Raw genomic sequence first — 57671 nt, forward strand, 5'->3', positions numbered from 1 at the left:
AGCGGCAGCGGTGGAGCGGCCGATCCCTCCGATCGCCTGGTCGATGCCTACAGCACACGTTTCATGTCCGGGCAGATGTCGCCGTTCATGCGTCAGACCCTGATCAGTTACCTGAACGTCATCGATTCCACATGGGCCAATGGTGGGGATTGGCGACAGGAGCGCATCAAGCGCGCGCTGTATCTGATTCATACCTCGCCCGAATACGTCATCCAGAAATAGGCCACCGGCATGCGCCCCGATCGTCGCAAGTTCATCCATGACAGCCTCTGCGCTGCGCTGGGCGGAGTCAGCGCGTTTTCGGCGCTCGGCAGCCTCCAATTGGTGCAGGCGGCTACGCGCGCCGGCTATTACGCGTTCAACGACTACAAGGCGTTGGTCTGCGTCTTCCTGTACGGCGGCAACGACAGCTTCAATACCGTGGTGCCGATGTCGGGTCCGGCACGTACCGCTTATCAGAACGTGCGTCCGGGATTGGCGTTGCCGTCAGCGCAGTTGCGTGCGCTGAACGCACCGACCAACGGCGCCGGCAGTCCGGGCGACGGCAGTACCTACGGGCTGCATCAAGGGATGCCGGAACTGGCGACGCTCTTCAACGCGGGGCACGCGGCCGTTGTCGCCAACGTCGGCACCCTGGTCGGCCCGGTCACGAAGGATCAGTACCAGAACGGCTTGCCGGCCTTGCCGCCGCAGTTGTTCTCGCACGCCGACCAGTCCTCATACTGGCAGTCCTCCCCGCCCAGCAATACACCGCTCAGCGGCTGGGGCGGCCGCGTCGCCGATCTGGTGGCCAGCGCCAATCCGCCGGGCCTGCCCATCCTTACCGGACTCAACGGCATGGACGCGTTTGTCCGCGGGCAGGACGTCAACGGTTACGTCATGAATGCGACCAGCGCCTCGACCCTGAACTATCCCTACGATCCTGCCGGCAGCGGCATCCAGGCCGCGTTCGATTCCCTGCGCACCGCCGGCACGCAGGCCAATGCGCTGGAGCGCACCTACGCTGCAACGCTGAAGCATTCGATCGATACGGCGAGCATCATCAGTGCAGCGCTGGCACCGCCGACTCCGACATTCGCCTCGTTCTTCCCGACTCCCACTGGCTACGATATCGACTCCCAGTTGCAGACCGTCGCCCGGCTCATCTGGGCGGCCTACAACAATGTCGCAGGGTACTCGGGGCTCAAACGCCAGGTGTTCTTCGTCACCACCGGCGGCTACGACACGCACAATGACGAGCTGGCCCAGCATCAGGGTTTGCTTCCGTTGCTGTCCAGATCACTGGCCGGCTTCTACAACGCGCTCGCAAGCGTTGGTCTTGCGAACACGACCACTGCGTTCACCGCCTCGGACTTCGGCCGCTCGCTGTCCCCCAACAACGGCGGTACGGACCACGGCTGGGGCTCCCATCAATTCGTCGTCGGCGGCGCGGTCAACGGCGGCAAGTTCTATGGCGACAACCTGAGCGGCACGGGCTCGGCGCAAATGCCGAGTTTGCTCAATTCAGCCAGCAATCCGAACGACTCCGGCTACGGCCAGATCATTCCGACCACATCGGTGGACCAATACTCGGCCACGCTCGCGAACTGGTTCGGCTTGAGCGGCAGCGATATCACCCTGTTGTTCCCGAATCTCGCCAATTTCAGCGCGAGGAATCTCGGCTTCGTTTGAGCGCAGGTGGAGCTCAGTCGACTTCGAACGACTGCAGCTCGACCGGCGTGGTCGGCTGCACGATGATCGTCCCACGCATGCCGCTGGTTGGCGTGCCGTGAACCTCGCAGAAATAACCGACTGAACCGGGCTTGGGAAAGGTGACCTTGGCAACCCAGTTCATGTTGCTCGGCGCGCCACTGCCACCCTTTCCATCGCAGCCGCGCGCGCAGCGGAACGAGCCATCGCTCGCCACGGCATTGTGACTGCCGCCCTTGTTGACGAAGGTCACGGTGTCGCCCGCAGCGATCGTGAGCGTCGCCGGTGTGAACGTGCCCGTCATGCCTCCGACGTTCACGATATAGCCAGCCGACCATGCTGTTGCGGAAGCGGCCAGTAGCGAGGATGCGACGAGGATCCGGCTGACGAGTATGCACATTTCCGGATTATCGCCAGGCACGCGCGCACGCTCGTGACGGCCATCATGTTTCCATGGTGCGGATGGATCCCGCCTGCCCACAGAAAAGTGGCAGGTCATGACTCGGGTCGCGCAGAACGCCGCTGACGCGGCCGCTGCAGCCGGTCTGCCCCGGCGTGTGGTTTACGAGGTGCGATGGGCTTCGGCGGCCCCCACAGCAGATCATCGAGATTCCGCTCCCAGCCATGCAACGCGAGATCGACGCGCCCGTTCCGGGTCAGCACGCCCTCAGCGGCGAGCCGGCGCACCTGCTCGCGGAACGCGCGGCTGCCCGGCGGGAACGCGATGCGGCCGTCGGAACGCAGCACGCGATGCCACGGCAGTTCGACGCCGGGCGGCGTCTCACCGAGCACACGTCCGACCAGTCGCGCGCGACCGGGCAGGCCGGCGCGCATCGCGATTTCGCCATAGCTGGCCACCCTGCCGGACGGAATCGCCGCGATCGTGCGGTGAATCTCGGCGTGCCCGGGCGGCGGATTGGTGCGGACTGACTTCATCGGCGGCGCACGCTAGCATACGGACCGAACCAAACGGGGAGAGTGGTTTGAAAACCACTCCGGCACAAGGATGTGCCGCCGCGCCAAGCACGCAAGTGCTTGTCGCGACAAAGGTGGCGCGGCTTTGCCGCGACCGTTTGTTTGCAAACCGTGGCAGGATGCCCGGTTTTGCAAACTACAGGAGAGTGCCGTGCAGAGTTTCGAACAGATCCGCTCCCACGTCGGCAGCCGTCACGCGCTGCGCACGAACGATCCGTACCTGATCAGCTTCGACCTGACCTTCGCCGATGGCCGGCATCAGGGCCTGTATCTCGCCGAGATGGAGGACGAGGATGGCGCGAAATACCTGCGCATCTCGACACCGATCGGCCCGTACACCGGAATGGATGGCACGCGCTGCCTGCGCTTCAACTGGGAACAACGCACCGGCTATCTCGCGCTGAGCGATCTCGAGGGCTCGCCGTACCTGCACCTGTGCGAGAACCGGCCCTACGGGCTGCTCTCCGAATCGGAAATCGAACGCGTGATCGAGGAACTCGGCACGCTCGGCGACCGCATGGAACAGGCGCTTTCGAGCGGTGGCGATACGCTCTGAGTTGGTATCCGGTATCTGAGGCTACTGTGTCGTCCCGGCGCACACCGGGACCCAGGGTCCTGACTTCGATCGGCACGAAAGGCACCGGGTCCCGGCTTTCGCCGGGATGACGAGCAAGAAAGGCTTTCCCCGCTCCCGTCCTTTCAAACCAGCCAGCCCAGCATCCGCGCCGCCTCGACCAGCAGCCAGGCGATGCCGCCGGTGACCGGCAACGTCAGGATCCAGGCCCAGACCATGCGCTCGACGATGGTCCATCGGATCGCGTTCGCACGCTTGGCCATGCCGACACCGAGGATCGCCGCCGAGATGTTGTGAGTGGTCGAGACCGGAATGCCGAAATGCGAGGCGGTCAGGATCACGCTGGCCGATGCGGTTTCGGCTGCAAAGCCATTGATCGGGTGCAGCTTGACCATCTTGTGGCCGAGCGTCTTGATGATGCGCCAGCCGCCGACCGCGGTGCCGGCGGCCATCACCAGCGCGCACAGCACCTTGATCCACACGGCGATCTCGAACTGGCGGCCGGCATCTTCCTCGATGCGCAGGAAATGCAGCCACGACGGCACATGATCGAGGGTGCCCGACGCCGTCGCGCCGGCCAGCGCGAGCGCGATGATGCCCATCGTCTTCTGCGCGTCGTTGAGGCCGTGCGACAGGCCCATCGCGCTCGCCGATACGAGCTGCGCCTTGCCGAAGAACGCGTTCGCGAAGCGTGTGCGACCGAGCTTTTGCAGCGGTCCCTTGCGCGAACCGAGAAATTCGATCAGCGAGAAAAGCAGGCCCATCAGCAGCAGGCCGATGATGAAGCCGGCGACCGGCGAGGTCACCATCGGCACCACGACCTTGGGCAGCACACCCTTCTCGCCCCACCAGTGCAAGCCGCCCTGTGCCCAGATGATCGCCGACCAGTTATCGTGCGCAGCCGCCACCGCGGCGCCGCACAGGCCACCGACCAGCGCATGCGACGAACTGGACGGCAAACCCCACCACCAGGTGATCAGGTTCCAGACCACCGCGCCGAGCAGGGCGCAGATCAGCACGACCGGGGTGACCGTCACGATGTTGGTATCGATCAATCCGGACGCGATCGTCTTGGCGACCGCGGTGCCGGCGAGCGCACCGACCAGGTTCGTCGCCGCCGCGAGCAGCACCGCCTGCCCCGGACTCAGCACCTTGGTCGCAACGACGGTCGCGATCGAGTTCGCGGTGTCGTGGAAGCCATTGATGTATTCGAATGCCAGCGCGATCAGCACGACCAGCAGCACAAGGGTCAGTTCCATCGACGACGATCCTAGTTGTGCGCGGCAGGTGTCAGGAGTTCTTGAGGACGATCTGGTAGACCACGTTGCCGGCGTCACGGCAGCGGTCAATCGCCTTTTCCAGCAGTTCGAACAAGTCCTTCAGCAGCAGGATGCGGATCGGCTCATGGCGGCCGCTGTAGAGATCGCGGTACAGCTCGATGAGCAGGCGATCCGCCTCGTTCTCGATCGCCTGCAGGCGGTCGTTCAGCGCCTTCATCGCTTCGAGGTTCATGCCGCGACGCAGCTGCGCGACCATCTGCGTGATGACCTCGGCCGCTTTTTCGAGCAGCGCCGCGCGCGTGGCGAAGTCGACGTCGCCGAGGCGGTCCGCGGCCAGCGCATAGCGCTCGGCGAACTTGGAGATCGACTTGGTGATCTTGTTCAGCGAAGCCGACAACGCCTCGATGTCCTCGCGATCCAGCGCGGTCACGAAGGTGTTGACCAGTTCCTGGCTGATCTGCGCGGACAGATCCTTCTCGCGCTTGCGCGCCAGCATGAACTCGTCGAGCGACGGCGCGAGCGGCCGCGCCTGGAACATGCGCACCAGCGCGACGGCCGATTCGCGCGCGGCATCGGCGCTCGCCTCCAGCAGCCCGTAGAACTTGTCACCTTTGCCGAAAATGGTCTGCAACGAGAACATGGTCGCGCCTTTTGTAGACCGCCGGAGTGGCGGTTGCGGAGTGCCCTGCGCACGCGCGAGGCCGGGGTTGATCCTGATCGCGCGCGGCGCTTCGCGTCACACGCGGGCGGCACGTCCATGGGCCGCCTTGTTCGCCCGGCCCTCGTGTGAGGACCCGAGCCAGCAAATGACGTTTATGTTACAGCAGCACGCAAGCCGGGCGGGAGCGTCCCGGCTTCGCGGCACGGACGATGCGATTGAGGACCCGCATCGCGACATTGCTACACTCCGGGTCGGGCCCGTGGGGTATTCAGCCGGATGCTGATCGAATTCGTTCTCGTCGTCCTGCTGGCGCTGTGCAACGGCTTCTTCGCGCTCAGCGAGATGGCCCTGATGACCGCGCGCCGCAGCCGCCTCAAGCAGCTCGCCCGCGAAAGCCGCCGCGCGCAGGTCGCGCTGGCGCTGATCCAGCAGCCCGAAAGCTTCCTCGCGACCGTGCAGGTGTTCATCACCCTGCTGCAGATCAGCGCCGGTGCCGCGCTCGGCAAGGACATCGGCGACCGCATCAGCATCGCGTTCGACGCACTCGACGTTCCCTGGCTCGCGCCCTACAGCGTCCTGATCGGCGTTTCGTTGAGCGTTGCCGGCATCACCTTCTTCAACATGCTGCTCGGCGAACTCGCACCGAAGCGCATCGCACTCGTTGACCCGGAGAAGTTCGCGACAGCGGTTGCTGTGCCGATGCGCTTCATGACCTGGCTGGCGATGCCGTTCGCGTTCGTGCTGATCACGCTGACCCGCGCACTGTTGCGGATGCTGCACATGGACAAGGCCAGCCGCGAGCAGATCAGCGAGGAGGAAATCCGCCTGCTCGTCGCCGAGGGCGCGGATCAGGGCGTGATCGACTCGGACGAGCGCAACATGGTCAACCGAGTGCTGCGCCTCGGCGACCGCAGCGTCGACAGCGTAATGACGCCGCGCATGCGCATTGCCTGGCTCGACGCAGACGCATCCGTCGACGACAACCTCGCGGTGATGCGCGAGACGCCCTATTCGCGCTATCCGGTCTACCGTGGCGACGAGCAGGAGATCCTCGGCGTGCTCGAGGTCAAGCGCGTGATCGGCCGGATCGGGCGCGGCGCGCTGGCCGATCTGTTCGGCACGCTGGCAAAGCCGCTCTACGTGCCGGCGACCGCCCGTGCGCTGGACCTGCTGGAGGAATTCCGCGATGCCGAGACGCCGCTGGCGCTGGTCGTCGACGAGTACGGCGACATCGAAGGCCTGGTCACGCTGAACGACCTGCTCTCCGCGGTCGTCGGCAAGACCGCGGCGCCGCTCATGGAGGCGCGCGAGCACCCGATCGTGCAGCGCGACGATGGCAGCTGGCTGGTCGACGGCAGCGTCGGCATCGACGACCTGCGCGAGCTGCTCGGCCTGACCGAGCTGCCGAACGAGGAAGACCATGATTTCCGCACTGCCGCCGGCATGGTGATGGCGCAGTTCGGACGGATTCCGCAGCCCGGTGAGCATTTCAGCTGGAACGGCTTTCGCTTCGAGGTCGTCGACCTTGACGGCGCGCGCATCGACAAGTTGTTGATTGCGAAGGCCGGGAGCTGAATCCGGTAGCCGGCGACAGCCTCATCCACTCGTCATCCCGATGAAAACCGGGATCCGGTTCCCTCGTACCCACGCCGGCAAAGCCCGGCCTGTTCTGAGCCTGTCGCGGGGCCGGGATGACGAGGAGGCGTGCGGTGACGCTCACGGCTCACCGCTTCCCCGATCACTCCTCGCGCGCCAAACGCGCCATCCGCGACGCATCCGCAAGGATGCCGTGCAGCACGCGCAATTCGCGCAGATCCGGCGCCGCGCGCAGGAAGAAGCGGCGCAGACGCTGCAGGATCGTGCGCGGCGAACGGCCCTTGTGGAAATCGATGTCGTCCAGGGTCCGGGCGAGGTGGTCGAAGAATTCCTCCATGTCCGCCGCGCTCGCGCCCGGTTCCGCCTGGGCGTCCCTGGTCACCGCGCCGGCCAGCCAGGCCATGCGCAGCTCGTAGGCGACGACCTGCACGGCCTGTGCGAGATTCAGTGACGAATAGGTCGGATCGCTCGGGATCGCAATCGCTGCGTGGCAGCGCTTGATCTCGTCGTTGTCGAGGCCGGTGCGCTCGTTGCCGAACAGCAGCGCGACTTCCTGGCCTGCCGCGGCGGCCGCGAGCACGCGTTGTGCCGCCTCGCGCGGATCCAGTTCCTCCAGCGCGACACCGCGGCGGCGCGCGGTGGCGCCGAGCACGAGGCGGCAGTCCGTGATCGCGGCGGGGAGATCGGCGCTGAGCTCAGCGCTGGCGAGTACATCGTCGGCGCCGGCGGCCATTGCCGTGGCGTTCTCATGCGGGAACGCCTGTGGCGTGACCAGCGAGAGCCGGCGCAGGCCCATTGTGCGGATCGCGCGCGCAGCGGCACCGATGTTGCCCGGATGCGAGGTATTGACCAGCACGAAACGGATACGCGCGAACGCGTTGTCGGGAGATTCGGTCATTCGGTGGAGTGATTCATCGGGCTGTCTTGCGGAAGCAGGTTTGGTCGGCGCACGGCGATCTGTTAATCTGCGCGCCGCTCGCGCGGTCACGATACCGCGCGCCGTTCTTTCCAACCCCGCCCAGCGGAACCATCATGCCAAGACCCGCCGTCAACGTGGCGGTGCGCGCCGCGCGCGCCGCCGGCCAGATCATCCTGCGCTACATGAACCGCCTGGACAGTCTCGATGTCATCGAGAAGCAGCGCCACGACTACGTGTCCGAAGTGGACAAGCTCGCGGAGGCGGAGATCATACGCGAACTGAAACGCGCCTATCCGCGCGACGCGACGCTTGGCGAGGAATCCGGCCAGTCCGGCAACTCGCGCAATGTCTGGGTCATCGATCCGCTCGACGGCACGCACAACTACCTGCGCGGATTTCCGCATTTTTCGGTCTCGATCGGGCTGCTCGAGAACGGCGAGCCCACGCTCGGCGTCGTCTACGACCCGCTGCGTGACGAACTGTTCACCGCCGACAAGGGCAACGGCGCCTATCTCAACGATCGCCGCATCCGCGTCGGCAAGCGCGACGGCTTGGGCGGCGCGCTGCTGGTGACCGGCTTCCCGTATCGCCAGCGCCGCCATCTCGAAGCACAACTCGGCATGACGCGGGCGCTGCTCGCGGAGGCCGAGGACGTCCGCCGCACCGGTTCGGCCGCGCTTGATCTGGCGTATGTCGCAGCGGGCCGCCTCGACGGTTTCTACGAGATCGGCCTGATGCCCTGGGACATGGCCGCGGCCTGCGTGCTGGTGCGCGAAGCCGGCGGGCGCTACTGCAATTTCACCGGTCAGGACGGCCTGCCGGAAAGCGGCAACCTGGTCGCCGGCAACGTGTCCGTGGTCAACGCGATGGTCAAGGCGATTGCGCCGGAACTGACCCCGGTGCTGGCACGTTGAGCTTTTCGTGAATAGCGCGGCCATGGATGGCCGCTTGTGGGTTCCGTGAACACCGCGTGCGACGGCAACGACACGGACGATCGCACAAGTGACGGCCCCAAAGAAAAAGCCCGGCTTGCGCCGGGCTTTTTCGTTACTGCTGCGAACCGGTCTTAGTGACCCTGGTTCTCGACCTTCAGCTCGGTGCGGCGATTGCGCGCACGGCCTTCCTTGGTCGCGTTCGTGTCGATCGGCTGCGTCTTGCCGAAACCCTTGACGCCGACGATCTGGCTCTGGCTGACGCCATGCGCGATCAGGTAGTCGTTCACGATCTGCGCACGACGCTCGGACAGCTTCTGGTTGTACGCGTCGCCACCGATCGCGTCGGTATGGCCGTCGAGCTCAACCTTGACTTCCGGCTGACGCTTCAGCACGTCGACCGCCTGGTCGAGGATCGCGATCGAATCAGCCGTCGGAACCTGCAGAGTCGGCTCGATGTGCTTCTCGCCGTGCTTCGGACGATCGAACTTGAAGTTGACGCCGCGCAGGTCGATGACGACGTTGTGCGGAGCCGGCTCTTCAACCGGCGGCGGCGGCGGCGGCGGCGGAGCAACCGGCTTTTCAGCCGGGGCCGGCGCAGCATGGCCACCGAAGTTGTAGACCAGGCCTACGCTGACGATGCCGTCGGTGTAACCGCCCTTGTGCGAGATGCTGTAGCCGAGCGCATCGGAGAGCTGGCCACGCGTGTTGTTGTCTTTGTCGTAACGCGCGGCGATTTCACCACGCAGCGCCATACGCTCGTTCAGGTTGTACTGGATACCGCCGCCGACCGTGACCATCGGGTCCCAGCCGTTCTCGTGGTAACCCTTGGCATGGAGCAGGAAGCCCGAGTACGCGGCATGACGCAGCGCGCCAACGCCGCCCATCACGTACGGACGCCACTGCGCGCCCTCGTCGCCGAAGAACCAGCGGCCGGACACGCCGAGACCGACGCTTTCCCACTCGTGGTTCGGGCGCCAGGAGCTGTCCTTGAAGCTCGCGTTGTTCATCGTGTATTCGAAATCGACAGCGAGGTGCGGGTTGACCCACACGCCGACGCCGATGCCACCCCAAACGGACGCGTCCGTCTTGCGGTTGCTGTCTGGGATATCCGCACCGATGCGCGGAGCGATGTACCAATTGCCGAAATCCTGCGCGCTGGCGGCGGCGCTGCCACCGATGAGCGCCAAGGCGATGAGCGCACTTAGGGCATTACGTTTCATTCAGAGTCTCCTCTCTCGTTTTGGTATTTCACGCGTCCGCCCAGCCGTACGCAGGACGCCTACAACCGTTTCTATTCTACGTCGGAATGACGTCGAGGAAACGTGTATTTAACACTTTACCACGGCTTCAGGGCTGCGGCGGAAGTGTAGCCACAACGCCATCGATCAGCTACCACTATGTGAAGATGCCGTTAAGGTTGAGGTCAGTTCAAGTTGTGAACAAATCCATGAAATGGTGGACGGGCATCGTATCGAGCGCCTCGGCCCGACGGCTGGCCTCGACGATCGTTTGCACCCGATGCGCCGGCAAATGCCCCGCCAACGCCATTTCGAACTTGCGCAGCAGTACAGGAATACCCTCGGCGCGGCGCTTGCGATGGCCGATCGGATAATCGATCGAGACCTTGTCGGTCGAGCTGCCGTCCTTGAAGAACACCTGCACCGAATTGCCGATGTAGCGCTTGTCCGGGTCAAAGTAATCTTTCGTGAATTGCGGATTTTCGACAACCGTCATCCGCTCGCGCAGGGCGTCGATGCGCGGATCGGCAGCAACCGTGTCGGTGTAATCGTCGGCGCTCAGGCGACCGAAAATCAGCGGCACCGCCACCATGTACTGGATACAGTGGTCGCGATCGGCGTAATTCGCGAGCGGGCCGGTCTTGTCGATGATGCGCATGCCAGCTTCCTGGGTCTCGATCACGATCTTCTCGATCCGGTCGAGCTTGCCGGCCACCTGCGGATGCAGCTGCATCGCGCACTCGACCGCGGTCTGCGCGTGGAATTCGGCCGGGTAGCTGATCTTGAAAAGGACATTTTCCATCACGTAGCTGCCGAACGGCCGCTCGAACTCGAACGCCTTGCCCTTGAACGCGACATCGTAGAAGCCCCAGGTCTTCGCCGACAGCGCGGACGGATAGCCGACGCAACCCTTGACCGCATTCAGCGCGTGCGTGACCGCGCGGCGGCAGGCGTCGCCCGCCGCCCAGCTCTTGCGCGGACCGGTGTTCGGCGCGTGGCGGTAGGTGCGCAGCACGCCGTTGTCGATCCAGCTGTGACTGACCGCGTTGATGATTTCCTCCTTGCCGCCGCCGAGCATCTGCGTCGTCACGGCAGTCGAGGCCAGACGGACCAGGATCACATGGTCGAGGCCGACGCGGTTGAACGAGTTCTTCAACGCGTAGCAGCCCTGGATTTCGTGCGCCTTGATCGCAAATCCGAGCACGTCACGCACGGTCAGCGGTTTGCCGCCTTCACGCTCGGCCTTGCGCGACAGGTAGTCCGCGACGGCGAGGATTGCGCCGAGATTGTCCGACGGATGGCCCCACTCCGCGGCGAGCCAGGTGTCGTTGAAGTCCAGCCAGCGCACTTGCACGCCGATGTTGTAGGCGGCCTGCACCGGATCGAGTTCGAAGCTCGTGCCCGGCACCTTCGCGCCACCCGGCAGCGTTGCGCCCGGCACCAGCGGCCCGAGATGCTTCACGCATTCGGGAAATTTCATCGCCAGCATCGCGCAGGCCAGCGAGTCGAGCAGCATGTAGCGCGCGGTGTCGTAGGCTTCCTTCGACGCGATCGGGTAGTCGGCGACGTAATTGGCGATGTCGACCATCGGCTGGTCGGGCTGCGGCCGGACGGCCGAGCGGATATCGGAGTGGCTCATCGGACTTCCCTCGCGCCGCAGCGCATGGCGATGCCGGTCTGGCAATCCTCGCACAGCATTTGGCATCGCGGTGTGCCCGTATCCAACCCCGGCCGCGGGATCGTTCCCACACTGCACACTGAGCAGGGATAGCCGCGGCCGATTTTCACGGCTCGCCGCTTTTGCCCCCTCTCCCCCAACGGCTGCTTCGTTGGGGGAGAGGGCTGGGGTGAGGGGGCGAGGCTGCATGCGGAGCGAGCCGCCGCAAGATGCCATGGCGGCCATCGAATCGAAACGTGTTCGCGCGGGCTTTGCCGCGAACATCGCGGTCTCGCACGGTGTGTGGCCCCGCCCCCTCACCCAACCCTCTCCCCCCAAGCAAGCTCGGGGAGAGGGCTGCAAGCGCCGGCGATCACGTCACGCCGGCACTCGTACCACGCCTTCCATCAACACACGTGCGCTGCGGCTCATGATCGCCCTGGTCACCGTCCATGCACCGTCAACCTGACGCGCCTCGGCGCCGACGCGCAACGTGCCCGAAGGATGACCGAAACGCACGGCCTCGCGTTTGCCGCCCCCGGCCGCGAGGTTGACGAGCGTTCCAGGGATCGCGGCGGCGGTGCCGATCGCCACTGCCGCCGTGCCCATCATCGCGTGGTGCAGCTTGCCCATCGACAGCGCGCGCACGTTGAGATCGATATCCGCCGCACGGATCGCCTTGCCGCTGGAAGCCACGTAATCGGCCGGCTTGGCAACGAAAGCGACCTTCGGCGTGTGCTGACGCGTCGCCGCTTCGGCAACGTCCTTGATCAGGCCCATCTTGATGGCACCGTGCGCACGGATCGTCTCGAACATCGCCAGCGCCTTCGCATCACCGTTGATCGCGTCCTGCAATTCGGTACCGGCGTAGCCGATCGCCTCGGCGTTGATGAAGATCGTCGGGATGCCCGCATTGATCAACGTCGCCTTCAGCGTGCCGACGCCGGGCACCTCGAGATCGTCGACGAGGCGGCCGGTCGGGAACATCGCCCCTCCGCCGTCGCCGTCGCCCTCATCGGCCGGGTCGAGGAACTCGAGCTGGACTTCTGCGGCCGGGAACGTCACGCCGTCGAGTTCGAAATCACCGGTCTCCTGCACCTCGCCGTTCGTGATCGGCACGTGCGCGACGATCGTCTTGCCGATATTCGCTTGCCAGATGCGTACCGTGGCGACGCCATCCTGCGGAATGCGAGCGGGATCGACCAGGCCGCTGGCGATAGCGAACGAACCGACCGCAGCCGACAGGTTGCCGCAGTTGCCGGACCAGTCGACGAACGGCCGGTCGATCGAGACCTGGCCGAACAGGTAGTCGACATCGTGATCGGCGCGCGTGCTGGGCGCGAGGATGACGGTCTTGCTCGTGCTCGAGGTCGCCCCGCCCATGCCGTCGATCTGCTTGCCGTACGGGTCGGGGCTGCCGATCACGCGCAGCAGCAGCGCGTCACGCGCCTTTCCCGGCACCTGCGCAGCGGGCGGCAGGTCCTGCAGGCGGAAGAACACGCCTTTGCTGGTGCCACCGCGCATGTAGGTGGCAGGAATTTTGACTTGTGGCAGGTGCTGCATCGTGGGAAGTCCTGTTGTTCTGGCTGCGACACGTGATCGGAAAACGCCAACCTCTTCGTCGTCCCGGCGTACGCTCGGACCCGGTGCCCTTTGCCCCTGCCTGAAGACGCTGGGTCCCGGCATTCGCCGGGACAACGGGATTGGATTTGGAAGTCCCGCAAACTCCGAACGGAATGGCCTCAAGCCGCCTTCGACGACTCCAGGAAATCCTGCGCAAACCTCTGCAGCACGCCGCCCGCCTCGTAGATCGCCACTTCCTCGGCGGTGTCGAGGCGGCAGGTCACGACGACCTCGACGCGCTCGCCGTCGCGGCGCTGGATGACCAACGTGAGATCGGCGCGCGGCGTGCGCTCACCAACCACGTCGAAGGTTTCGGTGCCGTCGATGCCGAGCGTCTTGCGGTTCGTGCCGGGCTTGAACTCGAGCGGCAGCACGCCCATGCCGATCAGATTCGTGCGGTGGATGCGCTCGAAGCCTTCGGCGACGATCGCCTCGACGCCGGCGAGGCGCACGCCCTTGGCCGCCCAGTCGCGCGAGCTGCCCTGACCGTAGTCGGCGCCGGCGATGATGATCAGCGGCTGCTTGCGCTCCATGTAGGTCTCGATCGCTTCCCACATGCGCGTGACCTGGCCTTCCGGCTCGATGCGTGCGAGCGAGCCCGGCTTGACCTGGCCGTCGACGACGGCCATTTCATTGATCAGCTTCGGGTTCGCGAACGTCGCCCGCTGCGCCGTCAAATGATCGCCGCGGTGCGTCGCGTACGAATTGAAGTCCTCTTCGGGCAGGCCCATCTTCGCGAGGTATTCGCCGGCCGCGCTGGTCGGCAGGATCGCGTTCGACGGCGACAGATGGTCGGTCGTGATGTTGTCGCCGAGCACGGCGAGCGGACGCATGCCCGTGAGCGCGCGCGCGCCGGCCAGCGCGCCTTCCCAGTACGGCGGACGGCGGATGTAGGTGCTTTGCGCGCGCCAGTCGTACAGCGGGCTGACCTTCTCGCCGTTGTCGACCGCCAGGGTGAACATCGGCCCGTAGACCTTGCGGAACTGCTCGGGCTTGACGCTCTGGCGCACGATCGCGTCAATCTCGGCGTCGCTCGGCCAGAGGTCCTTCAGCGTGACCGGCTGGCCGTTCGCATCGTGGCCGAGCACATCCTTCTCGATGTCGAAGCGGATCGTGCCGGCGATCGCATAGGCGATCACCAGCGGCGGCGAGGCGAGGAAGGCCTGCTTCGCGTAAGGGTGGATGCGGCCGTCGAAGTTGCGGTTGCCCGACAGCACGGCGGTCGCATACAGGTCGCGATCGATGATCTCCTGCTGGATCGCCGGATCGAGCGCACCGCTCATGCCGTTGCATGTCGTGCAGGCGAACCCGACGATGCCGAAACCGAGCTGCTCGAGTTCCGGCAACAAGCCGGCTTCCTCCAGATACAGCTGCACGGCCTTCGAGCCCGGCGCCAACGAGGACTTGACCCACGGCTTGCGCACCAGGCCCTTCGCGTTCGCGTTGCGCGCGAGCAGCGCGGCGGCGATCACGTTGCGCGGATTGGAGGTGTTCGTGCAGCTGGTGATCGCGGCGATGATGACCGCACCATCGGGCATCAGCCCTTCGGCTTCCTGCGCGCGTGCGGCGTCCAAGTTGCCGGCGATGCCGCGCGCGGCGAGATCGCTGGTCGGCAAGCGCTTGTGCGGATTCGACGGGCCGGCCATGTTGCGCACGACGCTCGACAGGTCGAATGTCAGCACGCGCTCGTACCGTGCGCTCTTCAGCGCATCGGCCCACAGTCCGGCTTCCTTCGCATAGGTTTCGACGAGGCGCACCTGCTGCTCGTCGCGGCCGGTCAGGCGCAGGTAGTCGAGCGTCTGCTGGTCGATCGAGAACATCGCCGCGGTCGCGCCGAATTCCGGCGTCATGTTCGAGATCGTCGCGCGATCGCCGAGCGTCAACGCGGCCGCGCCTTCGCCGAAGAATTCGAGGTAGGCGCCAACGACCTTCGACTGGCGCAGGAACTCGGTCAGCGCGAGCACGATGTCGGTCGCGGTGATGCCGGGCGCCGGCTTGCCGGTCAGTTCGACGCCGATAATGTCGGGCAGGCGCATCCACGAGGCCCGCCCGAGCATGACGCTCTCGGCCTCGAGTCCACCGACGCCGACCGCGATCACGCCGAGCGCGTCGACATGCGGCGTGTGGCTGTCGGTGCCGACGCAGGTGTCCGGATAGGCGACGCCATCCTGCACGCCGATCACCGGGCTCATCCGCTCCAGATTGATCTGGTGCATGATGCCGTTGCCGGGCGGGATCACATCGACGTTGCGGAACGCCTTCTTGGTCCAGTCGATGAAGTGGAAACGATCTTCGTTGCGGCGGTCCTCGATCGCGCGGTTCTTCGTGAACGCATCCGGATCGTAGCCGCCGCACTCGACCGCGAGCGAGTGATCGACGATCAACTGGGTCGGCACGACCGGGTTGATCTGCGCTGGATCGCCGCCCTTGTCGGCAATCGCATCGCGCAGACCGGCAAGGTCGACCAGCGCGGTCTGGCCGAGGATGTCATGGCACACGACACGTGCCGGAAACCACGGGAAATCGAGGTCGCGTCTGCGCTCGATCAACTGCGACAAGTAATCGTTGAGCCGCGCGGGCTCGGCGCGGCGCACGAGGTTCTCGGCATGCACGCGCGAGGTGTACGGCAGCGCGTCCCACGCGCCGGGCTGGATCGCATCGACGGCGGCACGCGCGTCGAAATAGTCGAGCGAGATGCCCGGCAGCGGTTTGCGGTAGTCGGTGTTCATGGCTGTGGTCGGAAAGGAAGCACGCGGCAGGCGCGATCAGGGAACCGAGCCGGGTCACGGCGGGATTCCGTTGCGGAGAGAGAGACAGGCGCGGCCGTGGTCGCCGCAGGGCCGCTCATTTTGCCAGATTCGCCCACCGCACGATCGGCTCGCCGCGGGAAACCCGTCCGGAATCAGTTCCGGTGTCGCCGCAACTCGAGCAGGATCGCCTCGAGCGTCTCGGCATTGCGCCGCGCAAGATCCAGCGATTCGCGCATCGCCGCGGCCTGCGCATCGCGCAACTGCCCCGCGCGTTCGATGTTCTCGCGCCCCATGCGATTGACCTCGCCCGATTCGGCCAGCAAGCCGCGCGCCTTGCGGAATTGGCGCGCGGTCATCCAAAACACCATCGCGAGCAAGGCGACGAGCAGAACGATGACCGCGTTGTCCCGCAGCCATGCACCGATTCCGCTCGGCGCATGGTCGCTGTAGCGAGCGGACGACCATTCCGCCATCGACGACCACGCTTGCTTGTCTCTGTCGAACACAAAATTCTGCCGTTCGGCCTTCCAGCTCATCAGGCCCATCGATTTGCCTTGTTCAGCAGACAGATCAGCGAGTTCGAAGTCGACCGTGCCGTTCGCCAGCATCGCCGCATCGACCTGTGCGAGACGCGCGTCCTCGTGCACGATCGCGGTCAGTACGCGCACATGGCCGTCATAACCCAGCGCTTCGCTCTTGAAGTGGTAACTGCCGTCAGGCAACGCATCCAGCGGACCATCGCGGCGCAGCTCGGTTTCCCAAGCGCGGATCAGGCCCGCCCGATCGGGCGCAGCGCACGCCAGCGCAGGCAGCAACAGGATCAGAAACAGGATTCCGCGCATGCTTCCTCCACTTCGATGCTCGACCGGAGCATAGCTCAGGCCTGCGATGCGGCGACAACGCGACACGATGTGCATTCGCCGCACGCTGTGCGGCTCAATCGTGCGGCGCGAGATCGCGCTCCCACGGCGGAACATCGCCGAATTTCTCTGCAAGAAAATCCACGAACGCGCGTACCCGCAGCGGCACCAGCCGGCGCTGCGGCATGACCGCATGGATCGCCGACTCGGGAATCTGCCACTCCGGCAGCACGTGCCTGAGGCGGCCGCTGCGCAAGTCCTCCCAGACGTGCCAAGTCGAATGCAGCGCGATGCCGAGCCCGGCAACGGCCGCGTCGCGCAGCACCTCGCCGTAGTTGCATTCAAAGCGGCCCGTGACGCGCACGCTGGTTTCGCGGCCGGCCGCGTCCAGCATGCGCCAGAGGTCCTGGCGTCCCTGCCGGCCGGTCAGGATCACGCAGTCGTGCGCGGCGAGATCGGCCGGAGCCGCCGGTGCACCGCGCCGCGCGAGATAGTCCGGCGATGCGCACAGCACGCGGCGGTTGGTCGCGATCCGGCGCGCGACCAGGTTCGAATCGTCGAGCGCGCCGATACGGATCGCGAGGTCATAACCCGCGCCGACCAGATCCTGCAGGCGGTCATCGAGATCCACGCTGATCCTGACCTTCGGATAGCGCGAGAGAAATTCCGGCAGCAGCGGCGACAGGTATTGCCTGCCGAACGACGCCGATGCGGTCATGCGCAAGGTGCCGCTCGCTTGCTCGCCGGCTTGGCGCAGGTCGGTGGTCAGCGCCTCCAGATCCTCGACCAGTACGCGGCCGCGTTCCGCCAGCGCGGCGCCCTCCGGGGTCGCGTGCAGGCGGCGCGTGGTCCGATGCAGCAGGCGCACGCCGAGCTGCTGCTCCAGCCGCTTCAGCCGCTGGCTGGCGACCGCGACCGACAGATCGAAGCTGCGCGCCGCTGCGCTGATCGAACCGAGATCGAGCACGCGCAGGAACAGGCTGATGTCACCGATCCGATCCATCACTATCAATAAATTACTGAAACTGATTGCTGATAATGGCGGTTTTTCAATAATCTGCAAGCGCTCAGGCTATGCCGTCTTCTTTGATCCGGCGCGCCCATGACCCGCACTGCAGTTCCCCGCCCCCGCACCCCGCTCGCGCTGTACGCGCTGACCGCCGGCGCGTTCGGCATCGGCACCACCGAATTCGTGATCATGGGCCTGCTGTTGCAGGTCGCATCCGATCTGCACGTGACGATCGCCACGGCCGGCCTGCTGATCTCCGGCTATGCGCTCGGCGTGTTCGTCGGCGCGCCGCTGCTGACCGCCGCGACCGGCCGCCTGCCGCGAAAGACCGCGTTGGTTGCGCTGATGGTGATCTTCACGTTCGGCAACCTGGCCTGCGCGCTGGCGCCGGACTACACCACGCTGATGATCGCGCGCGTGATCACCTCGCTGGCGCACGGCACCTTCTTCGGCGTCGGCGCAGTGGTCGCCACCGGCCTCGTCGCGGCCGACCGCAAGGCCTCGGCGATCTCGACGATGTTTACCGGCCTGACCGTGGCAACACTGCTCGGCGTACCGGCCGGCGCATGGCTCGGCCTGCATTTCGGCTGGCGCGCGACGTTCTGGGCGGTCGCCGGCATCGGCGTGGTCGCGACGATCGTCATCGCCGCGCTGGTCCCGCGCGACCGCGGCGACACGCAACCGGTCGCGTTCCGCGACGAGCTGCGGATCATCGCGCGCCCACAGGTACTGCTCGGCCTGCTGACCACTGTGCTCGGCTTTGCCGGCGTGTTCGCGGTATTCACCTACATCCAGCCGATCCTGACCCGCGTGACCGGCTTCGAGGACGGTGCGGTCTCGCCGATCCTGCTCGTATTCGGCGTGGGCCTGATCGTCGGCAACCTGCTCGGTGGCCGGCTCGCTGATCGCCGGCTGATGCCGACCCTGCTCGGTACGCTCGCCGCGCTCGCCGTCGTGCTCGCCGCCATGGGCTTCGCGTTGCACAGCAAACCGGCGGCAATCGCGTTCGTCGGCCTGCTCGGCGTTGCCGCGTTCGCGACGGTCGCGCCGCTGCAGCTGCGGGTGCTGCAGAAGGCGGCCGGCGGCCAGAGTCTCGCTTCGAGCTTCAATATCGCCGCGTTCAACCTGGGTAACGCGATCGGCGCGTGGCTTGGTGGTGTGGTCATCGAGCGCGGCCCCGGCTACGGCGCGGTGACCTGGGCCGCCGCGCTGGTGACCTTGTCCGGCCTCGGACTGGCTCTGTGGAGCGCGATGCTCGACCGCCGCGCCGCAGGCCGCCCCGCACTGGCCCGTCCCGGCGAACGCGTCCTCTGCGAAGCATCGGCCTGATCTCTACCCGTTTCCGATCAAGGAGTGTTGTCATGGAATACCGCTATTTGGGCGCTTCCGGCCTGAAAGTACCCGCGCTGAGCTTCGGCGCCGGCACGTTCGGCGGCAAGGGGCCGCTGTTCAGTGCCTGGGGCAATACCGATGCCGGTGAGGCGCGCCGGCTGGTGGACATCTGCCTCGACGCCGGCGTCAACCTGTTCGACAGCGCCGATGTCTATTCGGACGGCGCTTCCGAAACGATTCTCGGCGCCGCCATCAAGGGCCGCCGCGACCGCGTGCTGTTGTCGACCAAGACCTCGCTGCGCAGCGGCGACGGGCCGAACGAAGTCGGCTCCTCGCGTTTCCATCTGATCCGCGCCTGCGAGGCCGCACTGCAGCGCCTCGGCACCGACTACATCGATTTGCTGCAACTGCACGCGTTCGACGCGATGACGCCGATCGAGGAAGTGCTGTCGACACTCGACGATCTCGTCCGCGCCGGCAAGATCCGCTACGTCGGCGTCTCGAACTTCTCGGGTTGGCAGCTGATGAAGTCGCTGGCCGTGGCCGACCGCCATGGCTATCCGCGCTACGTTGCAAATCAGACGTACTACTCGCTGATCGGCCGCGACTACGAGTGGGAACTGATGCCGCTCGGACTCGACCAGGGCGTCGGCGCGGTGGTCTGGAGTCCGCTCGGCTGGGGCCGGCTGACCGGCAAGTTGCGTCGTGGCAGCGCGCCACCGGCAACCAGCCGCCTGCACGACACCGCGAGCATCGGACCGCCGGTTGATGATGAACGCCTGTTCCGCGTCGTCGATGCGCTCGACGAAATCGCCGCGGAAACCGGCAAGAGCATTCCGCAGATCGCGCTGAACTGGCTGTTGCAGCGGCCGACGGTCGCGACGATCCTGATCGGCGCGCGCGACGAGGCGCAGCTCCGGCAGAACCTGGGCGCGGTCGGATGGAATCTCGACCAGGAGCAGATCGCCCGGCTCGACGCCGCCAGCGTGGTGACACCGCCCTATCCCTATTACCCGTACTGGAACGGCCAATTCACCGAACGCAATCCGCCGCCGGTACCGACCATCGCCGAAACCCTCGGCCGGAAACAGCCATGAAAGCCATCGCCCTGACCCGCTACCTGCCGATCACCGACCCGCAGTCGTTGCTCGATGTCGAACTGCCGAAGCCGGTGCCGGGCGCGCACGACCTGCTCGTGCGCATCGAGGCGGTATCGGTGAACCCGGTCGATACGAAAGTACGCTCGCCCAAGCCGCAGGTTGAAGCACAACCGAAGGTGCTCGGCTACGACGCCGCTGGCGTCGTCGAAGCCGTCGGTGCCGATGTCACGCTGTTCAAGCCCGGCGACGCGGTGTACTACGCCGGCGACGTCACACGCGCCGGCAGCAACGCGCAGTATCAACTCGTCGACGAGCGTATCGCCGGTCGCAAGCCGGCGGCACTCGACTTCGCGCAGGCAGCCGCGCTGCCGTTGACCACGATCACCGCCTGGGAACTGCTGTTCCAGCGCATGCCCCTCGACGCCGATGGCGCCGATCGCGGCAAGTCGCTGCTGATCATCGGCGGTGCCGGCGGTGTCGGTTCGATCGCGATCCAGCTCGCGCGGCGCGCGGGACTGGTCACGATCGCGACCGCGTCGCGGCCGGAAACGATCGCATGGTGCCGGCAGATGGGTGCGCAACACGTGGTCGACCATCGCCAGCCGCTGCAATCGCAACTTGCGGCGCTCTGCTTTGCCACGGTCGATGCGGTGATCAATCTCGCCGATACCGATCGCTACTGGGAAACGATCGGTGAAATCCTCGCGCCGCAGGGCCACGTCGGCCTGATCGTGGAACCCAAGGGCGCATTGAAGATCGGCGATCCCTACAAAGCCAAATGCATCGGCATCCACTGGGAAATGATGTTCGCTCGCCCGCGCTTCAGGACCGCGGACATGATCGAGCAGCATCGAATACTCAACCGTGTCGCGGATCTCGTCGACGCCGGCGAACTGCGCACGACGCTGACTGAAACACTGTTTCCGATCGACGCGACGAACCTGCGCACCGCGCACGCTCAGCTCGAATCCGGCAAGACGATCGGAAAAGTTGCGCTGGCCGGCTGGAATACATGACGGAGTCCTTGGCGCGAGGTCGACGTGGCGCGCAGAATCGCGCCACCCCCGCGACCCGTTTCCATCGTGCCTGCACTCCATCAAACCGTCGAACGTATCCTGCAGCTCAGCGCGTTCGACGGTGATTCCGCTCTCGCACTGCGCACGCTGCACGCGCATTTCGCGGAGCGATTTCCGGGCTGCGCACTCGCGCTCGTGCTGATCGGCGGCCTCGCACCGGGGCAATGCCGTCTCGCCGGACTGATCGGCGCCGACGGCGTGGAACACGTGCCGAACGTCGATCCACTCGGCGAACGCTCGACGCTGCCACTGTTCGACGATGCGCTGACCGCCAAACTGTTTATCGACACCGCGCCACACCTGATCAGCGTCGCGCCGACCGACTTTGCGCTGCCATTTGCGCAGGCGCTGCTCGCGCCCGCGTCCCTGCTCGGCATCCCGGTGGTGAACGCCGGCGTGATCAACCACTGGCTGATTTTCGGCAGCAGCCTGCACGGGCGGTTCGACCGCGTGGATCTCGATGAGCTGCTGCTCGAAGTGAATCTCGCGGCGAACCTGATCGTGCGCCCGCTGGCGACCCGCGCGCTGCGCGACGAGAGCAAGCGGCATCGCCAGGTGATCGAAGGGATCGCGGACGTGCAGCGCCTTCTGCTGCCCGATGGCCCGGTGATCCGCGGACTCGAGTACGCCGTGCACTGGCAACCCGCCGAGACCGCGGCCGGTGACTACTACGACCTGATGTCGTTGACCCAGTACGCGCCCGCGGATTTCCCGCGCGATGGCGCCGACATCTGGGCGCTGATGCTCGCCGATGTATCGGGGCACGGTGCCGCTGCCGCGATGGAAGCCGTGCAGTTCGACGCGATCCTGCGCACCTACCAGGGCGACGAGGAAAGCGGCCCGGCCGGCGCGCTGACCTATGCGAACCGCTACTTCTTCTCGCGCCGCCAGCGCCAGCATTTCCTGACCGCGTTCGCCTTGCTCTACCGGCCAGACCTTGGCCGCGCGACCTATGTCGACGCCGGCCACCCGCCACTGCTGCATCGCCGCGGCAACACAGTGACACTACGCGGCGCCGGCACCCAGATTCCGCTCGGCATCCTGCGCGACCATGTCTGGCAGAACGAGACGTTCGACGTCGAATCCGGCGACGTACTGGTGCTTTACACGGATGGAGTGGTCGAAGCGCGTGATCGCACGCATCGACCGTTTGGCAGCGAGCGGCTCAGCGCGCTGGTCGCCAGCGGCCCATCGGATCCGCCCGCGCTGCTGGCGCTGGTGCGCGACGAGGTGATCGCGCACCAGGGCAGTCCGCTCGGCGTCGATGACCAGACTTTGATCGTGCTGCGTATTACGGATTGATCAGGCCGCTTGTCGCGGCGGCATATTCCGGGCATCTTCATACGATCGTTTGAATCGGAATTCCCGACGTGCGCTACCCGAATCTGTTCGCCCCGCTCGACCTTGGCTTCGTCACGCTGCCGAACCGCGTGCTGATGGGGTCGATGCATACCGGTCTCGAGGACCACGCTCGCGACTTCGACAAGCTCGCCACGTATTTCGCCGAACGCGCGCGCGGCGGCGTCGGATTGATGGTCACCGGCGGCTTTTCGCCGAACATCGAAGGCTGGCTGTTGCCGTTCGCGAGCCGGTTGTCGATGCCGTGGCAGGTCGCGTCGCATCGCAAGGTCACGCGCGCGGTACACGCGGAAGGCGGCCGCATCTGCCTGCAGATCCTGCACGCCGGACGTTATGCCTATCACCCGCTGTCGGTCGCGCCGTCGAAGATCAAGGCGCCGATCACGCCGTTCACGCCGCGCGCACTCAGCGCGCGCGGTGTCGAACGCACGATCGGCGATTTCGTGAACTGCGCGCGCAAGGCGCAGGACGCCGGCTACGACGGTGTCGAGGTCATGGGTTCGGAGGGTTACCTCATCAACGAGTTCCTGACCGAACGCACGAACCGCCGCGACGACGACTGGGGCGGTTCGGTGGACAAACGCCAGCGCTTCCCGGTTGAGATCGTCAAGCGCATGCGCGCGGCAGTCGGACGCGAGTTCATCATCATCTACCGCCTTTCGATGCTCGACCTCGTCGAGCACGGTCAGAGCTGGGACGAAATTGTCTCGCTCGCGAAAAAGATCGAAGCCGCCGGCGCGACCTTGATCAACACCGGCATCGGCTGGCACGAGGCGCGCATCCCGACCATCGTGACCAGCGTGCCGCGCGCGGGCTTCGCCTGGGTCACGCGGCGCATGAAGGCGGAAGTCGCAATTCCGCTGATCACGACGAATCGGATCAATATGCCGGACGTCGCCGAGCGCATCCTGAGCGAGGGCGACGCCGACATGGTCTCGATGGCGCGCCCGCTGCTCGCCGATCCGGACTGGGTCGCGAAGGCCCGCGACGACCGCGCGGCCGACATCAACACCTGCATCGCCTGCAACCAGGCCTGTCTCGACCACGTGTTCGAGAAGAAGCGTGCGAGCTGCCTCGTGAATCCGCGCGCCTGCTTCGAAACCGAACTCGTGATCCGCCCCGCGACCACGAGGAAGCGCATCGCGGTGGTCGGTTCGGGACCAGCCGGACTCGCCTGCGCGACCACGCTCGCTGAACGCGGTCATGTGGTCACCTTGTTCGAACAGGCGCACGAGATCGGCGGCCAGTTCAACATGGCCAAGCGGATTCCCGGCAAGGAGGAGTTCCACGAGACGCTGCGCTATTTCACGCGGCGCATCGGGCAGACCGGCATCGAGTTGCGTCTTTCCACGAACGCCACACCCGCATTGTTGCAGGAAGGTCGGTACGACGAGGTCGTGTTCGCGACTGGCGTGCATCCGCGCGCTGCAAATATTCCCGGCAGCGAACGCGCTAACGTGCTGAGCTATGTCGATGTCCTGCTCGGCCGCGCCGCGGTGGGCCCGAAGGTGGCGATCGTCGGCGCCGGAGGCATCGGCTTCGACGTCGCCGAATTCCTGGTCGAGAACGCGCCCTCGCCAAGTACCGATGTCGCGCGCTGGACGCACGAATGGGGTGTCGACATGACGCTGGCCGCGCGCGCCGGCCTGGTCAAGGCAGCGCCGGAAGCACCGGAGCGACAGATCTGGCTGCTGCAACGCACGTCGGGCAAGCCCGGCAGGCGCCTGAACAAGACGACCGGATGGGTGCACCGCTCGACGCTCGCCGCCAAGCGCGTGACGATGCTCGGCGGCGTCAGCTACGAGCGCATCGACGACGATGGTCTGCACATCCGCATCGGCGAGGAATCACAAACGCTTCCCGTCGATACGATCGTGATCTGCGCCGGCCAGGAACCGAACCGTGCGCTGCATTCGCAAGTCGCAGCGGCCGGTGGTGCGAGCACGCATCTGATCGGCGGTGCGGACGTTGCCGCCGAGTTGGATGCCAAGCGTGCGATTGCTCAGGGAACCCGGTTGGCAGCGACGCTGTAACCGGGCACCGGGTGCCGCGCCACCTGTTTGCCTCAAGGGTCGGCGCGCGCAGCGAGATAAGTTCTCCACGGTCCGAAGTCGAGCAGCTGATTCGTATACGTCTCGACCACTGCACTGAACGGCTGCTGTGCCGAGGTATACAGGATCGCCTCATGACGAAGCAGCGCATGCGGGATGCGCAGACGCGCCTGCTCGCCTGCCGCCTCCGACATCTCCCAGCCGGGCGGCAGCGGCGACCAGAGCATGTCCGCGGCGAGCGTGCGGCGTTGGAAACCGAGCGCCTTGACGACTTTGCCGAAAGGTTCGTCGCTGCTGTCGAGGCGCCGATTCATGTCGGCGCTCAAGCGAGCCGGCACGTACCAATTGTCGGCTTCCGACAGGACATGTTCGCCGCAGACGAGCTGCACTTGCCGGTAGGCGAGCGGTTCGCCGTCATCGATCCCGAGGCGCGAACGCAATTCTTTCGGAATGGGTTTCTCTTCGCCGCGCACGCGCCGCGCGAAGATGCGCGCTGGCTCGGCAAGGCGATGCGCTGCGCACCACCGTTCCAGGGTCGATGTCGCGCTGTCGTGGCTGAGCAGATCCGCATTCAGGGTCTGCATCAATGCCAGCACTTGCGTTCGAACGAGGCGATCCTGGGCCGTCGGCGGAGTCGGTTCGAGCGCGCAGGCGGACAAGAGCAGGCTTGCTGCGAGCGAAATGCCGGAGAGGCGAAGACCGGCTCGCCGTGCTCCGGGTCGATAGGGTTCGTTCATGCCTGGCAGGTCATGGCGATGCGGTGCACGATTGTACCCGCGCGCCGCGATGCGTCCGCCGTGCGCCGACGCCTTGGCCGAGGAATCCCTTCATGTATCGCATGCCCTTGCTCGCCTTGTCGCTGGCCCTCGTCGCCTGCGCTGTGGCGACGGCTCCTCCGCGCGCGCACATGTCGACAACGACGCTGAGCAAGTCTTCCGCATCGAACCGGTGCGGCCTGTCGCCGAGCGGTTGCCTCTCGCGCTTTCCGCGACGCCTCCTGCCGAGTCGGGCGACTTCCGTCGCAGCGATCTCGTCGAGCTCGCCACACTCGATCACCGGTGACATCGCGTCGTACGCCGGTTCGACGACCTGCTCGCCAGGGCTTGATTCACGGCAGGTGTGGTGCCACTACTGCGCGACCCCATTACGGAGAATTCCATGAAGCTCTACTACACACCCGGCGCCTGCTCGCTCGGCGACCACATCGTGCTGGAATGGATCGGCAAGCCGTACCAGGCGCAGCGAGTCAGCCGCGAGGAACGCGCCACACCGGAATTCAAGAAGCTCAATCCGGCCGGTGCAGTGCCGGTGTTCGAGCAGGATGGTTGGGTGCTGACCCAGAACGCGGCGATCCTGAACTACCTTGCCGACACCCATCCGGAGGCGAAGCTCGGTGGTGACGGCACGCCGAAGGGTCGCGCCGAGGTGAATCGCTGGCTCGCGTTCCTCAATGCCGACGTGCATCCGACCTTCAAGCCGCTGTTCGGCGCGATCAACTATCTCGAGGACACCGCGGTTATCGAGAAGGCCAAGGAACACGCGAAGTCCACGCTGCGCACATTGTTCGGTCGCGCGGACGCGCAACTCGCCGGCCGCGACTGGCTGGCCGGCTCGCGTTCGATCGCCGATCCGTATCTCTATGTCGTGTCGCGCTGGGCGAAGGCACTCAATGTGGATCTCACCGGCTTCGACCATCTCGCGAAGTTCGTCGCGCGCATGGAAGCCGATCCGGCGGTGAAGAAGGTGCTCAAGGAAGAAGGGCTGGACTGAGCGCCGCAGATCCCGATCGAGGCACCCTTTCTCAGCAGCCCGGCCCTCCGGCAACACCCGCGAGTATCTGCAGATTCATCACGAACGATGTGATCGGTCCGCTCAGCGTCGCAGCGGCGGTGTGGCAATCAAGGAACGTTATCGCGATCGAACCCCACGGCGTAACGCCCGATGGGACAGGTTGATCCGCCGTGGGGGCGGCCGGGCTGTACATCTTCAAGTTGACCGGAGTGCCGGGAAGAATCGTCTTCGGGCCAACCTCGGAGACAAGCCACAGCGGGCTGCCCAACGCGGGGCCGATCGGTTGACCGGTCGTAGTGGTGGCTCTAACCGTGTTCACACCGATGTAGGTAACGACCAAACCCGCGTTCGCAGGCAGGAAATTGAAGATGCCCAACACCCCAGGCTCGAACCACGAGCCCGCCATCGCGGCCGGATTGATCGCGGCAAGACCGGAGACATAGGTCGCCTCGAACGAACCGGTTGGTGAATTGGTTATCGGACCCACGACCCTTGTCCATGTTCCGGATACCGAGCCGCCGGCAACGCTGGGCGAATTCGATGTGGCGTACCAGGCTCCGCCGTTGTTGAGTCCCGAATTTGCACAGGTGAGGCCCAGGAAGGGTGCCGTCGAAGTTACCGAACCGCCGGTCGTGATGGCGCCGTATCCGTTCGGCGTGCTGTAGAAGTCACAAACGGTTCCACCTTGATCGTTGATCACGATGGTGACGGCGCCATAGTCCCCGCCGGGAGCGTAGCTGGCATAGGAACCCTTGTAGATGCCCGCTGCGCTATCGGCGGCGTGGGCCGTGGAGGCCAGGCTTGCGGCAACGAGGAACGCAACGAAAGAAGCCGACAGAAACGAGGCGCGACCCTTATTCATATCCATCTCCCAAGGTTGTCCGACACCAAGTGCGTGGAGCCTTGTGGACGAGGACGAAGCGGCGTCGTATAGCGTTGCAGCGATTCCGGGAACGAAAAAGCCGCGCAACGGCGCGGCTTTTCTTGCTCGTCATCCCGGCGAAAGCCGGGATCCCGTTCCTTTCGGGGGACCAGACCCTGGGTCCCGGCCTGCGCCGGGACGACGAAGCCCGAGTTCAGCGCTGGTCGATCGGCACGAACTTCAGGTCTTCCGGACCGATGTAGTTTGCGCTCGGACGGATAATCTTGCCGTCGATGCGCTGCTCGATCACATGCGCACTCCATCCGGAGGTGCGCGAGATCACGAACAACGGCGTGAACATCGCGGTCGGCACGCCCATCATGTGGTAGCTGACCGCGCTGAACCAGTCGAGGTTCGGGAACATCTTCTTGATCTCCCACATCGTCGATTCGAGGCGTTCGGCGATATCGAACATCTTCATGTTCTTCTGCGCCGCAGACAGCTCGCGCGCGACTTCCTTGATCACCTTGTTGCGCGGATCGCTGACCGTGTAGACCGGATGGCCGAAGCCGATCACGACTTCCTTGCGCTCGACTCTCGCACGGATGTCGGCCGCGGCCTCGTCCGGCGTGTCGTAACGCTTCTGGATCTCGAACGCGACCTCGTTCGCGCCGCCGTGCTTCGGGCCGCGCAGCGCGCCGATCGCGCCGGCGATCGCCGAGTACATGTCGCTGCCGGTGCCGGCGATCACGCGCGCGGCAAAGGTCGACGCGTTGAACTCGTGCTCAGCATACAGGATCAGGGACGTGTGCATCGCGCGCACCCATAGTTCGCTCGGCTTCTCGCCATGCAGGAGATGCAGGAAGTGCCCGCCGATCGAGTCGTCGTCGGTTTCGACCTCGATGCGCTTGCCGTTGTGGCTGTAGTGGTGCCAGTACAGCAGGATCGAGCCGAGCGAGGCCATCAGCCGGTCAGCGATGTCGCGCGCACCGGGTGCGTTGTGATCGTCCTTCTCTGGCAGCGAGCAGCCGAGTGCGGATACCGCGCTACGCATCACGTCCATCGGATGCGCGGATGCGGGCAGCTGTTCGAGCACGGCCTTCACCGCGGCCGGAATACCGCGCAGCGACTTCAGCTTGGTCTTGTAGCCGGTGAGTTCCGCGCGGTTCGGGAGTTTGCCGTGCACGAGCAGGTGCGCGATCTCCTCGAACTCACAGGTGGTCGCGACATCGAGGATGTCGTAGCCACGGTAGTGCAGGTCGTTGCCGCTGCGGCCGACCGTGCACAACGCCGTGTTGCCGGCCGCGACGCCAGACAGCGCGACGGATTTCTTGGGCTTGAAAGGAACCGCGGTTGCGTTGTCGCTCACTTCGTTTCTCCATATTCAATCGGCGCACGATCGCATGCATGATCGCCCGCATGTGTCTCACGATCCATCGGACCGCGTCATTCGTTGAAGACCCGATCCTCCGGCAGCCGCGGGCATTCGGCGACTTGCTCCTCGCCCTGGTCGCGCCGCCTGTGGTCCTCGTGCATCCAGCAATCACCGAGGGTCGAGCAGTAACAGATGCGCAGCGTCATGCGCTCGATACCGGCGCGGAACCTCCGGTATTGCTCCTTGTCCTCCAGCTTGAGGATCGCAACCTTCTCGCCCGCCGACACGACAGTGGAATTGATGGTCGACTGGTTCATGCTGAAGTCGCCCGGAAGACCGAGCGCCGCGATCACGTGCGGCCAGTCCGGTTGCGGCTTGCCGTCGACCAGCATCTCGACACTGCGCACCTGCGCCGGGCCAACGCCCTTGTTGATCACGATGCGCGACTGCTCGAAATCCGCCCAGCCGGCCATCAGGTAGGGCCACACCTGCGCGCGTACCTGCTGGCGCTGGATGTAGGCGGTATAGCCGGAAACCAGCAGTGCCATGACGCCGATCATCGCCGCGATCAGTGCCGCAAGTGCATCCCAGTTGCGCCCGCCACGCGCAGCGTCGAGTGCATTCGACAAAGGATCGTCGCTCATCGAATCAGTCTTCCGCCTTGCCTTCGGCGAACAGCGCGTCGAGCTTCTGCTCGTAGGCGTGGTAACCGAGGAAGTCGTACAACTCCGCGCGTGTCTGCATGGTCGGCACAGCGGCCTTCTGCGTGCCGTCGCGACGCACGGTCTCGTAGAAGTTCAGCGCCGCCTTGTTCATCGCACGGTACGCGCCGCAGCAATAGAGCACGATGTCGACGCCGGCGGATTTCAGCTCGTCGGTGGTGAACAGCGGCGTCTGGCCGAACTCGGTGATGTTCGCCAGGATCGGCGCCTTCACCGCGTCCTTGAACTGGCGATACTGCTCCAGCGTGTAGATCGCCTCGGGGAAGATCATGTCGGCGCCGGCCTCGACGCAGGCGATCGCACGCTCGATCGCCGGCTCCAGGCCTTCCACCGCGATCGCGTCGGTGCGCGCCATGATCACGAAGCCTGGATCGTGGCGCGCGTCGACCGCGGACTTGATGCGATCGACCATCTCGTCCTTCGGCACGATCGCCTTGCCTGGACGATGTCCGCAACGCTTGGCCGCGACCTGGTCCTCGATATGCAGCGCGCCGGCGCCGGCCTTGATCAGCGAACGCACCGTGCGCGCGATGTTGAATGCGCCGCCCCAGCCGGTGTCCACATCGACCAGCAGCGGCAGGTCGCAGACGTCGGTGATGCGGCGGATGTCGGTCAGCACGTCTTCCATCGTGCTGATGCCGAGATCCGGCATGCCCAGCGAATTCGCAGCGACGCCGCCGCCGGACAGGTAGATCGCCTTGAATCCGGTGCGCTGCGCCATCCGCGCGGCGTAGGCGGTGATCGTGCCGACCACCTGCAGCGGGTGTTCTTCGGCGACGGCGGCGCGAAAGCGCGCGCCGGGAGATGCGTTCGTACTCATGGATCCTCCGGGCGGATTCGGGATTTTAGCCGATCCCGCCGCTTCGCCACTGGCCTTCCGGATGGATTCAAGCCGAGCATGCATCGCATGACGCGGCGGCGTGGCGTCATTGCGCCGCGCCGGCATCAGCGGCGACCGACTGATGCGGCATCGGCGTCGAACGCATGTCACGAATGCGAATCGATCTTCAGCATGCGCAGGGCAGCAATGCAGGTCGCTGAGCGGGGAGCACCTTGCGCCGAAATCGAGCAACGCGCCCCTCGGCGACCTCGACGACACCCCGGAACAGCTGGAGATTCGTGCGCTCGGGCAGCCGCGCCAGCCTGGGGTCGGAATACGCATGACGCCTGCTGCTGTGCCGGACGGATCGCGGCCGGATAGCTGCAATCCTTGAGATGCAGACGGCCGCGGCTTCAGGCGGGCTCCAGTTTCTGCAATGCACCATTTAAAATGTGAATTTCATTGCATTTTGAGGGCGTAAGGTGCCAACCCCGTCTTGCGATGGAGTCGATCACGGGCACCAGGGCCACGAACTTCAGCGCACAGAAGCCGACCTGGGTGCCCAAGACCGACCAGATCTATGCGAGCAGCGGCGGCGGTGCCGCGTTCGGGCGCACGCCGGACGTGATCTATCTCGGCTCCGGGGACCCGTTCGACACCGGCGTCGGCGGCATCATGTACAAATCCACCGGCGGCGCCGATCGCTGGTCCGCGCGGATCGTCTTGCCGGGCGCGGGCCATCTGGCTGCGCAGCGCTCCGCGCACCGGCAATGCCGCATTCGATCGCCAGCTCGCAGACTCGATGAGCGCGATCAAGGGCGCACCGCTCAAGCGCGTCGCGGTCACGCGAACCGCAACCGACAAAGTCCGCGAAGAGACCACGACGTCCACGCTGGAAGTCACGCGCATCGATCGGCACGGGATTTCCGCTAAGGATTTTGCCCCACCGTTCAAGTGCACGCCGCGCAAGCCGGAAGACATGCGCTGATTCGCGCGTTCCGGCTGGCGACTTCAGCGCGTACGAGTGACGCGGGCTCCATCGACTGAACGCATGCCGCATGGCGTGGCATGCGCGGTCAACGCATATCCGTTCCAGACGTTTCCGTCGGCGTACCCCTTCTCCGCAAAGAGGACCGACGATGAAACATTTCACCAAAGCGTTGTTGATCGCCGCCGCGCTTGTCGGGCCGCTGTTCGCCAGCGGCTGCGTGTTCGTGCCGGCGCGGCCCTATGCCGCCAGCGCCTGGGTGCCCGGTCATTGGGGCGGGCCGTATGGCACGGTGTGGGTAGGCGGCCACTGGCGGTAAGTATCCCCAGGCAAAGCTAGGGGCTTCGGATGGACGGAGCGGCTCAACGCGGCTGAAAAGGAACAAGGCCCGTCCGATGTGGCACGCGATTCCCCTCGCACGCTCGTCCGGCCCGCCGCACACCCACACCCGTTCGTGCTGATTCTTCGAAAAGCTCAGGGCAGGGTACGCCTGCGGCGTATCGAAACACGAACGGCTCGACACCGCGCGGGTCGCCGTGACTCACGGCATCCTGCCGCTCGCTTTTCGGGCCGGGTGCATTCAACGCATCCCTGCGCTTCGCCCTTCGGGCAGCTTCGCTGTGCAAAACGGCCATCCTGCCGTTTTGCCGCCGTTCGCGCGCTCCGGCGCGCGCAGTCGATCCCTCGGGGCGAATGGCTCCATCGGACTCCGCGCACTGGGCTTTTAATTAATTGTTCAGTTAATTATATTGTGCGCATGGCCCGATCCATTTCCTCGCGCAGCCGCACGCCCGGACGTCCACCGAACGCGCGCGGTGACCAGCGTGAGCGCCTGCTCGACGTCGCAATCAAACTGTTCGCCAAGCAGGGCATCGCCGCGACGCCGCTGAATGCGATCGCGCGTCAGGCTCGCGTCACGCCCGCGCTGCTGCACTACTACTTCGGCACCCGCGAGCAACTGCTCGATGCACTGCTCGAGGAACGCTTCGTGCCGCTGCTCGGCACGCTGCGCGTTGGCCTGCTCACTCACGCCGACGATCCGGTGAGGCAGATCGGCGATTTCGTGCGCGGCCTGCTCGACGTGCTGACCGCCAATCCCTGGGTACCGCCACTGTGGCTGCGCGAAGTGCTCAGCGAAGGCGGACTGTTGCGCGACCGCCTGATCGGGCGCGTCGCCAAACCACTCGCGCCGCTGATCAGCCAGGCGATCGCGCAAGCGCAGGCGCGCGGCGCGATCAATCGCGACCTCGACCCTCGCCTGCTGGTGGTGTCGCTGATCGGCCTGACCATGTTTCCACTGGCGGCGCGTTCGATCTGGACGCGCATCTTCGATGCCGACGACATCGGCCCCGAGGACTTGGCACGACACACCCTCGCACTGCTCGAACGCGGACTGGAGATCGACCATGAATGACCGCACACGCCTTCCTTCCGGCATCCGGTATACGCGCCATCTCGTGTTGCCCGCCCTGGCCCTGCTCATGGCCGGCTGTGCGCGGCAAGCGCCGCCGCCACTGCTGGGCACCTTGGAATGGGAGCGCATCGGCGTCGCCGCCGAAGTCTCCGAACCGATCCTGCGCATCGCGGTCGCCGAAGGCGACGACGTTCATGCGGGCGATCTGATCCTGGAACTCGATCCGCACCGTACCGACGCGCAGTTGATGCAGTCCACGGCCGATGTGCACAAGGCCGAAGCCGCGCTCGCCGAATTGCGCCATGGCACGCGCATCGAAACGATCGATGCTGCTCGCGCGACGCTGGCCGGCGCCGAGTCGACGCAGGCGAATGCGCGCCGGGAGCGCGACCGCCTCGCCGAGATCCGCAAGCGCGGCCTGATCGCCCAGGCCGATCTCGACAATGCCGAAACTGCGTTGCGCACATCCACGTCGCAAGCGAACACCGCGCGCGCGAATCTCGCCCAGCTGCTCAACGGCACGCGCATCGAGGACATCCAGCAAGCAGAAGCCGCGCTCGCCTCCGCGCAGGCAAACGCGCAGCGCCTGGCACTGACGCGCGCGCGACTGGACGTGCGTGCGCCACGCGACGGCCGGATCGACGCGCTGCCGTTCAAGCTCGGCGACCAGCCGCCACTCGGCGCGACCGTGGTCAGCCTGCTTTCCGGCGCTGCACCCTATGCGCGCATCTACGTGCCGGCGAGCCAGCGCGCGCGCCTGGCGCCGGGCGGACGCTGCCACGTGACCGTGCAGGGCGTTGCCGATGGCTTCTCCGCAGCGATCCGCAGCGTGCGTTCCGACCCGGCATTCACTCCGTACTACGCATTGACCGGGGACGATGCGAGCCGGCTCGCCTACCGCGCCGAACTCGTGCTCGACGGTGACGCCGCGAAGAAACTGCCGGCCGGACTGCCGGCGCAAGCGGAGTGCCAGAACCATGGCAGCTGACCGCAGCCGCCGCGTGCATGCAACGGGACCATCACTGTGAACGCACACGACAACGGCGCGGTCATTACCGCACGCGGGCTGACCAAGCGCTTCGGTGATCTCGTTGCTGTCGATGGCCTCGACCTCGACGTGCGTCGCGCCGAAGTCCATGGTTTCCTGGGGCCGAATGGCAGCGGCAAATCGACGACGATCCGCATGCTGTGCGGCTTGCTGGCGCCGAGCGCGGGCGACATCCGCGTGCTCGGCCACCCGCTGCCGCGCGACGCCGAAACGGTCAAGCGTTCGATCGGCTACATGACACAGAAGTTCTCGCTGTACGACGATCTCAGCGTCCACGAGAACCTCGAATTTCTCGCTGCGGTGCATGGTCTGCGCGGCGCGCAGGCGCGCCGGCGCCTCGACGCGATGCTCGAACGCTACCGCCTGGGCGATCTTCGACGCCAGCTCGCCGGCACGATGTCCGGCGGCCAGAAGCAGCGCCTTGCGCTCGCCGGCGCGGTGATGCACGAACCCGAACTTCTGCTGCTCGACGAGCCGACCAGCGCGGTCGATCCGCAGTCGCGCCGCGATTTCTGGGATGCGCTGTTCGACCTGGCCGAGGCCGGCACGACGCTGCTGGTGTCGACGCACTACATGGACGAGGCCGAGCGCTGTCATCGCCTGGCGATCCTCGATCACGGCCGCCTGGTCGCCGACGGCAGTCCGCAGGAACTGATGGCGAATCTGCCGGGCTCGACCCTGCAGGTGCAGTGCGCGGAAACGCGCCGCGTGCAGCGTGCGCTGGCGGCCGAGACGCACGTGCTCGGCGTCGCGCAGATCGGCAGCAGCCTGCGCGTGCTCACCGACCGCCGCGACGGTATCGACTGGCTGCGCGAGCGCGTGCGCGCGATCGACGCAAGCGCCCTTGTCGAAACGGTGGCCGCGAACCTGGAAGACGTATTCGTCGCCGCGACCCGCGCGCATGGGCAATCCACGGAGGACGCCACATGAAATTCGCACGCCTGCTCGCCGTGGTGCGCAAGGAGCTGGTCCAACTCGCCCGCGACCGGCTGACGTTCGCGATGATCGTCGGCATTCCGACACTGCAGCTGCTGCTGTTCGGCTTCGCGATCAATCTCGACATCCGTCATCTGCCGGCCGCTGTGCTCGACCAGGCGAACACCGCGCATTCGCGTGAGCTCGTTGCCGAACTCGCGTCTTCGCAGGTGCTCGATTTCCGCTATCGATTGAACGCGCCGCAGCAGATCGACGAACAGATGCGGCGCGGCACGATCAACGCGGCCATCGTAATCCCACCCGACTTCGAGACGCGTCTGGCGCGACCGGATCGCCCTGCGTGGCAGGTCGTGGTCGACGGCTCGGACCAGTCGGTGCAGGCCGCGGCGCGCCAGCTCGGCAGCTTTCCTCTGGCGACGCTCGGCTACGGTTCCGCGGAGAGTCCGCCGGGCGCCCAGGCCGTGCCCGGCGTGGAGATCGTGAATCTCTACAATCCGCAACGGCGCGCGCCGGTGAACACCGTGCCCGGCCTGATCGGCGTGATCCTCGCGATGACGATGGTGATCTTCACTGCAATGGCGATCGTGCGCGAACGCGAGCGCGGCAACATGGAGATGCTGATCGCGACGCCGCTCTCGCCGTTCGAGCTGACCATCGGCAAGGTGCTGCCCTATATCGGCATCGGCCTCATACAGGTCACGCTGATCCTGCTGCTCGGCGAGTTCGTGTTCGGAGTGCCGGTGCGCGGGTCGATCCTCGATGTCTACCTCGCCGCGCTGGTCTACATCGGGGCGATGCTCACGCTCGGCGTGTTCATCTCCACCTTGGCGAACAGCCAGTTCCAGGCGATGCAGATGGCGTTCTTCACGTTCCTGCCGCAGATCCTGCTGTCCGGCTTCATGTTCCCTTACGACGGCATGCCGCGGCCCGCGCAGTGGCTTGCGGAAGTATTTCCGCTGACTCATTTCCTGCGGCTCATTCGCGGCATCATGTTGCGCGAAGCGCACCTCGGCGAGATGTGGCACGAGATCGCCGCGCTCGCCGTCTTCATCACGGTGATGCTCGCCATCGCGCTACGGCGCTTCCGCAAGACACTGGATTGAGCAGCCGAAGGCGATGAGGAACCGCCCTCTCTCCCTGTGGAGAGAGGGCCTATTTGCGATGGCCGCGCGGCGCGAGATCGTCGGCCTGGTGTTACTTGCGCGCAGCCTCGATCTCGTCGGCGAGGCGGTCGGCGTGATAGACCTTGCGCAGTGCTTCGAGGATCGCGCCACTGTGCACGGATACCGCGCGATTGAGGCGCTCGTCGTACCAGTAGTCGCCGCCGAGCGAGTGGATGTTGCCGTCGAAGACGAGGCCGACGACCTCGGCGTTGCGGTTGATCACCGGGCTGCCGGAGTTGCCGCCGATGATGTCGTTGGTGCTGACGAAGTTCAGGCGCTGCTTCAGGTTCAGCGAGTCCTTCGCGGCAAGCCACGACTTGGGCAGTGCGAACGGATATGAACCGGTCGCGTGCACGAACGCGCCGCCGATGTCGGTGAACGGCTGCACCGCCACGCCCTTCTCGTCCCAGCCCTTGACCGCGCCGAACGAGAAGCGCTCGGTGAAGGTCGCGTCCGGATAGACGCTGGTGCCGTATTTCTCGAAGCGCGCCGCGGCGATCAGCTCGGAATTCTTGTCGACGACCGACTCGACTTCGTTCTCATAACGCTTGCGGACCGCGCGCGCCTCGGGATCGACACTGCGCGCGAGCACGATGAACGGGTCGTCGGACTTCGCGACCGCGTCCGCACCACCTTCCCAGAGCGCCTTGCGGATGGCCGGGTCACCGAGCTTGGTGCCGTCGATCAGCCGCTTCGCCAGCGCCTCCGGCGATTCCTTGCCGAGCACCTGTTTCACGAACGCATCGTCAGCACCGAGCCACTCACGCAACTTGGTCAGCGACCAGGCGAGCTTGACCTTCTCGTAATCCGGATAGACCGGCGCGGTCGAGAACAGGCGCTGCGTCACGCTGGGGAGTTTCGAATCGGTGAACTCGCGCAAACGCTCCGCGTTCGGCTTGCCGCGCTCCGCCGCGCCGCGCACCAGCGCGCGGGCGTAGTCGAAATACTTCGACGAGAAACCGCGGCCATACTCGATGAACTTGTACTGCGCCTCGATATTGCGGTAAGCACCATTCGCCTTGGCGATCTCGTCCCAGGCCGCGCCGTACTTCGCCTTGCGCGCCGGATCGGCATTCACGAAGTCGCGCAGCTCGGCTTCCTGCTTGCGCTTGAGTTCGAACACGGTCGGATCCTGCAGCGCTTCGAGCCTTCCACGCAGTGCCTTGTACGAATTCTCGATGCCGAACAGGTCGCTCTGTGCGATGCGCCAGTGCTCATCGCTCCCGCTGCGGAACTGCTCGGTCAGGCCGCGGCGTTCGGCAAGCAGGAACAGGGTCGGGATCAGGTCGACGTCGCGCGTCGATTCGAGTTCGGCGATCGTGAGCTGGCGATCGGTGCCGCCGGGGTTGCCGACGATCACGGTCATCTCGCCCGCATCCGCGCCGTTCTTCGAGAACGGAAAGTAGTCGGCGACCTTGGCCGGCTTGCCGCTCTCGTAGGCGCGCAGCACGCCCATGTCGAGGTCGTAGCGCGGGAAGTTGAAGTTGTCCGGGTCGCCGCCGAAGAACGCCATCTCGAGTTCCGGCGCGAACACCAGACGCACGTCCTGGTAGCGGTGGTACTTGTACAGATCATAGACGCCGCCGTGATAGAGGTCGACGACGTCGCAACGCGTGCGCTCGCTGTCCTTGCCGACGCATTCCTTCTCGATGTCGGACTTCACCGCCTTCTCGGCCTTGCTGTAGTCCTCGCCGGCCTTGCCTTCGGTCGCCTTCTTCACGCGTGCGGTGACGTGGCTGATCTGGTCGAGCCGGTTCAGCTCGATCTCCGGACACTTGATCTCGTCCTTTTCCTCCTTCGCGAGGAAGCCGGTCTTGATGAAGTCCCTGTCGGCAGTCGAGAGCTGCTGCACGCAGGAATTCACGCAATGGTGGTTGGTCAGCACGAGACCATTCGGCGACACGAACAAGCCGGAGCAGCCGCCGGCGAGGCGCAGCGCGGCCTTCTGCACGCGTTCGGTCCACCTGGCATCCGGCGTGAAGCCGTATTGCGCCTGGATCTGCGTCTTCGGCAGGTTGTCCGGCGTCCACATGCCTTCGCCGGCAAGGGCGCTGGCGCTGGTGGCGATGGCGAGCAAAAGAGCGACTGCGATCTTCGACATTGGGATTCCTTGGGCTTTCAATCCAGAAAACACTTCAACTATTCGTCATGCCGGCCGCTTTCAACAGCCGCAGGGCTGGTCAAGCCGGATGCAGTGTCCTGGTGTTCGAACGAAGGAACTGGATTCCGGCGTGCGCCGGAATGACGAAAGAAAGTCATCGCGCCCCGACAACGTGTCGAGGCGCGGGACTGAGCCTCAGCGCTTGGCGAACAGATGCTCGACGCCGGCGCGCTCCTCGCGCAGTTCCTTGTCGGTCGCGTCCATGCGCTCGCGCGAGAACGCGTTGATCTCGAGGCCTTGCACGATCGTGTACTTGCCGTTCTTCACGGTGACCGGGTAGCCGTAGATCACGCCCGGCTTGATGCCGTACGAGCCATCGGACGGAATGCCCATCGAGACCCAGTCACCCTCGGCAGTACCGCGCGCCCAGAAGTGCATGTGGTCGATCGCGGCCGACGCGGCCGACGCCGCCGACGACGCGCCGCGCGCCTTGATGATCGCCGCTCCGCGCTGCTGCACGGTCGGGATGAACGTGTCCTTGTACCAGGCCTGATCGACCAGCCCGGTCGCGGCCTTGCCGTTGACCGTCGCATGATGGATATCCGGGTACTGCGTCGAACTGTGGTTGCCCCAGATCGTCATGCGCTTGATGTCGGTCGTGTGCGCACCGGTCTTCTCGGCGAGCTGCGACAGCGCGCGATTGTGGTCGAGGCGCACCATCGCGGTGAAGCAGTTCGGATCGAGATCCGGCGCATTCTGCTGCGCGATCAGCGCATTCGTGTTGGCCGGATTGCCGACCACCAGCACCTTCACGTCGCGCTTGGCGTGATCGTTCAGCGCCTTGCCCTGCGGCGCGAAGATCGCACCGTTCGCCTCGAGCAGGTCCTTGCGCTCCATGCCTGGGCCGCGCGGGCGCGCGCCGACCAGCAGCGCGTAGTCGACGTCCTTGAACGCGACGTTGACGTCGTCGGTCGCGACGACGCCGGCCAAGGTTGGGAACGCGCAGTCGTTGAGTTCCATGACGACGCCGTTCAGCGCGGGCAGCGCGGGCGTGATCTCGAGCAGGTGCAGGATCACCGGCTGGTCAGGCCCGAGCATGTCGCCGGCGGCGATGCGGAACAGCAGGGCGTAACCGATCTGGCCGGCAGCGCCGGTCACGGCAACACGGACGGGAGCTTTCATCGTTTTCAACCTCGCAGGATTTTCAACAGGAGTCAGCGCGCAGCGGAAGCCGGCGCCAGGCCGGCATCGCGCAGGGATGTGTGGATCTGGCGTGGCACATAACCATGGAAGCGCCGCTCGCCAACCAGCAGGATCGGAACGCCACTGCCCTTGAGCAGTGCGAACGCACGCGTGCCCGCCGTGCTGTTCTCGATATCGTACTCACGGTAGTGCACGCCCCACTGTTTCAGGTCAGTGCGCAACTTGCGGCAATAGCCGCACCATGAGGCCGACAGCAGGACGACCGGCTCGTTGCCGACGATGGTGCGCAGCGTGGTCTGGTCGACCGACGGCGCCCGCGTGCACGCCGCCAGCGCCGCGAACGCGAGTGCGATCGACAGCGCGGGCAGCAGGCGACGCAGCATGCTCACGCCAGTTCGGCGAAGAACTCGCGGAAGCGCTTCAACCCTTCCGGCAGCTGCGCAGTCGGACAGGTGTAGGAGATGCGCAGCGCCTTCGGATCGCCGAACGCGGAACCCGGCACGCAAGCCACGCCTTTCGCTTCCAGCAGCGCGCTGCAGAAGTCGACGTCGTTCGCGATCTTCACACCGTGGTGGCTCTTGCCAAATGCGCAGGAAATGTCCGGGAACACGTAGAACGCGCCTTGCGGGCGCGGACAGACGACGCCGGGAATCGCCTGCATCGTCGCCAGCACCTGGTCGCGCTTGGCCTGGAACTCGGCGCATTTCTGCGTCGGCACGTCCTGAGGACCGCTCAGCGCCGCGACCGCGGCCGCGGTGACGATCTCGGGCACATTCGTGATGTGGTTCGAGTTCAACGTGACGAACGCCTGCGCAACCTTCTCGGGACCGGCGATGAAGCCGACGCGCCAACCCGGCATGCCGTAGGTCTTGGAGATCGAGTCGACGTGGATCACGCGGTCGCGCAATTCCGGCCGCGCGTTCACGAAGTTGTGGTAGCCGACGCCGTCGAACACCATGCGGTTGTAGATGTCGTCGCAGATGACCCAGACATCCGGATGCTTCACGAGCACGTCCGCCAGCGCGGCGATCTCGTCCTTCGTGTAGACCATGCCGGTCGGGTTCGACGGATTGTTGAACAGGAACACCTTGACACCCGGCAGCGCCGCATCGAGCTGGGCCGGGGTCAGCTTGTAGTTCTGGCTGGCCGGGCACGGCATCAGGCGCATCTTCGCGTCGACGATCTCGGCGATGTCGACGTAGGTGGTCCAGTACGGCACCGGGAACGCGATCGTGTCGCCCGGATCGAGCAGCGCCTCGGCGAGGTTGTAGAGCACGTGCTTCGCGCCGATGCCGGTCGCGACGTTCTTGCGCGTGTAGCCGCTGAGGCCGGTGCCTTCGAGATGCTTCAGGAACGCATCGAGCAGCGCGTCCGCGCCGCGGTTCGAACCGTACTGGCCGCTGTCCTTCGTCAGCGCGTCGCGCACCGCCGTGTAGACGTGCTCGCCGGGCAGGAAATTCGGTACGCCGATCGAGAAACTGATGATGTCGCGGCCTTCGGCCTTGAGCTGCTTGGCCTTGTCGGCCACGGCCATGATCGCGCTGGGCTTGGCGCGGCTCATGCGCGCGGCGAGAGTCAGCATGGAAATCCTCGTGCGGAAAAGGTGTTGCGAAGACGGGAAAGTTTACCACAGCGGATTTTCCGGCCGCCTCCGCCATCACCCGCTGATCGCCCCCACTCGCACGTGCGCAGACATGCGCGCAAACTTCTGCAACGATAGCCATGCAGGATGCACGCAGAATTTCGATCGCGCCAGAATATCCCCCGCGTCACCCCTTCGCATTCACACGCACAGGAGATCGGCAATGGAAGTATTCGGCGGTACGCACAACCTCTTCATGGTCTTCATCATCGGCCTGATCGTCGGCGTCATCGCGAAATTCCTGACGCCCGGCCGCGACCCCGGCGGCTTCATCATCACGGCGATCCTGGGCATCGTCGGCTCGTTCGTGGCGACCTGGCTCGGCAAGATGATCGGTTGGTACCAGCCCGGCCATACCGCTGGCTTCATCGGCTCGGTGATCGGCGCGATCATCGTGCTCGTGGTCTATCACCTCATTCGACGTCGCGGCACCTAGGCCCAACGGCACCGGCGCCGGATTTGATCATCCGGCGCCGGTGCCGCCCGTGTCACTTCGCGCGATCGAGCACCGCGTTCCACTGGTCGAGACGCGCTTTTTCCTTCGCGAACAGCGGCTCGGCGTCGCCCTTGATCGTGATCGACTTGATCTCATCGCCGCCCTTCACCTTGTCGACGATCGCCTGATCGGCCGCGCCGACCACGGTTCCAAACACGGTGTGCTTGCCGTCCAGCCACGGTGTGGCGACATGGGTGATGAAGAACTGGCTGCCGTTCGTGCCCGGACCCGCATTCGCCATCGACAGGATGCCGGGGCGGTCATGCCTGAGGCCGGGGACGATCTCGTCCTCGAACTTGTAGCCCGGGCCACCGGTGCCGCTGCCGTGCGGGCAGCCGCCCTGGATCATGAAATCGGGGATCACGCGATGGAAGGTCTTGCCGTCGTAGAACCCGCGTTTGGCGAGGTTCACGAAGCTCGCGACGGTCATCGGAGTCTGCTCGGCGAACAGGCGGACATGGATCGTGCCGTGGATCGTGGCGATTTCGGCAATGAGGTCGGAGGTGCTGGTCATGGGAGGTTCCGCTGTGGAAAACGCACAGCGTACCAGCCCGCGGCGGCCGGGGGATCCCCGCGCGGCGTCGATGCTGCAGCGCAACGCCGCGAACCTGCGTATAATCCGCCTCCCTTTATCTCCCCTGCTGCGACGCCCCCGCGGGCGCCGCCCATTCGCATGTCCATCGAAAACCTCCGCAATATCGCAATCGTGGCCCACGTCGACCACGGCAAGACCACGCTGGTCGATTGCCTGCTCAAGCAGTCCGGCACGTTCAGCGAGCGCACCGTGCTCGCCGAGCGCGTGATGGACAGCAATGACCAGGAAAAGGAACGCGGCATCACGATCCTGTCCAAGAACACCGCGATCACCTGGAACGGAAACCGCATCAACATCGTCGACACGCCGGGCCACGCCGACTTCGGCGGCGAGGTCGAGCGCGTGCTGTCGATGGTCGACACCGTGCTGATCCTGGTCGACGCGATGGACGGACCGATGCCGCAGACGCGCTTCGTGACCCAGAAGGCGTTCCAGATGGGCTTCAAGCCGATCGTGGTGATCAACAAGGTCGATCGCCCCGGCGCGCGTCCGGACTGGGTGCTGAACCAGACCTTCGACCTGTTCGACCGCCTCGGCGCGACCGACGAGCAGCTCGACTTCCCGGTCGTCTACGCCTCGGCGCTGCACGGCTATGCCGGTCTCGATCCGGACGTGCGCTCCGGCGACATGACCCCGCTCTACGAAGCGATCATGAAGCACGTGCGGCCGCCGCAGGTGGATCCGGACGGCCCGTTCCAGATGCGCATCAGCCAGCTCGACTACAACAACTATGTCGGCCTGATCGGCATCGGCCGCATCCAGCGTGGCAAGGTGCGCACCAACATGCAGGTCGCGGTCGTCGATCGCGAAGGCAAGAAGCGCAACGCGAAGGTGCTGCAGGTGCTCGGCTTCATGGGCCTCGAGCGCCGCGAAGTGCCGGAAGCGGAAGCCGGTGACATCATCGCGATCAACGGCATCGAAAGCCTCGGCATCTCCGACACGATCTGCGCGCCGGACGCGCCGGAGCAGCTGCCGGTGCTGCATGTCGACGAGCCGACGATCAGCATGACCTTCCAGGTCAACAATTCGCCGTTCGCCGGCACCAAGGAACACAGCGGCGGCAAATTCCTCACCTCGCGCCAGATCCGCGAACGCCTGATGCGCGAGACGCTGCACAACGTCGCGATGAAGGTCGAGGAAACCGAGGACCCGGACAAGTTCAAGGTGTCCGGCCGCGGCGAACTGCACCTTTCCGTGCTGATCGAGACCATGCGTCGCGAAGGCTATGAACTGGCCGTGTCGCGCGCCGAAGTCATCATCAAGGAAATCGATGGTGTGCTCAGCGAACCGTTCGAGCAACTCGTCTGCGACATGGAGGAACAGTTCCAGGGCGGCGTGATGGAACGTCTGGGCGCACGTCGCGGCCAGCTCACCAACATGGAGCCGGACGGCAAGGGACGCGTGCGTCTCGACTACATGATCCCGGCGCGCGGACTGATCGGCTTCCAGACCGAGTTCCGCACGGTCACCGCCGGCACCGGCCTGCTGTTCCATGTGTTCGACCACTACGGCCCGAAGTCCGAAGGCGCGATCGCGAAGCGTCAGAACGGCGTGATGATCTCGAATGGCCAGGGCCCCTCGCCTGCCTATTCGCTGGTGAGCCTGCAGGAACGCGGTCGCCTGCTGATCAGCGAAGGCGACAACATCTATGAAGGCCAGTTGGTCGGCATCCATTCCAAGGACAACGACCTCACCGTCAATGCGCTGCGCGCCAAGCAGATGACCAACATCCGCGCCGCCGGCAAGGATGAGACCGTGCAGCTCACCCCGCCGATCAAGATGTCGCTGGAACAGGCACTGGAATTCATCGAGGACGATGAGCTCGTCGAGGTCACGCCGAAGGCGATCCGCCTGCGCAAGAAGCACCTGACCGAGAACGATCGCAAGCGGGCGTCGCGGCAGGCCGCCTGATCAGGAAACCCGCCGGCGTTGTCGGCGGGAACCGAATACGCGACCTCGGGTCAGTGCGCGGCGTGTCGGTCGGATCGACCACGCCGCGCGACCGGTGGCATCGTGATGATGTGCCGGCGACTGCAGCGGCCCGCTTCCTGGCGCCGCGCGCCGGTACACGCGGCCAGCGATCGCGCTGACGCAATCGTGAAACAGTGCGGCGGCAAGCTGCTTGGTCGTTTGCGTTGCGGGACGATCAGCCACCTCGCCCGCCCGGCCGCCGGACCCGCACGAGAACAACCGCAGACTCCATCCTCGATCGACCCGAACGAATGGTCGACGCGACGTGACCGAATCGAAGCACGCCCGATGACCAGGAATTCCGCATTCCGCATGCGATGGCCAATCGTCATGCTCGTCGCCGTTCTGGCGGCGCAACCGCTGCGTGCCGAGGAGCCGACGGATTTCGTGCCGCAATTCCTCGGCGCGCAATACACCTTCATCGACCAGCACCAGGATTCGCTGCATTCGCCATACAGCGGCCCGCTGAGCATCAAGGCCAACGGCGACACCGCGCGCTCGCACACGTTCGGCGCGTACTTCGGCGCGTCGCTGCCGGCGCATTTCCAGTTCTATTTCGACGCTGAGATGTTCAAGGGCGAAGGCGTCAGCAACGCGGCCGGTCTCGGCGGATTGACCAACGGCGACGTGATCCGCTCCGGTACGGTCAATCTCGGCAAGCGTCCCTACGCGGCGCGCCACTACCTGCGCTACGTGCTGCCGCTTGGCGAAGAGACGGTCGACCCGGAACATGCGCAGGACCAGTTGCCGGGCAAGGAGTACGCGCGACGCGTCGAGGCCAAGCTCGGCAAGTTCGCCGCGAACGACGATTTCGACAAGAACCGCTATGCGGATTCGACGCGCACGCAGTTCATGAACTGGAGCCTGTGGAACAACACCGCGTGGGATTTCGCAGCCGATACGCGCGGCTACTCGAACGGCCTGATGCTGGCATGGATCGATCGCGGCTGGTCGTTGCGCTACGGCGTCTTCCAGATGCCGACCGAGGCGAACGGCCAGGCGCTGGAACGATCGCTGACCCGCACACGCGGCGAGCAGGTCGAGTTGACCGTGCAGCCGGCGCCCGGCGATTGGGCGCTGCGCTTGCTCGCTTTCCGCAACATCGCGCGCATGGGCAACTATCGCGATGCGCTCGCGCTGGCCGCTCGGAGCGGCCAGCCACCCGACATTCGCGCCGACGACCGCGACGGGCGCCGCAAATACGGCTATGCCGCGAACCTCGAACTGCCGCTTGCCGACGGCGGCGAGACCGGCCTGTTCGCCCGCGCCGGCTGGAACGACGGCCGCACCGAATCGTTCGCGTTCACCGAAGTCGATCGCACGCTCAGCGTCGGCGCGCAGATCTCCGGCGTGCACTGGCGGCGCGCGGACGACCGCCTCGCGATCGCGATCGCGGTCAATGGCCTGTCTTCCGATCACCGCGACTATCTCGCCGCAGGCGGCAACGGTTTCCTGCTCGGCGATGGCCGCCTGAACTACGGCCGCGAGCGGATTCTCGAAGCGTACTATCGCATCCAGCTGCTGCCCCACCTGCAGGTCAGCCCCGACATCCAGCTGATCCACAATCCGGGCTACAACCGCGACCGCGGCCCGGCGCGCTACATCGGGCTGCGCACGCATCTGGAATTTTGAGGGACCGCGCACTCGCCGAGGTGATTCCATGAAGGCGCTGTGTTTCGACCATTTCGGCGCGCCGGACGTGCTGCAATACCGCGACCTGCCCGATCCGGTTCCCGGCAACCATCAGGCCCTGGTGCAGACGGCTGCCATCGGCCTCAACTTCGCCGACATCTATCGGCGCAAGGGCAACTACCACCTGCGGGGCAAACCTCCGTTCATCGCCGGCTACGAAGCCGCCGGAACGGTGCTGACTGCACCGCCGGAAAGCGGCTTCGTCGCCGGCCAGCGCGTGGGCTTCGCGGACATGCCGTTCGCGAATGCGGAGCGCGTCGCCGTCGATGTCGACAAGCTCATCGCCTTGCCGGATGACATCCCATTCGGAACCGCAGCCGCGGTCCTGCTGCAGGGCCTGACCGCGCAGTACCTGGCGCGCGACAGCCATGGGGTGCGCAGGGGCGAAAGCATCCTCGTGCATGCCGCGGCCGGCGGCGTCGGCCTACTGCTGACGCAGCTGTGCCGCGCGCTCGGCGCACGGGTCATCGGCATGACATCGAGCACCGCGAAGGCGCAGCAGGTGCTCGATGCGGGTGCGGATGCCGCGCTGCTCTACGACGAAGACTGGGTCGCCGCCGCGCGTGCATTCGGCGGAGCCGGCGTGGACGCGGTCTACGACTCGGTCGGCGCGACGCTGACGCAAAGCCTCGAGGCCACGCGCATCGGTGGCCACGTCGTGTTCTACGGCATGGCCGGTGGCGATCCGGCGCCGGTGGATCCGCGCCTGCTGATGGACACCTCGAAGACGCTGACCGGCGGCGACCTCTGGAACGTGCTCACCGGCGCCGAAGAACGCCGGCGCCGTGCCGCGGAACTGTTCGGCTGGGTGCGCGACGGCCTGCTGAAGGTGCACATCGACTCGCGATTCCCGCTCGCCGAGGGCGCACTTGCGCACGCGCGGATCGAAAGCCGCGCGTCCAGCGGCAAGGTGCTGTTGATTCCATGAACGTGTTGACGACGTGACTGCGTCGAGCGGCGCGATGCATCGAAATCGACAGGCAGCTCAAGGCGACATTTCATTTCCCATGTCTTCGGGCGATGGGGAAGTCGGGCCCGCGATCCGGCCATCCCGCTCCACCACGATCACAGTCGGTACGCGATGGACGTCGAAACGACGGAACAATGCGCCATCGCGATCGAGCGCCATCGGCACCTGGATATGGTGCTCGTCGCGGTAGTCGCGCAGATCCTTTTCCGAGGCCCATAGACCCGACGCGATGCCCACCCACCGCGCGCCGCGATCGCGGCCGAGCGCTGCCAACTGCTCGCGCAGTGCGCGGCATTGCCTGGAGGACTGCGGACGCGTCTTCTCGAAATAGCCTTCGCACCAGGGCGACAGGAATGCGAGTACGGTCCGGCGCTTTCCCGTCGGATCCCTGAGCGGGATCTCGTCGCCGTCCAGGGTTTTCACCTTCGTCGAAGGCACGATATCGCCTGCGCCCACAGCTTTCGGCGTGGCGGCGCTCTGCTCTGACAAGGTCGTCGCGACCGGCACAGTCGATCGCCGCGCACTCGCCAGCGCGGCATCCAGCCGGGCATCGGCCAGATGACCGACGTACTGGATCCGGCCATCCTTGCCGATGATCACATGCTGCGGCGTTACGCGCAGGCCGAACAGCGCGCCCACCCTTCCGTCATCGTCGCGCACGATCGGCATGGTGAGGCCGAGCTCGCGGCGATACGCGTCGATCTGCTCCGGCGTGTCGTCGAAGCCGATGTTGATGGCAATGACCTCCAGGTCATCACCCGCAGTGCGCTGCGCCTTCTCGAAATGCGGCATCTGCTCGCGACACGGCGAACACCAGGTCGCCCAGAACTTCAGGTAGACGGCCTTGCGCCCGCGCAGCGCGGCCAGGTCGATGGTCTGGCCATCCATAGTGGTGAGCTTGAGCGGCGGCGCGACGCTGCCCAGCAATCGCGCGCCGGCCTGCGTGGCGTAATCCTGACCGGTTTCGGCGCGCGCCGGCGATGCACCGGCCGACAGAAGCGCCAGGACAGACAGGCCGACGCAAGCCAGCCATCGCGCCCATGCCAGCTGTCGGGAAAAAGAAAATGTCACGGACATGCGAAATCCCTCCGGATTCGGTTTCATTGATTGGCCGTCTATCGATCCACAAGGTCATGCACCGGCAAGCCATGCTCGCGGCAGTAACGGTGGTAGTCCGCCAGTTGCGTACTGGCCGAAGCGCTCGCGCGCACGATGCCATCAGGTCCGAGGAACTCGACGGTGCCCATGACGACTACCAGTGCAACCATCGGTTCGTCGCCGACGATCTTCCACCAGTCGATCGTGCCGGGCGGCTCGTAGACGTAGTCGCCGGGGCCGATGACCTCGCCGGTGCACAGCTTGCGCGAGCCCGACAGGTTGTAGGCGTGGATCTCGCCGGTGTGGCGATGCAGCGGCATGACGATGCCGGGCGCCATGCGCAACAGTTCGACGAAGCCGCGATCCTCGGCGAGGAACCGCAGCGGCTTGGAAGACTTGCCGGGTGTCGCGGAAGGTATCCAGGGCAGATCGGCCGTCGAGCCGAGTCGCGCAGGCAGATGGGCTCGCAAGGTGTCGAATCCGGCGGACATGGCGATGAACTCCTCTAGTGGTTGGACGCGTACAGCTCGGTGACAGCGTCAGCTGGAGACAGCTTTCAGGTAGCGATCAAAGGATTCGTCGACCGCCGCGCGGGCGCCGCCCATGATGTTTCGCCCCCACGTGTAACCATAGACGTCTTCAAACTCGTATCCCTCGAGGCGAGAGCGAATGCTCATCACGTCGCTGGTGTTCATCGGCATGTAGTTGGGGTAGCTGTACATGAAGGTGACGTGGCGCCGGTCGAGCACGACCTGCAAGGCGTCGCCTGGAAACAGGGCGCCGCCGGCGCGCGGCCCATCTTTCCAGTGGATGGCGGCGCTGCCTGGGAAATGCCCACCGCAGCGAATCAGCGTGACGGCACCGGACAACCGATGCTCGTCACCGCTCCAGAACTGGATCCGCGGAGACGGCCTGCGCACCCATGTCTTGTCCGCTTCGTGAAGCAGGATCGGAACGCCGCCCAGGGCCTCGCTCCATTCCACCATGGAGGAGTAGAAGTGCGGGTGCGAGATGATGATCTTGTCCACGCCTCCGCGCGCACGCAGTGTGGCGACCGCTTCGTCGGTGACCAGACTGACGCATTCCCAGAGGATGTTGCCCGCGTCCGTCGGCAGCAATAGTGCTCGCTGCGGGATCGCGAAGTCCGGGACCAGCCCGATGCCCAGCAGGCCGCCATCGTCTTCGAGCCGCAGCTTGTATTTGGCGCCCAACGCCTCATGCGTCGTCCAGGTCTGTCCGTTCCATCCGACGTATTGGCGTTCGTCCTCGCACACAGGGCATTGCGCCGGAGGATCGGGCGTTTCCGCGTACTGGGTCCCGCAGGTTTCACAAATATAGAGTGGCATGACCGAGCCCTTGTTCGAGTTACTTGCGAAGAGATGGGTGCACAGGCGCAATCGGTGCGTGCGCCATCGATTCACTCGACGAGGTTCAACACGGGCAGGCCGTGCTGCCCGCAGTGAGCGTGGTAGGTCTGCAGCTGCGTTTGCGCCGACAGATGTCCAGTGACCCCATGGTCGGGGCCGAGAAACTCCACGCGCCCCATCACGACCACGAGCACGGTCAGCGGTTCGTCACCGACCACTTTCCACGTGTCGATATTGCCCGGCCGCTCATAAACGTAGTCACCCGGGCCGATGACCTCGCCCGTGCACAACTGGCGCTGGCCGCCGAGATTGAACGCGTGGACCTCACCCGTGTGCCGCTGCAGCGGACTCATCGTGCCGGGCTCCATGCGGAACAACTGGACGAAGCCACGGTCGTCGGCGAAGAAACGCAGGGGTTTCCACGATTTCTCCGGCGAGATCGGGATCCACGGGAGATCAGCGCTGCTGGCAATGCGAGCCGGGGCGTACTCGATGAGCGATTGCGGCTCGGGGCGGGACAGGCGAGTCATGGCGAAGGCTCCGTTTAAGACGCAGCGGGTCTTGGCGGCCCGTGACTGATACCGTACGCTTGTTCTGGTTCTCAAAATAAGCCAGTTCTTATGACTTCATTGGAACCAGTTTTCGAGCTTGCGATCGTTCTCGGCGGAGCCGGCCAAGGCAGCCGGATGCGCTCGCTGCATGAGCAGTTGCGCGCCGCCATCCTCGACCAGCGCCTGCGCCCCGGCTCGGAACTGCCTTCGACGCGCCGCGTCGCCGTGGCCTACGGGATTGCCCGCAACACCGTCATCGCGGCCTATGACCTGTTGGCGGCAGAGGGTTATGTGGCTACGCGTGTCGGCGCGAAGGCCGTGGTGGCCGATCTCGGCACGAGATCGGTCAAGGCCGCGCGTCAGAGCCCGCGCCCGCAGGACGATCGACTCAATCCGCAATGGCGGCTCCCTGCATGGACGACGATGAATTTCTCCGCGGAAGCGCGGACCCCCGGGTTTCAGCTCGGCACGCCCGAGCATCGCTACTTTCCATTCGACATCTGGCGTCGACTGCTTGCGCGTGCTTTCAATCCGCGTTTTCCTGACGCGTTCGGCTATCAGGATCCGCACGGCCGTCCGCGGCTGCGCTCGGCCATCGCGCAGCACGTGTCATTCGCACGCGCCGTTGCCTGCAGCGCCGACGATGTAGTCGTCACGTCCGGCGCGCAGCAGGCCTTCGATCTGCTGGCGCGCGTGCTGGTGACGCCGGGGCGCACCAAGGTCGCGGTCGAAGACCCGGGCTATCCGCTGTTGCGCACCGCGATGGCCGCGGCAGGTGCGCTTTTGGTGCCCGTTCCCGTGGATGAGGAAGGGCTCTGCGTGGATCAACTGCCGAGTGACGTGCGCATCATCTACGTCACGCCCTCGCACCAGTTCCCGACCGGAGCGGCGATGTCGATGCCGCGCCGCATGGCGTTGCTGGCTTTCGCGCGCAGGCACGGCGCAGTCATCATCGAGGACGACTACGATGGCGAATTCCGCTACGGCAATCGTCCACTCGACGCGCTGCAGACGCTCGATCGCGACGCCTGCGTGCTTTATGTCGGCACCTTCTCCAAGAGCCTGTTCCCGTCATTGCGCGTCGGCTATGTCGTCGCGCCGGCGTGGGCACACGAGGCACTGCTGGCCGCGAAGCAATGCGCCGACACTACCGGCAACGTGCAGGTGCAGGACGCGCTCGGCCACTTCATCCTCGAGGGCCACCTCGCCCGCCACGTGCGCAAGATGCGCAACGTGTATGCGACCCGTCGCGAGGCTATGCTCGACGGTCTCACGCAGGAACTGCGTACCTGGTTCCGCCCGATCCCTTCGGAAGCAGGCATCCACCTTTCCGCCCGCTACCGGGATGCGGAAGCGGCTCAGCGGATCCTGTCGAAAGTGCGACAGCATGCGCCTGGCGCACAACCCATTGGCAACTTCGCGATGAGCAACGACCAGGCCATGGGTATCGTCTTCGGCATTGGTTGCATCGAAGCAGATGCCATTCGTGACGCTTTGCGGAAGTTGTCGGCCTCTCTTGAACGTTAGCCGGGCAGGCGCTCAGGCGAACGGATTGACGCCGATCCAGCGCACGTGCAGCAGGAACGCAAAGACCGCCCACAGGGCCACGCCGATCGCCAGCGTCGCCCCATCGCCCGAGAGCGTGCCCGCCGGATACGTCGTGCCGGCCCGACGATCGCGCCGGCGCGAAACCACGAAGTCGGCGATCGCCCAGAGCAGGAACGCGCCGAACAGCACCACGTCGTGCAACATGCCGGTCGCCAGCAGGTGCCCGAACGCCCACAGCTTCACGCCGGCCAGCATCGGATGACCGATCGCCGCTTTTGCATGGTTGCGCGGCACATAGGCCGCCGCGACCAGCACGAATGCGACCAGCGTAAACAGCGCGTTGAGATGCTTGAGCACCGCCGGCGGCGCGTACAGCAGCACCGGCTGCTGGCGCGCCAGGCCGAAACCCCACGCGATCAACACGAAGCCGACGATCGAGACCAGCGCAAACAGCCCTTTCCAGGCGTTCGCGCCGAACCGCGCGATCATTCGCGTGCGCCAGCCGTCTGCGAAGACGCGCAGCGAATGCGCACCGAGGAAGATCAGCAGGCCGAGGATCAGAAGCGACATGGCGGGTTTCTCCGGTAGCGATACTACGGCGCCGATTCTGCCGGCGCCTCGATGCGGATGTCACCCGGCGTCGGCACATGGAGTTCCGATAAGCCCGCCTGCTTCAGCTGTGCATTGAGCGACACGAGATCATGCTCTCGCAACGCCTGCCACTGTAGCAGTGCGCGATCCAGGCGCGCGCGGTAGTCGGTCAGCACCTGCTCCTGCGGCGGCGTCGGGGCACGGTCGGCGCCTTCGATATCGGTTTCGAGCGAAGTCAGCACCTCGCTGATCTTGCCGAGGTTCGGCGCGGACTCGCCCTTGCCGGCGCGCAGCGGTTCGAGCTTCGCGGCGAACGCGGCAAGCGCTTCCTTGAGCGGCGACTGCGTGGCCGCACCCCGCTGCTTCACCAATGCATCGAGCTGCTTGTGCACCGCGTCGACTTCGCCGTAGCCCTGCCAGACACGCGCGAGCTCGGTGCCGATCGCCTGCGAGAAATGCAGCGCCTGTTCGAGTTCGGTGCGCGACACCTGCACGCGCGGATCCACCTTCACGACCAGCGGCTGGCGGAACTGCTGCCCATCTACGTTCAACACGACCTGATAGTCGCCCGGCAGCACCAGCGAACCTTCCGGCGTCAATGGCGTGCCTTCATTCCACACCGCGGCGATCGAGTAACCGTACTCCACCGACTTCGGTCGCGGATACCGCAGATCCCAGACGAAGCGGTGCGCGCCGGCGCTGCTGGCGAGCTTCTGCGCCGGCTTCAGCCAGCCCTCCTGAAAGTAGCGTTCGGCGCTCGCATCCAGCGTTGCGTCGCTGCTGCTGAAACGACGCACGCTGTGGCCATCGGCATCGCGAATCTCCAGCGTCAGCTGTTTCGCAGGCTGCGCCAGCGTGTAGTCGATCACGGCACCGGCCGGCGGATTGCTGCCGAGCGCGGTTTCCGGCGGCGGCGGCGTGTCCTTGTTCTGGTCGTTGCGCACGCGGATCGCCGGCGCCGGCACGAACAGGTGTGCCGCCGCCTTCGCGCTCGCCGTGTCGATCTGGCGCAGTGGGCTGACGTCGTCGAGCACCCAGATCGCGCGTCCTTGCGTCGCCGCGATCAGGTCGTTGCCGTGCACCAGCAGATCGCGCACCCAGGCGATTGGCAGATTGCGCTGCAGCGGCTGCCAGTGCGCGCCGTCGTCGAGCGAGACGAACACGCCGGCATCGGTGCCGGCATAGAGCAGCCCGCGCCGTTCCGGGTCGGCACGCACGACGCTGACGAAATGGCCGTCTGGAAGGCCGTTCGTGATCGCGACCCAGCTCTTGCCGTAGTCATGCGTGCGGAAGACGCGCGGACGGAAATCGTCCTGGCGATGATTGTCGACCGCGGCATACACGGTGCCGGGCTGCAGCGCGGAAACGTCGAGTGTGCTGATCTTGGCCCAGGCCGGCACGCCCTTCGGCGTGACGTTGCTCCAGCTCTTGCCGCCATCGCGGGTCATCTGCACGAAGCCGTTGTCGGTACCGATCCAGATCTCGTCGTTGCCGTGCGGCGATGGTGCGATGCTGAAGATCGTGCCGTAGCCGCAGGCGGTCGCATCGGCGATCGCGACATCGCCCTCGCAGCGCTTCGCATCCGCGCGCGGACCGGTCAGATCGGGGCTGATCGTGTCCCAGTGGCGGCCCTGGTCGGTCGAGTGGAACAGCACCTGTGCCCCGAGGTAGAGCGCGTATGGCGCCTGTCTGGAGAACGCGATCGGCGTGATCCAGGTGTAGCGGTACTTCACCGTGCCCGGCCGCGCGGCGTAGCTCGACACCGGCCACGCTGAGACGTTCTGCACTTCGCCGGTGCGCGAATCCCAGCGCGAGATGCGCCCGCCGAGACCGGAGCCGTAGACGATGTTCGGATCGGCCGGATCGGGAATGTCGTAGTCGCGCTCGTCGCCGCCGACCGGATGCCAGTCACGGAATGAAGGCGCGCCGTAGTCGCCGCGGCTGGCGATGCCGACCGTGCCGGAATCCTGCTGGCCGGAATAGATCCAGTACGGGAACTGGTTATCGGCGGCGAGATGGTAGAACTGACCGGTCGGCTGGTTGTACCAGTTGCTCCAGCGGCGGCCGCCGTCGACGCTGACCACGACGCCCTGATCGCTGGCCGTGATCATGCGCTCGGGATGCTTCGGGTTGATCCACAGATGATGGTAGTCGTCGCCGCCGGGCGCGCCCTTGATGATCTCGCAGTGCGCGCCGCCGTTGTCGCAGCGGCGGATCGAGCGGCCGACGACATAGACCGTATCAGCCTTGCCCGGTGCGACGGCAAGCCGCGAGAAATACGCGTTGACGAGTTCACCGTCGCCGTTGACCTTCTGCCAATGGGCGCCGGCATCATCGGAGCGATACAGGCCGCCGCCTTCGTGCGCGACCACGGTCGCGTAGACATGCGTGCCGGTCGCCGCGTGCGCGACGGCGAGCCCGATGCGGCCGAGCGGACCGGCCGGCAAGCCGTCACCGGCGAGGCGCGTCCAGCTCGCGCCGCCATCAGTGGACTTGTAGATGCCACTGCCCTTGCCGACGACCGGCGTGAAATAGCTCAGCCACGGCCAGTGCCGCGCCTGCCAGGCGGCCGCGAACACGACATTCGGTTGCGCCGGATCGGCGGCGAGATCGACGACGCCGGTATCGGCATCGACGAACAGCGTCTTCGTCCAGGTCTTGCCACCGTCGGTCGAACGGAACACGCCGCGCTCCGGATTCGATCCGAACAGGTGGCCGAGCGCGCCGACCAGCACGGTATCCGGATTCTTCGGATCGACCAGGATCGCGCCGATGTGGCGCGTCGCGGCCAGGCCGACGGGCTTCCAGTGCACGCCGCCATCCGTGGATTTGTACACACCGTTGCCGGCGGCGACGTCGTAGCGCGGCTCGGGCTGGCCGCTGCCGGCGTAGATCACGTCCGGATTCGACGGTGCGATCGCAATGGCGCCGATCGAGGCCGCGCCAAGCCCGTCCGACATCGGCTGCCAGGTGTTGCCGGCATCCGTCGTCTTCCATACGCCACCGCCGGCGGCGCCGAAATAGAACATGTCCGGCTGATCGGCGACACCCGTCGCCATCGTGCCCCAGCCGCCGCGGAACGGGCCGAGCAGGCGCCATTCGAGGCCGTTGAGCTGTGCTTCGGGAAGCGCTTGTGCGGACGCGAAAGGCGCGGGAGCGATCGCGGACAGCACCAGCGCGGTCACAAAAGCGAGGCGAAAACGCTGACGCTGATGCATTCGGATGGCCCCTTGGCGGTGCGTTGCAAAAGACGCAACGATACTCCGGAAGGCGGCCGCGGCGTAACACGCGACAGCATGTAGAAGCGGCATCAGCCGCGATGCTTGTCCTCGGGCCAGGTCAAAAGCGCAAAAGCGTCGCGGCCGAAGCCGCTCCTACACAATCAACCGATCCGAAACATGGAATCAGCCGAGCGCGGCACCGCCGCGCTTGCGCACGATCAGCATCGCGAGTTCCAGCGACTGTTCGTAGTTGAGACGCGGATCGACCTGCGACTTGTAGGCACGCGCCAGGTCCGACTCGGTCAGGTCGCGTGCGCCGCCCATGCACTCGGTGACGTTCTCGCCGGTGAGCTCGAGGTGTACACCACCGAGGCGCGTGCCGGCGACTGCGTGCGCGTCGAATGCGCGGTCGAGTTCGTTGCGGATGTTCTCGAAGCGGCGCGTCTTGACGCCGGTGCCGAGCGTCTCGGTATTGCCGTGCATCGGATCGCAGACCCACAGCGGCTTGCGCCCTGCCGCCTTCATCGCGGCGAGCAGCGGCGGCAGCGCGGTCTCGACCTTCGCGGCGCCCATGCGGTGGATCAGCGTGAGCCGGCCCGGGTCGTTGTCCGGGTCGAGTACGTCGACGAGGCGCAGCAACTGGTCCGGCGTGACCGAGGGGCCCACCTTGACCGCGATCGGATTGCGCAGGCCGCGGAAGTATTCAACGTGCGCGCCGTCGAGCGCCGCCGTGCGCATGCCGATCCACGGGAAGTGTGTGGACAGGTTGAACCAGCCCCACTGACGCGGCACCTGGCGCGTCAGCGCCTGCTCGTAGTGCAGCACCAGCGCTTCGTGCGAGGTGTAGAAATCGACGCGCTGGAAGCTGCCGATCGACTCGCCGGCGAGCGTCTCCATGAAACGCAGCGAATTGCCGATCGACTCGACCATCGCGCTGTATTCGTCCTGCAGCGGCGAATGCTCGACCCAGCCGAGATCCCAGTATTCGGGATGGTGCAGGTCGGCGAAACCGCCGTCGACCAGCGCACGCACGAAGTTCATCGTCATCGCCGAACGCGCGTGGCCGCGGATCAGCCGCTGCGGATCGGCGCGGCGCGCCTCGGCGGTGAACGCGGCACCGTTGACGAGATCGCCGCGGTAGCTCGGCAGCGACACGCCGTCGCGCTCCTCCATGTCGGCCGAACGCGGCTTCGCGTACTGGCCGGCGAAGCGGCCGACGCGCACGACCGGGAGCTTGAGGCCGTGCACGAGCACCAGGCTCATCTGCAGCATGACCTTGAGGCGGTTCGAGATCAGCGGCGACGTGCAGTCGTCGAAGCTTTCCGCGCAATCACCGCCCTGCAGCAGGAAGCGCTTGCCGTCCGCGGCTTCGGCGAGCAGGTGTTTCAGCGCGAGGACCTCCCAGGAGGTGATCAGCGGCGGCAGCTCGTGCAGCTGCGCAAGCGCGCGCGCGAGCTCATCCCCGTCCGCATACACCGGCTGCTGCGTGTGCGGGCACTGCTGCCACGACGAAGGCGTCCAGCCGGTGGCTTCGCGGACAGGTTGGATGGTGCGCTTGTTCGATCTCATGGCGATCACGTTTGCTGCACTGCGGAAAACGATAATGCCACAGGCTTGGCGCCGTGCCTAATGACGAATACGGGCCCTCAGGAACGCCGCGCCGGCAACGCATCCGCGCGCCTGCGGAATCCGGCCCACAGTGCGCCGCCGCCGAGCAGCACGAAGCAGATCAAGGTCCAGCCCGGCATCGTCAATCCAAGGAAGGTCCAGCTGATCTCGCCGCAGTCTCCACTCGCCATGAACGCCTTCTTGATCGCCTCGGCGATCGGGAACGCATCGAGCAGGTAGTTGAGCCCGGGCCCGCAGCCCTCCATCAACGGATCATGCGGCGTGAACTGCACGATCAGGTGGCGTACCGCGACGACCGCGCCGACCGCGGCAGCGATCGCGACCAGGATGGCGTAGATGCGCCGACCGCTCGCGCGCGGCGCGTGCAGGCCGCCGACGATGAAGAAGATTCCCATCGCGATGAACGCGACGCGCTGAAAGATGCATTTCGGGCACGGCTCGATGTGCATCTGGAATTGTTCGAAGAGCGCATACGCAAGCAGCGCGATGCAGGCCAGTGCGCCGGTGAGGAATTGCGCGCGGAAGGACCAGGCAAATGGATTCGGATTCATTGCGTGTCCGTACAGGAATGAAGGGAAGGGTTCCGCCCCGGATCGCGGGCCTATAGGAAGAACCGGCCGCCGATGATCCCGGAAAACGCGTAGACCGCAAGAGCCAGCCAAAGTGCCAAGGTCGCATATTCGATCGCGCGACTGCGATGCTCGCGGAACGCGAGCCAGAGCACGAGCGGCACCAGCACGTAGCGCTGTTCGATCAGCCACGACGCGGCGAGGAACAAGGCCGCGAACGGATACAGCCAGGCCGCCTCGCGCGGACGCAGCTTCGTCGGCGCGAGACCGCACGCGGCGAGCACCATCACCACGCCGGCCAGTGCGCGCCACACCGCGTCGCGATCGAGCGCCTGCAGGAACGCGTTGCGAGGATAGAAGTCCGGCAGCGCGGAATTGTAGGGATTGTCGGCGTGAAACGCCCACCAGTAGAGCGCGAACAGCACAAGCGGAACGACGATCAGCCAGGGCCGCGCTCGCGTCCATTCCGCGAATCGACGCAGGCCCGCCAAGGTCTGCAACGGCAGCAATGCGCCAGCAAGGAACAAGGCGAAGAACGGATTGCCGAGGTGCAATGTCAGCTCAGGATGCAGCGCCGCTTGGCCGTGCGACAGCGAAATCGAGCCGTTCCAGGCCCAGAACGCG

The 57671-nt window shown here is 65.7% G+C and carries 51 protein-coding genes and 1 pseudogene (2 of these 52 running past the window's edge); 22 read left to right on the forward strand and 30 right to left on the reverse strand.

Going from position 1 to position 57671, the window contains the following annotated elements; genetic code table 11:
• Both ABD002_RS01915 and ABD002_RS01920 read left to right on the forward strand, forming a co-directional pair.
• Positions 1–222, forward strand: the 3' end of a protein-coding gene (locus ABD002_RS01915; RefSeq protein WP_343786558.1) for a DUF1800 domain-containing protein. Its footprint begins 1707 nt before the window's first position; 222 of the gene's 1929 nt are visible here — the last part of the coding sequence; the start codon falls outside the window, past its left edge; its stop codon occupies positions 220–222.
• Positions 223–231: 9 nt separating this feature from the next.
• On the forward strand, positions 232–1671 hold the full coding sequence (locus ABD002_RS01920) for a DUF1501 domain-containing protein (protein WP_343786560.1): 1440 nt from the start codon (positions 232–234) through the stop codon (positions 1669–1671).
• 13 nt (positions 1672–1684) lie between these two features.
• Here ABD002_RS01920 and ABD002_RS01925 read toward each other — a convergent pair whose 3' ends face one another.
• Positions 1685–1993 carry a cupredoxin domain-containing protein gene (locus tag ABD002_RS01925; RefSeq protein ID WP_343786563.1) on the reverse strand — a complete coding sequence of 103 codons (309 nt, stop codon included), beginning with the start codon at positions 1991–1993 and terminating at the stop codon, positions 1685–1687.
• Between the two features lie 278 nt (positions 1994–2271).
• Positions 2272–2625 (reverse strand): annotated as a pseudogene (locus ABD002_RS01930) (MGMT family protein); the annotation flags it as partial.
• Between the two features lie 190 nt (positions 2626–2815).
• Here ABD002_RS01930 and ABD002_RS01935 point away from each other — a divergent pair.
• Positions 2816–3220 carry a hypothetical protein gene (locus tag ABD002_RS01935; RefSeq protein WP_343786565.1) on the forward strand — a complete coding sequence of 135 codons (405 nt, stop codon included), beginning with the start codon at positions 2816–2818 and terminating at the stop codon, positions 3218–3220.
• 143 nt (positions 3221–3363) lie between these two features.
• On the opposite strand, the gene ABD002_RS01940 is transcribed toward ABD002_RS01935, so the two are convergent.
• Positions 3364–4497: an inorganic phosphate transporter gene (locus ABD002_RS01940; protein ID WP_343786567.1), complete on the reverse strand. Its 1134-nt coding sequence runs from the start codon at positions 4495–4497 to the stop codon at positions 3364–3366.
• 31 nt (positions 4498–4528) lie between these two features.
• Complete coding sequence (locus ABD002_RS01945) at positions 4529–5158, reverse strand: DUF47 domain-containing protein (protein ID WP_343786569.1); 630 nt, start codon at positions 5156–5158, stop codon at positions 4529–4531.
• Between the two features lie 297 nt (positions 5159–5455).
• Between ABD002_RS01945 and ABD002_RS01950 the strand changes: the two genes are divergently transcribed.
• Positions 5456–6754: a hemolysin family protein gene (locus ABD002_RS01950; protein ID WP_343786571.1), complete on the forward strand. Its 1299-nt coding sequence runs from the start codon at positions 5456–5458 to the stop codon at positions 6752–6754.
• Between the two features lie 163 nt (positions 6755–6917).
• Here ABD002_RS01950 and ABD002_RS01955 read toward each other — a convergent pair whose 3' ends face one another.
• Positions 6918–7673 (reverse strand): RNA methyltransferase, encoded by a 756-nt coding sequence (locus tag ABD002_RS01955; RefSeq protein ID WP_343786573.1) that lies wholly within the window; start codon positions 7671–7673, stop codon positions 6918–6920.
• A 134-nt stretch (positions 7674–7807) separates the two neighbouring features.
• On the opposite strand from ABD002_RS01955, the gene ABD002_RS01960 reads away from it, so the two are divergent.
• Complete coding sequence (locus ABD002_RS01960; RefSeq protein ID WP_343786575.1) at positions 7808–8608, forward strand: inositol monophosphatase family protein; 801 nt, start codon at positions 7808–7810, stop codon at positions 8606–8608.
• 152 nt (positions 8609–8760) lie between these two features.
• On the opposite strand, the gene ABD002_RS01965 is transcribed toward ABD002_RS01960, so the two are convergent.
• From ABD002_RS01965 to ABD002_RS01990, 6 genes are all read right to left on the reverse strand, one after another.
• Entirely contained in the window at positions 8761–9849 is a 1089-nt protein-coding gene (locus tag ABD002_RS01965) for an OmpA family protein (protein WP_343786577.1), read from the reverse strand.
• A gap of 208 nt (positions 9850–10057) precedes the next feature.
• Positions 10058–11506: a bifunctional 2-methylcitrate dehydratase/aconitate hydratase gene (locus ABD002_RS01970; RefSeq protein WP_343786579.1), complete on the reverse strand. Its 1449-nt coding sequence runs from the start codon at positions 11504–11506 to the stop codon at positions 10058–10060.
• A gap of 396 nt (positions 11507–11902) precedes the next feature.
• Positions 11903–13087 carry a 2-methylaconitate cis-trans isomerase PrpF gene (gene prpF, locus ABD002_RS01975; RefSeq protein WP_343786581.1) on the reverse strand — a complete coding sequence of 395 codons (1185 nt, stop codon included), beginning with the start codon at positions 13085–13087 and terminating at the stop codon, positions 11903–11905.
• 179 nt (positions 13088–13266) lie between these two features.
• Positions 13267–15876, reverse strand: coding sequence for a Fe/S-dependent 2-methylisocitrate dehydratase AcnD (gene acnD / locus ABD002_RS01980; protein WP_343786583.1), 2610 nt, complete (start codon positions 15874–15876; stop codon positions 13267–13269).
• Between the two features lie 173 nt (positions 15877–16049).
• Positions 16050–16739 carry a hypothetical protein gene (locus ABD002_RS01985; protein WP_343786585.1) on the reverse strand — a complete coding sequence of 230 codons (690 nt, stop codon included), beginning with the start codon at positions 16737–16739 and terminating at the stop codon, positions 16050–16052.
• A 94-nt stretch (positions 16740–16833) separates the two neighbouring features.
• A complete protein-coding gene (locus ABD002_RS01990; protein ID WP_343786587.1) occupies positions 16834–17760 on the reverse strand; it encodes a LysR family transcriptional regulator in 927 nt (308 codons plus the stop codon).
• A 99-nt stretch (positions 17761–17859) separates the two neighbouring features.
• Here ABD002_RS01990 and ABD002_RS01995 point away from each other — a divergent pair, with 99 nt between their 5' ends.
• The 5 genes from ABD002_RS01995 (at position 17860) to ABD002_RS02015 (ending at position 24666) form a co-directional block, all read left to right on the forward strand.
• Positions 17860–19095, forward strand: coding sequence for an MFS transporter (locus tag ABD002_RS01995; protein WP_343786589.1), 1236 nt, complete (start codon positions 17860–17862; stop codon positions 19093–19095).
• 32 nt (positions 19096–19127) lie between these two features.
• Positions 19128–20195 (forward strand): aldo/keto reductase, encoded by a 1068-nt coding sequence (locus ABD002_RS02000; RefSeq protein ID WP_343786591.1) that lies wholly within the window; start codon positions 19128–19130, stop codon positions 20193–20195.
• A complete protein-coding gene (locus ABD002_RS02005; protein WP_343786593.1) occupies positions 20192–21214 on the forward strand; it encodes a zinc-binding alcohol dehydrogenase family protein in 1023 nt (340 codons plus the stop codon). Before ABD002_RS02000 ends, ABD002_RS02005 begins: the two co-directional genes overlap by 4 nt.
• Positions 21215–21280: 66 nt before the next feature.
• Entirely contained in the window at positions 21281–22576 is a 1296-nt protein-coding gene (locus tag ABD002_RS02010; RefSeq protein WP_343786595.1) for a PP2C family protein-serine/threonine phosphatase, read from the forward strand.
• A gap of 68 nt (positions 22577–22644) precedes the next feature.
• Entirely contained in the window at positions 22645–24666 is a 2022-nt protein-coding gene (locus tag ABD002_RS02015; RefSeq protein WP_343786597.1) for an oxidoreductase, read from the forward strand.
• Positions 24667–24698: 32 nt separating this feature from the next.
• Here the strand turns inward: ABD002_RS02015 and ABD002_RS02020 are convergent, their stop codons facing one another.
• Positions 24699–25421, reverse strand: coding sequence for a hypothetical protein (locus ABD002_RS02020; protein WP_343786599.1), 723 nt, complete (start codon positions 25419–25421; stop codon positions 24699–24701).
• A gap of 421 nt (positions 25422–25842) precedes the next feature.
• Here ABD002_RS02020 and ABD002_RS02025 point away from each other — a divergent pair, with 421 nt between their 5' ends.
• Entirely contained in the window at positions 25843–26454 is a 612-nt protein-coding gene (locus tag ABD002_RS02025; protein ID WP_343786601.1) for a glutathione S-transferase family protein, read from the forward strand.
• A gap of 31 nt (positions 26455–26485) precedes the next feature.
• Here ABD002_RS02025 and ABD002_RS02030 read toward each other — a convergent pair whose 3' ends face one another.
• From ABD002_RS02030 to prpB, 4 genes are all read right to left on the reverse strand, one after another.
• Positions 26486–27445: a hypothetical protein gene (locus tag ABD002_RS02030; RefSeq protein WP_343786603.1), complete on the reverse strand. Its 960-nt coding sequence runs from the start codon at positions 27443–27445 to the stop codon at positions 26486–26488.
• Between the two features lie 106 nt (positions 27446–27551).
• On the reverse strand, positions 27552–28706 hold the full coding sequence (gene prpC, locus ABD002_RS02035; RefSeq protein ID WP_343786605.1) for a bifunctional 2-methylcitrate synthase/citrate synthase: 1155 nt from the start codon (positions 28704–28706) through the stop codon (positions 27552–27554).
• 77 nt (positions 28707–28783) lie between these two features.
• Entirely contained in the window at positions 28784–29356 is a 573-nt protein-coding gene (locus ABD002_RS02040; RefSeq protein ID WP_343786607.1) for a hypothetical protein, read from the reverse strand.
• A gap of 4 nt (positions 29357–29360) precedes the next feature.
• Positions 29361–30254, reverse strand: coding sequence for a methylisocitrate lyase (gene prpB / locus ABD002_RS02045; protein ID WP_343786609.1), 894 nt, complete (start codon positions 30252–30254; stop codon positions 29361–29363).
• Positions 30255–31056: 802 nt separating this feature from the next.
• Here prpB and ABD002_RS02050 point away from each other — a divergent pair.
• The 6 genes from ABD002_RS02050 (at position 31057) to ABD002_RS02075 (ending at position 35743) form a co-directional block, all read left to right on the forward strand.
• Entirely contained in the window at positions 31057–31242 is a 186-nt protein-coding gene (locus ABD002_RS02050; RefSeq protein ID WP_343786611.1) for a hypothetical protein, read from the forward strand.
• A 151-nt stretch (positions 31243–31393) separates the two neighbouring features.
• Positions 31394–31561: a hypothetical protein gene (locus tag ABD002_RS02055; protein WP_343786613.1), complete on the forward strand. Its 168-nt coding sequence runs from the start codon at positions 31394–31396 to the stop codon at positions 31559–31561.
• A 438-nt stretch (positions 31562–31999) separates the two neighbouring features.
• A complete protein-coding gene (locus ABD002_RS02060) occupies positions 32000–32656 on the forward strand; it encodes a TetR/AcrR family transcriptional regulator (protein WP_343786615.1) in 657 nt (218 codons plus the stop codon).
• Complete coding sequence (locus ABD002_RS02065; protein ID WP_343786617.1) at positions 32649–33644, forward strand: HlyD family secretion protein; 996 nt, start codon at positions 32649–32651, stop codon at positions 33642–33644. The genes ABD002_RS02060 and ABD002_RS02065 overlap by 8 nt, the downstream gene beginning before the upstream one ends.
• Positions 33645–33680: 36 nt before the next feature.
• Positions 33681–34634, forward strand: coding sequence for an ABC transporter ATP-binding protein (locus ABD002_RS02070; RefSeq protein WP_379988242.1), 954 nt, complete (start codon positions 33681–33683; stop codon positions 34632–34634).
• The gene (locus ABD002_RS02075) at positions 34631–35743 is read left to right on the forward strand and encodes an ABC transporter permease (RefSeq protein WP_343786619.1); all 1113 of its coding nucleotides are present in this window, start codon (positions 34631–34633) and stop codon (positions 35741–35743) included. The genes ABD002_RS02070 and ABD002_RS02075 overlap by 4 nt, the downstream gene beginning before the upstream one ends.
• Before the next feature lie 91 nt (positions 35744–35834).
• Here the strand turns inward: ABD002_RS02075 and ABD002_RS02080 are convergent, their stop codons facing one another.
• The 4 genes from ABD002_RS02080 to ABD002_RS02095 form a co-directional block, all read right to left on the reverse strand.
• On the reverse strand, positions 35835–37904 hold the full coding sequence (locus tag ABD002_RS02080) for a S46 family peptidase (RefSeq protein WP_343786621.1): 2070 nt from the start codon (positions 37902–37904) through the stop codon (positions 35835–35837).
• Between the two features lie 195 nt (positions 37905–38099).
• Positions 38100–39086 (reverse strand): malate dehydrogenase, encoded by a 987-nt coding sequence (locus ABD002_RS02085; protein ID WP_343786623.1) that lies wholly within the window; start codon positions 39084–39086, stop codon positions 38100–38102.
• Positions 39087–39118: 32 nt separating this feature from the next.
• A complete protein-coding gene (locus tag ABD002_RS02090) occupies positions 39119–39490 on the reverse strand; it encodes a glutaredoxin family protein (RefSeq protein WP_343786744.1) in 372 nt (123 codons plus the stop codon).
• Between the two features lie 2 nt (positions 39491–39492).
• A complete protein-coding gene (locus ABD002_RS02095) occupies positions 39493–40689 on the reverse strand; it encodes a pyridoxal phosphate-dependent aminotransferase (protein ID WP_343786625.1) in 1197 nt (398 codons plus the stop codon).
• A gap of 223 nt (positions 40690–40912) precedes the next feature.
• On the opposite strand from ABD002_RS02095, the gene ABD002_RS02100 reads away from it, so the two are divergent.
• On the forward strand, positions 40913–41185 hold the full coding sequence (locus ABD002_RS02100) for a GlsB/YeaQ/YmgE family stress response membrane protein (protein ID WP_343786628.1): 273 nt from the start codon (positions 40913–40915) through the stop codon (positions 41183–41185).
• Positions 41186–41237: 52 nt separating this feature from the next.
• Here the strand turns inward: ABD002_RS02100 and ABD002_RS02105 are convergent, their stop codons facing one another.
• Complete coding sequence (locus ABD002_RS02105; protein ID WP_343786629.1) at positions 41238–41759, reverse strand: peptidylprolyl isomerase; 522 nt, start codon at positions 41757–41759, stop codon at positions 41238–41240.
• A gap of 159 nt (positions 41760–41918) precedes the next feature.
• On the opposite strand from ABD002_RS02105, the gene typA reads away from it, so the two are divergent.
• The 3 genes from typA (at position 41919) to ABD002_RS02120 (ending at position 46431) form a co-directional block, all read left to right on the forward strand.
• The gene (gene typA, locus ABD002_RS02110; RefSeq protein ID WP_343786632.1) at positions 41919–43751 is read left to right on the forward strand and encodes a translational GTPase TypA; all 1833 of its coding nucleotides are present in this window, start codon (positions 41919–41921) and stop codon (positions 43749–43751) included.
• A 390-nt stretch (positions 43752–44141) separates the two neighbouring features.
• Positions 44142–45443 carry a carbohydrate porin gene (locus tag ABD002_RS02115; protein ID WP_343786634.1) on the forward strand — a complete coding sequence of 434 codons (1302 nt, stop codon included), beginning with the start codon at positions 44142–44144 and terminating at the stop codon, positions 45441–45443.
• A 28-nt stretch (positions 45444–45471) separates the two neighbouring features.
• Entirely contained in the window at positions 45472–46431 is a 960-nt protein-coding gene (locus ABD002_RS02120) for a quinone oxidoreductase family protein (RefSeq protein ID WP_343786636.1), read from the forward strand.
• A gap of 57 nt (positions 46432–46488) precedes the next feature.
• On the opposite strand, the gene ABD002_RS02125 is transcribed toward ABD002_RS02120, so the two are convergent.
• The 4 genes from ABD002_RS02125 to ABD002_RS02140 form a co-directional block, all read right to left on the reverse strand.
• Entirely contained in the window at positions 46489–47550 is a 1062-nt protein-coding gene (locus tag ABD002_RS02125; protein WP_343786638.1) for a redoxin domain-containing protein, read from the reverse strand.
• A gap of 38 nt (positions 47551–47588) precedes the next feature.
• A complete protein-coding gene (locus tag ABD002_RS02130) occupies positions 47589–48062 on the reverse strand; it encodes a cupin domain-containing protein (RefSeq protein WP_343786640.1) in 474 nt (157 codons plus the stop codon).
• A gap of 48 nt (positions 48063–48110) precedes the next feature.
• The gene (locus ABD002_RS02135) at positions 48111–48917 is read right to left on the reverse strand and encodes an MBL fold metallo-hydrolase (RefSeq protein WP_343786642.1); all 807 of its coding nucleotides are present in this window, start codon (positions 48915–48917) and stop codon (positions 48111–48113) included.
• A 71-nt stretch (positions 48918–48988) separates the two neighbouring features.
• Entirely contained in the window at positions 48989–49468 is a 480-nt protein-coding gene (locus tag ABD002_RS02140; RefSeq protein ID WP_343786644.1) for a cupin domain-containing protein, read from the reverse strand.
• 156 nt (positions 49469–49624) lie between these two features.
• Between ABD002_RS02140 and pdxR the strand changes: the two genes are divergently transcribed.
• Complete coding sequence (gene pdxR, locus ABD002_RS02145; RefSeq protein WP_343786646.1) at positions 49625–51016, forward strand: MocR-like pyridoxine biosynthesis transcription factor PdxR; 1392 nt, start codon at positions 49625–49627, stop codon at positions 51014–51016.
• Positions 51017–51028: 12 nt separating this feature from the next.
• Here pdxR and ABD002_RS02150 read toward each other — a convergent pair whose 3' ends face one another.
• The 5 genes from ABD002_RS02150 to ABD002_RS02170 form a co-directional block, all read right to left on the reverse strand.
• Positions 51029–51607, reverse strand: a complete 579-nt coding sequence (locus tag ABD002_RS02150) for an NnrU family protein (RefSeq protein WP_343786648.1) — start codon at positions 51605–51607, stop codon at positions 51029–51031.
• A gap of 23 nt (positions 51608–51630) precedes the next feature.
• Positions 51631–54846 carry a hypothetical protein gene (locus ABD002_RS02155; protein ID WP_343786650.1) on the reverse strand — a complete coding sequence of 1072 codons (3216 nt, stop codon included), beginning with the start codon at positions 54844–54846 and terminating at the stop codon, positions 51631–51633.
• Between the two features lie 186 nt (positions 54847–55032).
• Entirely contained in the window at positions 55033–56418 is a 1386-nt protein-coding gene (locus ABD002_RS02160; RefSeq protein ID WP_343786652.1) for a class II 3-deoxy-7-phosphoheptulonate synthase, read from the reverse strand.
• A 77-nt stretch (positions 56419–56495) separates the two neighbouring features.
• A complete protein-coding gene (locus tag ABD002_RS02165; RefSeq protein WP_343786654.1) occupies positions 56496–57029 on the reverse strand; it encodes a disulfide bond formation protein B in 534 nt (177 codons plus the stop codon).
• A gap of 50 nt (positions 57030–57079) precedes the next feature.
• Positions 57080–57671: the end of a Dol-P-Glc:Glc(2)Man(9)GlcNAc(2)-PP-Dol alpha-1,2-glucosyltransferase gene (locus ABD002_RS02170; protein WP_343786656.1), read on the reverse strand. The gene runs 602 nt beyond the window's last position; 592 of the gene's 1194 nt are visible here — the last part of the coding sequence; its start codon lies off the right edge, out of view; its stop codon occupies positions 57080–57082.

The organism is Dokdonella soli (assembly GCF_039523175.1).
GTDB classification, from domain to species: domain Bacteria; phylum Pseudomonadota; class Gammaproteobacteria; order Xanthomonadales; family Rhodanobacteraceae; genus Dokdonella_A; species Dokdonella_A soli.

Coding starts and splice junctions, on each gene's coding strand:
- ABD002_RS02125 (WP_343786638.1), bottom strand. CDS start 47,550: ATGTCCGTGACATTTTCTTTTTCCCGACAGCTGGCATGGGCGCGATGG.
- ABD002_RS01995 (WP_343786589.1), top strand. CDS start 17,860: ATGACCCGCACTGCAGTTCCCCGCCCCCGCACCCCGCTCGCGCTGTAC.
- ABD002_RS02020 (WP_343786599.1), bottom strand. CDS start 25,421: ATGAACGAACCCTATCGACCCGGAGCACGGCGAGCCGGTCTTCGCCTC.
- ABD002_RS01985 (WP_343786585.1), bottom strand. CDS start 16,739: ATGCGCGGAATCCTGTTTCTGATCCTGTTGCTGCCTGCGCTGGCGTGC.
- ABD002_RS02115 (WP_343786634.1), top strand. CDS start 44,142: ATGCTCGTCGCCGTTCTGGCGGCGCAACCGCTGCGTGCCGAGGAGCCG.
- ABD002_RS02100 (WP_343786628.1), top strand. CDS start 40,913: ATGGAAGTATTCGGCGGTACGCACAACCTCTTCATGGTCTTCATCATC.
- ABD002_RS02060 (WP_343786615.1), top strand. CDS start 32,000: ATGGCCCGATCCATTTCCTCGCGCAGCCGCACGCCCGGACGTCCACCG.
- ABD002_RS02080 (WP_343786621.1), bottom strand. CDS start 37,904: ATGTCGAAGATCGCAGTCGCTCTTTTGCTCGCCATCGCCACCAGCGCC.
- pdxR (WP_343786646.1), top strand. CDS start 49,625: ATGCGCTCGCTGCATGAGCAGTTGCGCGCCGCCATCCTCGACCAGCGC.
- ABD002_RS02055 (WP_343786613.1), top strand. CDS start 31,394: ATGAAACATTTCACCAAAGCGTTGTTGATCGCCGCCGCGCTTGTCGGG.
- typA (WP_343786632.1), top strand. CDS start 41,919: ATGTCCATCGAAAACCTCCGCAATATCGCAATCGTGGCCCACGTCGAC.
- ABD002_RS02155 (WP_343786650.1), bottom strand. CDS start 54,846: ATGCATCAGCGTCAGCGTTTTCGCCTCGCTTTTGTGACCGCGCTGGTG.
- ABD002_RS01950 (WP_343786571.1), top strand. CDS start 5,456: ATGCTGATCGAATTCGTTCTCGTCGTCCTGCTGGCGCTGTGCAACGGC.
- ABD002_RS02005 (WP_343786593.1), top strand. CDS start 20,192: ATGAAAGCCATCGCCCTGACCCGCTACCTGCCGATCACCGACCCGCAG.
- ABD002_RS02095 (WP_343786625.1), bottom strand. CDS start 40,689: ATGCTGACTCTCGCCGCGCGCATGAGCCGCGCCAAGCCCAGCGCGATC.
- ABD002_RS02105 (WP_343786629.1), bottom strand. CDS start 41,759: ATGACCAGCACCTCCGACCTCATTGCCGAAATCGCCACGATCCACGGC.
- ABD002_RS01945 (WP_343786569.1), bottom strand. CDS start 5,158: ATGTTCTCGTTGCAGACCATTTTCGGCAAAGGTGACAAGTTCTACGGG.
- acnD (WP_343786583.1), bottom strand. CDS start 15,876: ATGAACACCGACTACCGCAAACCGCTGCCGGGCATCTCGCTCGACTAT.
- ABD002_RS02135 (WP_343786642.1), bottom strand. CDS start 48,917: ATGCCACTCTATATTTGTGAAACCTGCGGGACCCAGTACGCGGAAACG.
- ABD002_RS02075 (WP_343786619.1), top strand. CDS start 34,631: ATGAAATTCGCACGCCTGCTCGCCGTGGTGCGCAAGGAGCTGGTCCAA.
- ABD002_RS02165 (WP_343786654.1), bottom strand. CDS start 57,029: ATGAATCCGAATCCATTTGCCTGGTCCTTCCGCGCGCAATTCCTCACC.
- ABD002_RS02000 (WP_343786591.1), top strand. CDS start 19,128: ATGGAATACCGCTATTTGGGCGCTTCCGGCCTGAAAGTACCCGCGCTG.
- ABD002_RS02150 (WP_343786648.1), bottom strand. CDS start 51,607: ATGTCGCTTCTGATCCTCGGCCTGCTGATCTTCCTCGGTGCGCATTCG.
- ABD002_RS01970 (WP_343786579.1), bottom strand. CDS start 11,506: ATGAGCCACTCCGATATCCGCTCGGCCGTCCGGCCGCAGCCCGACCAG.
- ABD002_RS02120 (WP_343786636.1), top strand. CDS start 45,472: ATGAAGGCGCTGTGTTTCGACCATTTCGGCGCGCCGGACGTGCTGCAA.
- ABD002_RS01925 (WP_343786563.1), bottom strand. CDS start 1,993: ATGACGGGCACGTTCACACCGGCGACGCTCACGATCGCTGCGGGCGAC.
- ABD002_RS02140 (WP_343786644.1), bottom strand. CDS start 49,468: ATGACTCGCCTGTCCCGCCCCGAGCCGCAATCGCTCATCGAGTACGCC.
- ABD002_RS02160 (WP_343786652.1), bottom strand. CDS start 56,418: ATGAGATCGAACAAGCGCACCATCCAACCTGTCCGCGAAGCCACCGGC.
- ABD002_RS01960 (WP_343786575.1), top strand. CDS start 7,808: ATGCCAAGACCCGCCGTCAACGTGGCGGTGCGCGCCGCGCGCGCCGCC.
- prpB (WP_343786609.1), bottom strand. CDS start 30,254: ATGAGTACGAACGCATCTCCCGGCGCGCGCTTTCGCGCCGCCGTCGCC.
- ABD002_RS02085 (WP_343786623.1), bottom strand. CDS start 39,086: ATGAAAGCTCCCGTCCGTGTTGCCGTGACCGGCGCTGCCGGCCAGATC.
- ABD002_RS01955 (WP_343786573.1), bottom strand. CDS start 7,673: ATGACCGAATCTCCCGACAACGCGTTCGCGCGTATCCGTTTCGTGCTG.
- ABD002_RS01965 (WP_343786577.1), bottom strand. CDS start 9,849: ATGAAACGTAATGCCCTAAGTGCGCTCATCGCCTTGGCGCTCATCGGT.
- ABD002_RS02025 (WP_343786601.1), top strand. CDS start 25,843: ATGAAGCTCTACTACACACCCGGCGCCTGCTCGCTCGGCGACCACATC.
- ABD002_RS02040 (WP_343786607.1), bottom strand. CDS start 29,356: ATGAGCGACGATCCTTTGTCGAATGCACTCGACGCTGCGCGTGGCGGG.
- ABD002_RS01920 (WP_343786560.1), top strand. CDS start 232: ATGCGCCCCGATCGTCGCAAGTTCATCCATGACAGCCTCTGCGCTGCG.
- ABD002_RS02050 (WP_343786611.1), top strand. CDS start 31,057: ATGAGCGCGATCAAGGGCGCACCGCTCAAGCGCGTCGCGGTCACGCGA.
- ABD002_RS02090 (WP_343786744.1), bottom strand. CDS start 39,490: ATGCTGCGTCGCCTGCTGCCCGCGCTGTCGATCGCACTCGCGTTCGCG.
- ABD002_RS01940 (WP_343786567.1), bottom strand. CDS start 4,497: ATGGAACTGACCCTTGTGCTGCTGGTCGTGCTGATCGCGCTGGCATTC.
- prpF (WP_343786581.1), bottom strand. CDS start 13,087: ATGCAGCACCTGCCACAAGTCAAAATTCCTGCCACCTACATGCGCGGT.
- ABD002_RS02130 (WP_343786640.1), bottom strand. CDS start 48,062: ATGTCCGCCGGATTCGACACCTTGCGAGCCCATCTGCCTGCGCGACTC.
- ABD002_RS02065 (WP_343786617.1), top strand. CDS start 32,649: ATGAATGACCGCACACGCCTTCCTTCCGGCATCCGGTATACGCGCCAT.
- ABD002_RS01990 (WP_343786587.1), bottom strand. CDS start 17,760: ATGGATCGGATCGGTGACATCAGCCTGTTCCTGCGCGTGCTCGATCTC.